The sequence below is a fragment of the Arthrobacter sp. KBS0703 genome (assembly GCF_002008315.2).
GTDB lineage: Bacteria > Actinomycetota > Actinomycetes > Actinomycetales > Micrococcaceae > Arthrobacter.
In genome coordinates this window covers 283,693-341,363 of record NZ_MVDG02000002.1, presented here as the reverse complement: position 1 = coordinate 341,363, position 57,671 = coordinate 283,693, and the positions used below count along the sequence as shown (strand labels likewise).

Sequence of the window (57,671 nt, the reverse complement as noted above, 5' to 3'; positions counted from 1 at the left end):
AGTTCGTTGCCGTCCATTGTGGCCAGCGGCGCCAACGTGTCCGAATCGAAGAGGATGTAAACCCCTTGGATCTTTTCGAGCCCCCGTACCGGGTTGGCAGGGGCTACGGTGAGCGCCTTGAGACCGCTGTAGCGCTGGCCTGATGCGGGCATGAGCAGGAACTCGCCGTTCGGTGCGGGGCTGAACAACCGTGGACTGTCGTCCTCGGGGTCAACGCCGTTCAGGAGCGCGTGCTCAAGGGCCGCGATCGCCGTCGTCCAAGGGGCGGCGGCTCGCACCGCCGTCGAATCGAAGTAGGGAAGGTTCACAGCAGGAACCCCGCGGGAAACGGGTCGGTGGGATCCAGGAAATATTGCGCGGTGCCGGTAAGCCAGGCCCGGCCGGTGACGGTGGGGACGACAGCTGGGCGGCCAGCCACCTCCGTTTCCTCAACCAAGCGGCCGGTAAAACGGGAACCGATGTAGGACTCGTTGACGAAGTCGGTGCCCAGGGCCAGTTCGCCGCGCCCGTGCAACTGCGCCATACGGGCGCTCGTGCCAGTACCGCACGGGGAGCGGTCGAACCAACCCGGGTGGATGGCCATCGCGTGCCGGGAGTGCTCGGCCGTCGAGCCGGGCGCCTTGAGATAGACGTGGTGGCAGCCACGGATATCGTCGCGCTCGGGGTGGACGGGCTCATCCGTGGCATTGATCGCCTCCATGATCGCCAATCCGGCCTTGAGCAGGTCGTCCTTGCGCTCGCGCTCGAACGGCAAATCAAGGCTGTCCAGGTCCACGATCGCGTAGAAGTTCCCGCCGAATGCCAGATCGTACGGAACGGCACCGAACCCAGGAACTTCCACCTTGGCATCGAAGCGGTCCACGAAGGAGGGGACGTTGCGGATGGTCACGGACTCGGCATGACCATCCTTGACGGCGACCTGCGCGACCACCAGGCCGGCGGGGGTGTCGAGCCGCACGGTGGTAACCGGTTCAACAACCTCCACCATGCCCGTCTCCACCAGGACGGTTGCGACGCCGATGGCGCCGTGGCCGCACATTGGCAGGAGACCGGACACCTCGATGAAGAGCACCCCGAAGTCCGCGTCCGGCCGCGTCGATGGCTGGAGGATCGCCCCGCTCATCGACGCGTGGCCGCGCGGTTCGGTCATGAGTAAGGTGCGGATCCAGTCGCTGTTCTCCATGAACCACAGGCGGCGCTCGGCCATGGTGGCGCCGGGGATCGTCCCGATGCCGCCGGTGATGACTCGCGTGGGCATGCCTTCGGTATGCGAGTCCACGGCGTGGAAGATGCGGCTGGTTCTCATGCTTTCCTTCTCCTCTTGTTGGGGCTGGTTTGGCGGGATTTCGGCGGCTCCGCTGGGCTTCGCCGGGCAACGGCCCTTCGGCGTCGCTTAGACACAGCCGACAGGCGTCACTTCGGTCGCTGGGCGACCTTCGTGACGCGGTCGGCCGCGATGCGCTCCTTTCCGAAGGTCCGCGGCCCGGCTTGTGCGTCTGTCACCGGCCGCTTAGGTCCGCGGCCCGTCTAGTGGGTCTGTCACCGGACGCTTAGGTCCAGATTCGGATCCGGCCTGCCCGTAACCAACCCTTTTGTTTACTTGTAGCCCTTGGCGAGGGCTGCTTCGGTGTCGCGGACGACGGCGTTCCGCACGTCTGGGGCGAGCGGTCCGCGCGGCGGGCGGCAGGCGCCGCCACGGAGGCCAACGACGTCCATGGACAGCTTGATGGACTGGACGAATTCCGTCTTGCTGTCCCAGCGAAGCAAGGAGTGCAGGTCGCGGTAGATTTCCCGGGCCCGCTCAAGGTCTGCGACGTCGCCGGAGGTGGAGAGCCGGTAGAGCTCGAGGGTGGATTCAGGAATTGCGTTCGGGTAGCCCGCCACCCAGCCGACGGCACCTGCCAGGCCCATTTCGACGACGGTATCGTCCGTTCCGATGAGGAGGTCCACCTCCGGAGCGAGTTCTTTGATCTCGTAGGCCCGGCGGACGTCACCAGTGAACTCCTTGACGCCGACAATGAGGCCTTCACCGTGGAGGCGGGCGATGAGCTGCGGAGTCAGGTCCACTTTGGTGTCGATGGGGTTGTTGTAGGCCACGATCGGCAGCCCGACGGCGGCCGCGCGGCGAAAGTGGTCCACCACCTCGTCGTCGTTGGCGCGGTAGGCGTTCGGGGGAAGCAGCATGAGCGCCTTGGCGCCGGCCTCGGCGGCCTGCTCTGCCCACTTCTGCGTCTGCAGCCCGCCGTAGGCGCCCACGCCGGCCATGACGGTGAAGCCCTCAGGCGCGGCCTCGACCGCAGTCGTGATCACGCGGGCGCGCTCTTCTTCGCTCAGCGTCTGGTACTCGCCCAGCGAGCCGTTGGGGGCTACGCCGTCGCAGCCTGCGTTGGCCAGGAAACGGACATGCTCAGCGTAGGCGTCGTAGTCGATGCTGAGATCGTCCTTGAACGGCAGCGCTGTGGCGACGAGTACGCCGTGCCAGGCCTTGCGGGTTTCAGTCATTGTGGGTCCTTTCGGTGGGGCACACGCGGCGCCGTCATTGTGCTGCCGTGAGCTACCTCACAGCCTAATCTACCATGTGACATTGCACAGGTGGTTGGAATGGGTGCCGGGCCGCAGCCCGGCACCCGGGGTTGCTGACTTGCGTCAGCTGGAAGGAGCAGGGCGGGCTAGCTTGCGGGAACTACGTACTGCTTTTCGGCGACCTTCCCGAGTCCTTCGGACAGCCCGGCGCCGGTCAGGAGCTTGGTGATGGTGCCATCCGCGCGCTGTGCGGTGATGCCGGCGTCGAGTGCCTCCTGCAGGCTCTTGTTGCCCTTGGTCATCGGGAACGCGGCTTCGGGTGCGTGGGCGATTGCCCCGACGCGCGCGTCCGGCTTCTCGTTCGCGAGCGAAACCTTGACGCCGGCGGCGCCCTTGAACTGAAGCACCTGCACGCCGTAAGCGTCGACGTCGGCGTCCAGGCGGCCGGCGTCGAAATCCGCCTTGAGCTCGACGCTGCTGGGGTAGGTGACGAGCCTGTCGCCCAGGATCTTCTTGAGGTCCTCAACCCACAGGTAGCCGTCGATCGTGCCGACCTTGTTCATCTTTTCAAGATCCGAAACGGTGGTGGCGCCCGACTTGGAAACGATGCCCATGCCGTCGAGGTAGGTGGAGGCGGAGAAGTCGACAGCCTTGAGGCGCTTCTCGGTTGCGTCGATGGTGCCCACCGCGAGGTCGATGTTGCCGCCCGAGATCGACTGCACGGCATCTGCGTAGGTGGCTTGCTGGTAGGCGGGTTCGAGGCACTCGTCCTTCGCAATATTGCTGACGATCGCGATGTCTATGCCGTTGGGCTTGCCGCTGTTGTAGCTGCTGAACGGCGGGATGTCGATGACGCCCACCGTGAGCTTGCCCGGTGCGACGGTCTGGATGCCGGGGTGCTTCGGAGTGCATGAGGCGGTGCTTGCGTCCGAGGATCCGCCGCAGGCTGTCAGGGCGAGGCTGAGGGCGATCGCGCTGGCAGTCAGGATGCCGGCGCCTTTGAGTCGGTGGGTATTCATGGTTCCTCCTGTGTTGTTGGGGGTGCTGCAGGATGTGGCGGAGCGGTCAGGTGTGGCGGGCCATGCGCTTCTCGAAGAAGACGGTGATCCACGTGGCCGGCATCGAAATGACGGCGTAGCAGAGGCCTGCGAGAGTGAAGATCTGCAGATAGTTGAAGTCCTGGCTGCCGATGTTGTACGCCGTCTTCATCAGCTCGGGGACGGCGATTCCGTATGCAAGGGACGTGCCTTGGAACATCTGGATCGCGACTCCCATGAGCCCGGGGATCGCCGACCTCATGCCTTGCGGCATGACGACCCGGAAGAAGGTGTCGCGCTGCGACAAGCCAAGGGCATTGGAAGCCTCAAGCTGTCCGCGGGCCACCGATTGGAGCCCTGCCCGCATGATCTCGCTCGAGTACGCCGCTGAGTTCCACGTGAGGGCGAGGCAGGCGGCAGTGATGCTCTCGAACGCGATCCCGAACTTCGGCAAGCCATAGTAGAAGAGGTAGAGGATCACCAGGGCCGGTGCGCCGCGGCCAATTTCGACGACGGCGAGTCCCAGCGTGCGGACGGCCAGGTTCTTCGCGGTGACCATGAGGCTGAGTACCAGGCCCAACGGATAGCCGAAGAAGATCGAGATGCCGGCGATCAGGAGGCTGACACCGAGGCCGGCCATCATCTGCGGGAGGTAGCCCGCCCATTCTGTTAGCCAGGTCATGCGTAGATGGCCTTCCTCATGCGGGAGTCGAGTCGACGGGACAAGTACGCGATCGGCAAGCTGAGCACGATGTAAAGGACGCCCACGATGATGTAGGGCAGGATCCCCTCCACCGTGGGGTGTTGCCGGGCGAAGGCCTGGGACTGGAAGACCATCTCGGTGACGATGATCGTCGACGCGATCGAGGAGTCCTTGAGCAGGCCGGTCAGATAGGTGGCGATCGAGGGGGAGATGATGCGGAAGGCCTGCGGGACCATCACGCCGTAGAACGTGGTCCCGCGGGTCAGTCCGAGGGCATGCGCTGCCTCGCCTTGGCCGCGCGGAACGGACTGTAGCCCGCCGCGGTAGATTTCGGCGAGATAGGCGATGGAGACAACGCCCAGGCCGACTATTGCGGCGCCGACGGGGTTGAACTTGAACGTGCCGATCTGGATGCCGAACTTGAGCAGGAAAAGCCAAACGATGATCGGGACTCCGCGGACCAGGTCCACGAAGAGCCGCGACACCAGCCGCGCAAGAAGGTTCGACGACGACAAGCCCACTGCCAGGGGAACGGCGCCCACGATGCCGATGGCGAACGCTGAGAGCGTCAGCATGATCGTCATAGGCAGTCCCTGAAGTACTGCTGAAAGGGCGTCCATATCAGCGCTCCAGCACGGCCCGGAGGAAGCGGCGGGTGCGGGCTTCCTTGGGGTCGCTCATGATGGCGCGCGGATCGCCCTGCTCGATGATCTTGCAATCGGCCATGACGACGAGCGTGTCCGAGACGTCCCGGGCGAACTGCATTTCATGGGTGACCACGATCATCGTCATACCGTCCGCGGCCAGTTCGCGCATCACGGCCAGGACTTCGAGCCCCACCTCGGGGTCCAGGGCCGATGTCGGCTCGTCGAAGAGCATGATGGCCGGATCGAGGGCAAGGGCTCGGGCGATGGCGATGCGCTGCTGCTGGCCGCCGGAGCACTTCCCCGGATGCTGGTCCGCCTTCTCCTTGAGGCCCACCCTCTCCAGCAGCTGCCTCGACCGTGCGTCGGCCTCTTCCTTGGTGCGTCCCAGGACCTTCTGCTGGGGGAAGCTGATGTTCTTCAAGGCGGACATGTGCGGAAACAGGTTGAAGGACTGGAACACCATGCCCACTGTGCGCCGCAGGGCCGCAAGGTCGCGGCTGGTGACATCCTTGCCGGGCTCGATGGTGTGCTGGTCTACCTGGATGGTGCCGGAATCGGGGCGCTCCAGCAGGTTGATGCATCTTAGGAATGTGCTTTTACCGGCACCTGAGGGTCCGATGAGAGCCGTGACCGTCCCCGGTTCAACGTGCAGGGATACGTCGTCGAGGACGGTGTGTTCGCCGTAGCGCTTCGAAATGTTGTCTAGCTTGATACCCAGACGAGGTGCGAGCTTACCGTCTGCGATTTCTGAAAGGGTCATAGCGATCTTCCATGTGGGGGCCAAGAGCCGTCGATCGATGTGGGCTATGTCACGTGATATGTGAAATGGTACATGGCACACTCAGCCAAGGGAAGACCTAAATTTCGGCAGCCGCAGCCCTGCTGACCCTGTTTGACCACAGAACGACGGCGACACCCCAGCAAGTCCGGAGTGTCGCCGTCGTTTTTTTGGCAAAAAGGGTCAGGACGGCGGAATTGGGCAAATCCTTGGACCGCCTTGACCGGAAGTTGAGGCACCTCCGCAACACTCGAACAAACGGTTCCGAAATTGGTGTGTTGGGGGATGTGCACGCATGAGAAGAATTCAAGCCGGGCGGACGCTGCTGGCAGTGGTGTCGGGCAGCCGCGAGCTCCTGGTCCAAGGCCCGGAACTCAAACGGCGGGCAGTTCACTGCGTGCGGCACTCGTGGAAGGTTCATGCCCTCTCCAAGGCATTGACCGCGGCCCTGGTCGACTCCCGTGAGGCATCCGCCTGGCCCGGCCAGCGTCTCCCGGTCAGCCTCCAGATCTCCGAACAGGTCGAGGTGCTCACGCAGCGGATTCAGGCCGAGACAGAGGCGGCCGCGGCCAGCTATGCCGCCCTCCGAAACCTCTGCCGCCCGCTCCCAGTGTGACTGAGCCTGCTGACCCCTGTTGGACCCCACGACGACGGCGACACCCCGGTAAGTCCGGAGTGTCGCCGTCGATGTGTGGCAGAGAGGAGCGCGTCAGCCGCGCAGTCGCTCCATGCCGGGATCAAAGAGGGGCTCGGCCGTGACGGTCGCCGCGATGCGCTCGCCGAAGTACTCGATCTCCACGGAGTCGCCGATCCCGACGCCGGCCGGCAGCCAGGCGTAGGCGATCGGTTTGCGCACCGAATAGCCGTAGGCGGCGCTCGTGACGTAACCAGCCGCCTGGCCGTTGACGTACACGGGTTCCTTGCCGAGGACCATGGAGGTGCCGTTATCGACAGTCAGGCACCGCAGGGCCCGGCTGGCGGGCTGCTCCTTGCGGACGGCCAGTGCCTCGCAGCCCACGAAGCCTTCCTTGTCCTTGGCGATGGAGAACCCCAGCCCTGACTCGTAGGGGTGGTGCTGGGAGGTCATGTCCGTCCCCCACAGCCGGTAGCCCTTCTCGAGCCGCATGCTGTTGAACGCGCCGCGGCCGGCAGCGATGATGCCGTGTTCCTGCCCGGCCTCAAACAACAGGTCCCAGAGCTTCAGCCCGTACTCCGCTGTGGTGTAGAGCTCCCAGCCGAGCTCGCCCACGTAGGAGAGCCGCATGGCCGTGACGGGGATGCCGCCCACTGAAATCTCCTTGGTGCGGAAGTATTTCAGGCCGTCGTTGCTGAGGTCGTCCCCGCTGACCTTGCCGATCACTTCACGGGCCAGCGGCCCCCACAGCCCGATGCAGCACGTGCTGCCGGTGATGTCCGTGACGTGCACCCACTGGGCGGGGTCCGCGGCCGACTGCTTCCCGGCCTCGACGCGCAGGTAGTCGAAGTCCACGTTGCTGTTCACGCCCAGCTGGAACTGTTCCTCCGCGAGGCGGGCGACGGTCACGTCGCTGCGGATGCCGCCGTCGTGCTCCAGCAGGAGGCAGTACGTCACCGCGCCCGGCTTCTTGGCGATGTTGCCGGTGCTGAGCCGGTGCAGCAGGCCCTGGGCGCCGGGGCCGTTGACGGCAAGCCGCTTCAGCGGCGTCATGTCGTAAAGCCCGACGGCGGTGCGCGTCCTCCACGCCTCGGCCGCCGAGATGGGGGAGGAGAACATCGCGGACCACGCGTCCCGCTCCGGCGCCTGCCATTCCGCGGGCAGCTCTTCGAGCAGGCCGGCGTTGGCCTCGAACCAGTGCGGGCGCTCCCAGCCAGCTGACTCCAGGAAGAACGCGCCGAGTTCCTTCTGCCGGACGTTGAAGGGGCTGACGCGCAGGTCCCGCGGGGATTCCTTCGGCTGGAGCGGGTGCAGGACGTCGTAGATCTCCACGAAGTTCTGCTGGGAAGTTTCGCTGACGTACTGGTCGGTGGTCTGGACCTTCTCGAAGCGCGTCAGCTCGCAGCCGTGCAGGTCGGTGCGGGACCGGCCCTCGATGATCAGTTCGGCCATGGCCCGGGCGACGCCTGCGGAGTGGGTGACCCAGACGGCCTCGGCGACAAAGAAGCCCTCGACGTCGGGGGACTCGCCCATGAGCGGGCCGCCGTCCGGGGTGAACGAGAAGATGCCGTTGAAGCCGTCCTCGATCTGCGCCCCGCGAAGTGCCGGGAGCAGGTCCTTGCTGTCCTCCCAGGAGGGCAGGAAATCGTCCAGGGTGAAGTCCAGCCGGGAGGGCATGTGGTGATCGGTCATCTCGTCGGCGCCGACGCGGGGGAGCTCCGCCATGTCCACCGGCATGGGGCGGTGCGCGTAGCTGCCGATGCCGATGCGGTCGCCGTGCTCGCGGTAGTACAGGTCCTTGTCCTGGTAGCGCAGGATTGGAAGGCGGGCGCCGTTGGGAAGCTCGTTGCGGCCCTTCAGCTCCGCCAGCGCCGTGGTCTTCACATACTGGTGGGCCAGCGGCAACAGAGGCACCTTCATGCCCACCATCTTGCCGAGCTCGCGGCCCCAGAACCCGGCGCAGGACACCACGATGTCGGCCGGGATCACGCCGTCGGCCGTTTCGACTCCGGTGACCTTTCCGCCGGTCTGCTCGATGCCTGTCACGGTGGTGGAGCCGAGGTAGGTCACACCTGCTTCGCGGGTGCGGCTGATCAGCAGCTGGACGGCGCGGGCGGCGGAGGCCAGGCCGTCGGTGGGGACGTAGAGGCCGCCGAGGACTTCGCGGCCGTCTCCGAGGGCGCCGGAGTTGAGCAGCGGGTAGTGCTTTTCACACTCGTCGGGGTCGATGATGCGGCCTTCGATGCCCCAGGACGTGGCGTAGCCCAGCTTGCGCTTGAGGTCCTGCAGCCGCGTCTCGGTGGTGGCCAGCTCGAGCCCGCCCAGCTGGTTGAAGCAGGACACTCCGTCGGCGCTGAGGGAGAGCAGCTTGTCCACCGTGTAGCTGGCGAACTCGGTCATGGTCTTGGACGGGTTGGTTTGGAAGACCAGGCCGGGCGCGTGCGACGTGGACCCGCCGGCGAGCTCGAGCGGGCCCTGCTCGACGACGGTGATGTTGTCCCAGCCGCGGCTGGAAAGTTCGTCCGCGAGGTTGGTGCCGACGATGCCGGCGCCGATGATGACGACGCGTGGTGATGCGCTCATAAATGGTTCTCCTGGTTCGCGTTAGCGGAATACGACGGTGCGGGTGTTGTTGAGCAGGACGCGGTGCTGGCAATGCCACTTCACGGCCCGGGACAGGGCCTGCGATTCGGCATCGCGGCCGACCGTCACCAGGGCGTCCGCATCAAGGCTGTGGTCCACCCGGAAGACTTCCTGCTCGATGATGGGGCCCTCGTCCAGCTCCGGGGTGACGTAGTGCGCCGTGGCCCCGACGAGTTTCACGCCGCGGTCGTATGCCTGGTGGTACGGCTTGGCGCCCTTGAAGCCGGGCAGGAAGGAATGGTGGATGTTGATGGCCCGGCCGCGCAGGCTGGTGCACAGATCGTTGGAGAGCACCTGCATGTAGCGGGCCAGGACCACGAGGTCGGCATCGTATTCGGCGATGAGCTCCAGCAGACGGGCCTCCGCCTCGGGCTTGGTGGCGGCCGTGACGGGCACGTGGATGAAGGGCAGCCCGGCACCTTCGGCCATCGCGCGCAGCTCCTCGTGGTTGGAAACCACGACGGCGATCTCCGCACCCAGGCTGCCGGCGCGCCAGCGGAAAATCAGGTCGTTCAGGCAATGGCCGAACTTCGAGACCATGACCAGCAGCCGCTGGGGCCGACCGTCATGGAAGGTGAAATTCATGCCGAACTCCCCGGCCGTCGCCGCGAATTCGGCGGTGAGGCTTTCTGCCGTGACGGCTGCCCGGTGGTTGAGCTCGTCGAAACCGGGGTCGGCGCCTCCTCCCGTGAAGGCCGTCCTCAGGTAGAGGTTGCCGCTGACGTGGTCGTCGAACTGCTGGTGCTCCACGATGTCGAAGCCGCGGTCGGCCAGGAAGGCGGTGACAGCCCGGACGATGCCCGGCCGCTCGGGGCAGGCCAGGGTCAGGACGAATTCCGCCGTCCGGGCCTCGGACACCGAACGCGCAGCCGCGCTAGAGGCCTCGGCCCTTGCGGCTGCAGCGGCCGTAGTTGCAGCGCCGGCGGGGCGGCTTTCAAGAACTGTGGTCACGGTTGTCTCCTTGGTGGTGGCGACTAGTTGGTGGCGACGGCGTCGGTGGCGTCGCTGGTCTTGGCGTCGCTGGACGTGGTGTCACCCGGGCAGCGCGTGCCCTCGGCACAGCGTCCGTCGCATTCATGCCTGGTCACGAGATCGAACTGGACGCCGCCGTGCTGTTCCACTCCGGTGCGGATGGCGCGTTCGACCACCGTGGTGGCGAGCCGCTGCCGCAGCGCCAGCGGATCACGGCGCAGGTCGCGGGCCAGAGCGAGGCAGAGCAGGAGCATCACCACCACGAAGGGCAGGGCGGCCACGATCGTGATCCGCTGCAGGCCGGACAACGCTTCGGACGGTTCGTCTCCGCCGGCAAGGAGCATCACGGCTGCCACTCCGCCGGTCAGCAGGCCCCAGAAGATCACCAGCCCGCGGCGGGGTTCGCTGGCTCCGTTGGAACTCAGGGAGGCCATGATGATGGAGGCGGAGTCTGCTCCGGTGATGAAGAAGATTGCCACCAGGACCATGGCCAGGACGATGACCGCGGCGGTGGCCCAGGCAGGCATGTTCAGGTTCTTGATCAGGTCGAAAAGGGCGCCGTCGAACGAGATGGAGGGTGCGCCGTCGACCATTTTGACGAGGCCGTCGGCGGGGTTCTCCGTCTTGTCGGCCTGCTGCTGGATGCCGAAGGCAGTGCCGCCGAAGATGCCGAACCAGATCACGCTGACAAGGCTGGGAACCAGCAGGACTCCGGTGACGAACTGCCGGATGGTACGGCCCCGGCTGATACGGGCGATGAACATCCCAACGAACGGTGTCCAAGACAGCCACCAGGCCCAGTAGAAGATGGTCCAGCTGGACATCCAGCTCCGCAGCGCCTCGTCTCCCACGGCCTCGGTCCGGGAAGACATTTCCGCCAGGTCCCTGGCATAGTCCCCCACGGCGGCCGGGATCAGGTTCAGGATGAAGAGCGTGGGCCCGGCCACGAACACGATGAGGGCCAGGACAACGGCCAGGACCATGTTGATGTTGGACAGCCACTGGATGCCGCGGCTGATGCCGGAGACCGCGGAGGCCACGAAACAGGACGTCAGGATTGCGACGATGACCACGAGCACGGGTGTGCCGATTTCCCCCACCCAGCCGTTGGACGTCAGGCCGCTGCCGATCTGGAGGGCGCCCAGGCCCAGCGAGGCAGCGGTGCCGAACAGCGTGGCGAAAATAGCCAGGATATTAATGAACTTGCCCACCGGGCCTTCAACCATCCTGATGCCAAAGAGCGAGGTGAAGGCCGCGGAGATGAGCTGCTTGCGGCCCAGTCGGTAGGTGCCGTAGGCCATGGCGATGCCAACCACTGCATACATGGCCCAGGGGTGCAGGGTCCAGTGGAAGATAGAGGTGGCCATGGCGGTCTGGATGGCCGCGGGGGTCCGTCCGTCCACGGTTCCGGGCGGCGGCGAGACGTAGTGGTAGAGGGGTTCGGCCACGCCGTAGAACATGAGCCCGATGCCCATGCCGGCGGCAAACATCATGGCTACCCAGGAGATGGTGCGGAATTCGGGTTTCTCGCCGTCCTTGCCCAGCGGGATGTTGCCGAACTTGCCGAGGGCCAGCCACAGAACAAAGACCACGAAGAGCGACGCCAGGACCATGAAGAGCCAGCCGGTGTACTCCATGACCCAGTCGAGGACGCTTTGCGATGTGGCAGCGAGGCTGTCCCGTCCGAAGAAGCCCCACAAGACGAAGGCGACGGCGCATGCGCCCGTGATCCCGAAGGTGGCCTTGTCGAGTGTGAGTTTGCGGTTCCGGCGTTCCGTTACGGCCCGCTCGGTCTTGGTCTGGCGCAGCTCCTGCAGGAGCTGCTCACAGTCCTCCGTGTCCAGGACTGCTGCGGGCGGGAGGGGTGCGGGCGGGGTGGGATCGAGGGCAGCAATGTCACTGTCCAATGCCATGAGGGAGTCCTTTGTTCGGATTCATGGGCTGGTGCTAGACGTGGCCGTCCATTGTCAGGCCAGGGGGGGAGGTTGGGAACCTCGTCGGATTCGGTGATCATGATGTCGCCGTCGATCACTGAGACTTCGTGGGAGCGGACCGGCAGCTTGGCCGGCGGGGCGTCAACGCTTCCCGTGCGCAGGTTGAACCGGGAGGCGTGCAGCGGGCATTCGACCCAGCAGTCCTCCACCCAGCCGTCGGCCAGGGAGGCGTCTTGGTGCGTGCATGTGTCGTCGATGGCAAAGAGTTCGCCCTCTTCGGTGTGGAAGACGGCGATGGGCGGCGACGTATTCAGCCGCAGCGCTTCCCCGGGTGCCAGTTCGCTGAGCGGGCATGCCTTGTGCATGGAGGGACCTCTTCTTCGTTCGGGGATCCTGCGCAACTGCCGGGCGTTGTTCCGCAGGGATCAACAGCAATCGCAATAAGCAACAGAGTGGGGTTGCTCACAGGGGATGTCAAGACTTTTCTGCTCTATTGCGCGGCCCGGTCCTGCCGGCAGACCGGTCTCGGCGGAGGACTGGCCGTGGCAGGATAGGCCTGATCTGGGTCCTCTCGGGCGTGCTGATGACCGGCTACCCGGCACCAAGACCGAAGCCGGGACCGAAGGATGCCCGCTAGGCCGGTACTAGCTGTACTGCCCAGAGACGTTGGTTGGGTGAATGTGATGACTCGCTGGAGTCGTTGACTCATGGGTGAGGACCTCCGGTTGCACAGTGGAGTTGCTTAGACAACCGCTGAGGCGACCAGGAGGTCCTCAATGTCCCACGCTAATGCCGCTTTGACTCCACGCCAACGGTTACGCCTCGCGCGTCTCGTCGTTGATCACGGCTGGCCGGTGTCCCGGGCTGCCGAACAGTTCAATTGTTCCTGGCCCACAGCCAAACGGTGGGCTGAACGGTATGCCGCGATGGGCGAAGCGGGCATGCCTGACAGATCCTCACGTCCGCACCGGGTGGTGAACCGGACCCCGCAGCAACTGGTCCGCAAGGTCGTGCACCTGCGGTGGAAGCAGCGGCTGGGGCCGGTCGCGATCGGCGCGAAGCTGTCCACGCCCGCCTCGACCGTCCACGCGGTTCTGGTGCGGTGCCGGCTGAACCGGTTGCATCACGTGGACAAACGCACCGGGGAAGTCATCCGACGCTACGAGCACGACACGCCGGGGGCGATGATCCATGTCGACGTGAAAAAACTCGGCAACATCCCCGACGGCGGCGGCTGGCGCTACGTCGGACGGCAGGACGGCAAGCGGAACCGGATAGGGACCTCTGACAAGCCGCGCAACAGGCATCACAATCCTTTGATCGGCACCGCCTACGTGCACACGGTCATCGACGACCATTCCCGCGTCGCCTACGCCGAGATTCACGGCGACGAAACAGCGGTCACCGCTGTGGGAGTGCTGCGACGGGCCGTGTCCTGGTTCGCCGCCCGCGGCGTCACCGTCGAGCGGGTCCTGTCTGATAACGGCTCAGCCTACAAATCCCACCTCTAGGGGGACACCTGCCGGGAGCTGAACGTCAAGGCCAAGAAGACCCGCCCCTACCGTCCGCAGACCACGGCAAGATCGAACGGTTCCACCGCACTCTGGCCGACGGCTGGGCATTCCAACGCTTCTACGCCACAGAATCAGCCCGCAGAAACGCCCTCCCGGCATGGCTGCACCATTACAATCACCACAGGCCCCACACCGCAATCGGAGGCCACCCGCCCATCAGCCGCTTAACCAACCTGCCTGGGCAGTACAACTAGCGCCGGGTGTAGCCCATGTTCGCGCTGATCCGGAGGCCTGCCTGTTTGAGCGCCTCGAGGAGTCCCGGCGCCGCCTCGGGATCAAAGCGGAAGGCCGGGCCGGAAATGCTGACCGCGCCGATCACCGCCCCAACATGGTTGTACACCGGCACTGACATCGAGTTGAGCCCGATTTCGAACTCTTCCCGGACCACGCCGTAGCCGTTGCGGGCGACGTCGAGAAGCTGGTTTTCGAGCTTGGCCCGGTTGGTGATGGTCCGGGGAGTCCGGGCCGGGAGCCCCGTCTCCTTCAGGATGCGGTCGCGGTCGTCCGCGGACAAGGCTGCGAGCAGGACTTTTCCGCTGGACGTGGCGTGAAGCGGCGTCAGGCTGCCCACCCAGTCGTAGGTGGCCAGCGTTGACGGTCCCATGGCCTGGTCCACATTAACGGCGTAATTGGAGCGCAGAACGGCGAGGTTGACGGTCTCCTTGAATTCCTCGGCCAGGCTTTCCAGCACGGGCCGGGCCTCGCGGACCAGGCTGAGTCGGCCGGGGATGGAGCTTGCCAGCCGCAGGATGCCGAACCCCAGTTGGTATTTTCCCCGTTCGCTGTTCTGGTGGACCATTTCCCGGCTGACCAGGGAGCCCAGCAGGCGGGAAACCGTGGACTTGTGGATGCCCATCTCCTCGGCAATTTCGCTCACGCCCGCATGGCCGTCCCGGGCAAGTATTTCCAGGACTGCGAGCGCCCGGTCTACGGACTGGACACCTCCGTGCTGCCCACCCTCAGCATCGATATCAGATTCAGGGTCACTGTTCGAAGCCATGATCCATACTCTCAAGTAGTTTCTGCGGCTTTTGCTTACCCGCCACAAGGCCGCCTGTAGCGTCCTCTCGGTTAGTTCGACCATTCCGATCCTAGTCCCGGAGGTGTGACGGAGCTGACATTGCGTTAAGCGGGTTAACGCAGCGCCTGCGAATCAGCGCAGGTCACGGCGCATGAGCACGCGGGGGAAGCCATTGATCACTGAGTCAGTGTCGGCAGCCCAGGCGAACCCGGCCTGTTCGAAGAGTTTGCGGGTGCCAACGTAGGCCATGGTGAGGTCAACGCGTTGGCCCCGGTTGTCCACGGGGTAGCCTTCGATGGCGGGCGCACCGTGCTGCCGGGCGAAATCGACGGCACCCTGCAGCAGCTGATGGGAGATTCCCTCGCGGCGATGTCCAGGCCGCACCCGAATGCACCACACGGACCACACGTCGAGGTCGTCCACGTGCGGAATCCTGCGGTTGCGGGCAAAGCTGGTGTCGGCGCGCGGATGGACGGCCGCCCAGCCCACCACTTCATCCTCGTCGTATGCGAGCACCCCCGGCGGCGGCGCCTGCCCCACGAGTTGCTCCACCAGTTCCCCTCGCTCCGGGCCGTGTAGCTGCACGTTCTGATTGGAGGGGATGCGGTAGCTCAGGCACCAGCACACGGTCGCATCGGGCCGCTTGGGTCCGAGCATCGTTTTCACGTCCTCGAACTGCGTCGCCGGACGAATCTCGATCGCCATGCCGCCACCCTGTCACCGGCCTGCCGGTCCTGCAAGGGGCAGTTCGCGGGCAGCGGTTGAAACCGCACTACGCCCGCTGTGTCGCGACGGCCCTAGAATGTCAGACCCCCTTGGAAGACTGTGTCTATGAACAACATTCGGGAGTCGGAGTTGAGACTGGTAGCCCCGCCACCAGGCGGCGCTCTTCCCGGTGCCGCTTTTCCGGACGGCGGGTTTTCATTCGACGCGTTCCCGGATGACAGCTATCCATATGACTCTGACCCGAACATCGTGTTTTCAGACCCCACCTTTCCAGAGGACCCTTTCCCCGACGCCGCATTTTCGGGCCCTGCGTTTCCCGAGGCCGCGTTTGCCGATGACGCCGCCTCGAACACCTATGCGTCCAGCTCCGCTGGGTCCTGTGCCAGTGTTCAAGACCTGATTGCTGCGGCGGGTTCGCTGCAGATCAGCCCGGACAGCGCCGGGCTGATCGAGCAGCTGGCTGGCTTGGAGGTCCTGAAGTGCGTGGGCGCCGGCCTGCAGGCAAGGATTGCCGCTGTCTCTTATACACATCTAGATGTGTATAAGAGACAGGCCACGGCCGGGGTCCCCGTCGCGGAACGGGGCCAGGGCGTGGCCGCGCAGATCGCCCTCGCCCGCCGGGAATCGCCCAGCCGCGGCAGCCGCCAGCTTGGCCTCGCCAAGGCCCTCGTGACCGAGATGCCGCACACCCTGGCCGCCCTGGACAGCGGGCAGCTCAACGAATGGCGTGCCACCGTGATCGTCAAGGAGACAGCATGCCTGTCCGCGGCCGACCGGTGCGCCGTCGACGACGAACTCGCTCCCGACACAGGGACCTTCGCCGGGGTCGGGGACCGCGCCATCACCGCGGCGGTTAGGGCCGCGTCCTACCGCCGGGACCCCCGCTCCGTCACCCAACGGGCCGGTCGCGCCGCTGAGGAGCGGTGTGTCAGCCTTCGCCCGGCACCGGACACCATGACCTACCTGACAGCCCTGCTGCCCGTCGCGCAGGGCGTCGCCGTGCATGCCGCGCTCAGCCGGCACGCCGACAGCCTTCGCTCCGAAGGGGATGACCGGACACGTGGACAGGTCATGGCCGACGCCCTGGTTGAACGTACTACGGGCACCCCCGGGGGAATCTCGGGCGTGGAGATCCAGCTCGTCATGACCGACCGCACCCTCTTCCAAGGCGATGGCGAGCCGGCCCGGCTACCCGGGTACGGCACCGTCCCGGCCGGCTGGGCCCGCCACCTGCTTACCCGGGCGCAGGGCCGGAAGGAGGACGATCACGAGCTCAGGACCTGGCTTCGCCGGCTGTACACCGCACCCGGGACCGGCGACCTCGTCGCCATGGATTCACGGGCACGACTGTTCCCAGCCGGGCTGCGGCGCTTCATCGAGGCCCGTGATGACACCTGCCGCACCCCGTACTGTGACGCACCCATCCGCCATCACGACCACGTCGTACCGTGGCACAAGGGCGGAACCACCAGTCTCGGAAACGCGGCCGGGCTGTGCGAGGCCTGCAATCACACCAAAGAACTCCCCGGATGGAAAGCCCAACCCGCGCCCGGCCCCCGGCACGCCATCGAACTCCGCACCCCGACCGGCCAAAACTACCGTTCCACGGCACCTCCCTTGCCCGGGTCCAGCCAACCTGAACAGCCAGCCCCACCCGCGCAACCGACCAAGCCACAGCGGGGGTATCGTCGCCGCAGGAGCGGGTCGCCGGCGCGACGGAGCGTTGCGCCCCCAGAGCCAAAGCCGGAAAGCAAGCGTGAGCACAGTTCTTATCTGCCCACGCCAGCCAGGGGCACGCTTAGCGCAGGCCGTTGCTGTGGGCGAGCGCAATGGCCTCTGTCCGGGACGAGGCCCCGATCTTGCGGAAGATGTTCCGGAGATGGAACTTCACCGTGTTCTCGCTGATGTGCAGCTTCCCCGCTATGGCGCGGTTGCGCTGCCCGGCGGAGAGCAGCTGGAGCACCTCCAGTTCCCTCTCGCCGAGCTTCCACTCCGAGACATCGGCCAGCTGGCGCGCGGGCGGATCGAGGGGGAGGTCGACGGCGACATCGGCGCCCCAGCCCGGCATCACCTCGATCGAAATGCGGCCGTCCAGGGCTTCCACGCGCTGGACCAGGCGCGCGATATTGGGTGCTTCCGCGGACAGCTCGCCGAGGCCGTCGTCGCGGACGTTGATGAGGAGGTTCTCGCCGTCGCAGTCCCACTGGGTCCGGATGCGGCGGACCTTCGGCTGGTCCACCATGGCGAGCACCACGCCCCGGACGATGGCCCGCGCGGCGTGGGCCACCTCTCCGGGCAGGGCTCGGCCGTTGACGGGCGGTTCGATGAACTGGACGTCGATCCCGCTGAAATTCATGAGCGGCCGGAGGTCGTCCCGCAGGCGCTGGAAGGCCGTGCTGACCGGTTCTTCCACCAGGTCGGTGGTGCGGTCGTTGAGCGTGCGCAGGCCCACGAGTGCTTTGGCGGCAACGTCGGTGGCGGACTTCCGCGCCGCGTCGTCCTTCAAGGCCGGCGACCGCAGCGCGGCGAGGAGGGTCTCGAGCGTGGTGGAGTGGCGGTCGACGAGCTCGGCCGTCACCCGTACCCGCTCGGCCGACGCCGCGCGGGATTCAATGAGGTACGACGGCGGCGCATCGGCCACCTTTTCCCTGATGCGCTCCGCCGTGAGCTGCCACAGGTAGCGGAGCACCCACTGCGCTTCCGCCTGGTCCGCGGGATCCGGCAGGGGCTGCGGATGGGCGAGGACCAGCAGCGCATTGCTGGGCGAGGACAACGCGAGGACCGGCCGTTCCTCGCCGCCCAGCACGGCCTCCCCCTCCCACAGTTCGACGCCGGAACCCTCGAAGCCGGAGCTGTTGCCGCCGGGCAGCGACGGGCCAGCCGGAGACGGGCCAACTAGCGATGCCCGGATGTGGTCCAGTTCGGCGATGGACACCCGGCTGATGATGGCTTCGGCGCCGGCTTTCTTCTGCGGCCGGCCGGTGCAGTCCTCGGTGAAGATCACCAGGGCGCTGCTGTCCAGGTAGGGGACGAGCGCCGCCCTCAGGCGCCGGGCGATGTCGGCCAGCGGTGCCGCGGACAGGGCGGCGACATCCTCCAGCAGAGGCCGGGCCGCCTGCATCAACTCGGGATGGGGCGGCCGCGGAGCGGAGGTTGCAGGCGCGGTTTCGACAGGTCGGGTCACCCGCCCAGTTTACGGAGTTCGAGCGGGTTGCCCACCCTTTCGGGTAGTACGAACCGTCCGATGATGGCGTATTGCCTGCCCTTCGGGCAGGTCAGGATGAAGAGGTAACCACTTCTGAAGGAGGTACGCGCCGATGAGCGTCATCGCAGAAACTGATCCGGCCGCCCTGGCCGGCACGTCCCGGGCCTTTAGCCGGAACCTACTTCTCATCCAGGACGAGATCGCAGAGGCCGCCGGCCGCGTGGATCCGGAACAGGTTGCTGGACTGGCGTCCGAACTCCGGCTGGCCGGCAGGATTTTCGTGACGGGCGCAGGCCGCAGCGGCCTGGTGCTGAAGATGGCGGCCATGCGGCTAATGCACCTTGGCCTGACGGTGCACGTGGTCGGGGAGACCACGGCCCCGGCCATCCGTTCCGGCGACCTGTTGCTCGCCGCCTCCGGATCCGGCACTACGGCAAGCGTGGTCAAGGCCGCGGAAACCGCGGCCGCCCAAGGCGCCCGGGTTGCCGCCTACACCACCAACGCCGGTTCCCCGCTCGCGGAGCTGGCCTCCGCCGTCGTACTGATTCCGGCGGCGCAGAAGACGGACCACCGTTCCGGAGTGTCCCGCCAATATTCGGGCAGCCTCTTCGAGCAGGCGCTGTTCGCCGTCACCGAGGCCGTCTTCCACGGCCTCTGGGACGAGGACGCCGCCGCCCCCGAGGAACTCTGGCTTCGCCACGCGAACCTCGAATAGCCCCCTCATTTCATCCCCGTCACCACCAAGAACCACGAACCAACCAACAAACCAAAAAACCCAGGAAAGAGACCCCCACATGAAACTGCAAGTCGCCATGGATGTCCTCACCGTCGAAGCCGCCCTCGATCTCGCCGGGAAGGTGGCCGAATACGTTGACATCATCGAACTCGGGACGCCGCTGGTGAAGAACGCAGGGTTGGCCGCCGTGACCGCCGTCAAGACCGCGCACCCGGACAAGATCGTGTTCGCCGACATGAAGACCATGGACGCCGGCGAGCTCGAGGCCGAGATCGCCTTCAACGCCGGGGCGGACCTCGTGTCCGTCCTGGGCAGCGCCGACGACTCCACCATTGCCGGCGCAGTAAAGGCCGCCAGGGCCCACAACAAGGGCGTCGTGGTGGACCTGATCGGAGTCCGGGACAAGGTGGCCCGCGCCAAGGAAGCACGCGCCCTCGGCGCCAAGTTCATCGAATTCCACGCGGGCTTGGACGAGCAGGCCAAGCCCGGCTACAACCTCAACGTGCTCCTCAGCGCCGGCGAGGAAGCCCGGGTTCCCTTCTCGGTGGCCGGCGGAGTGAACATCTCCACCATTGAAGCGGTGCAGCGCGCCGGCGCGGACGTCGCCGTCGTCGGCGGCTCCATCTACAGCGCAGACGACCCCGCCGTTGCTGCGAAGGAGCTGCGCGCGGCAATCATCTAACAGGCGCTCCGGCGCCTGCGGGAACTCCCGGGAAACGCCGACGGCGGCCCGCACCTTCCGGTGCGGGCCGCCGTTCCGGTGCAGCCGCCCCTCCGGTTCCGGCCGCCGTTCCGGTGCAGCCACCGTCGTGCGCGCAGAGCCGTTCCCTGGGGGGCGGCGTCGTGCCACACTTGGGTGAACTATCGAATGGCTGGGGGGATCCAAGTCAGGAGATTGTCATGAGCAGTCTGTTCCACACCCGCACTTCAGGCTTTCGGCTGGCGGTGAGCAACTCATGATGATCGGCTGGGCCTACCTCGCAGCGGCCATCATGACCGTGGACTCCCTGCTGCTGGGATTACTGCTGATGAACGTGAAATGGCCGAAACGCCGGAAGTGACGCTGTGAGGGCTACGTCCGCGGAATCCTGATCAGCTGCATGAACTCCTCCAGGTGGGCGGCCATGTCCACGTAGTCGTCGTAGAGCCACGCTAACTGGATGCCTTCGATGAGCGCGGCGATTTGCCGGGCGCCAACGGCCGGATTGAGGGCGGCCGCCACACGCCCCGCAGCGATTTCAAGGTCAAGCTCCGCCCGCACGGAACTGATGATTTCCTCATCCCGGCGTCGGATGAATTCGTGGGCAGGATGGTCCGGTCGCACGGGAGACCAACGGCGATTCCGCACTCATGGCCTCGGAAATATAGGCTGCGCTGACCATGCCGCCGGTGTCCACGGCGGCGGGACCCTCTCTTAGGTGCCGCGGTGACACTCACAGCTTCCTGACAGTCTCCGAACAGCGGTGCCATATCCCGCTGCCGCATCTTTGTATGAAGGGGGCTGAACCCGACGCCCTTAGCCACAAGCCGTTTCGCACGGCGGATCGAGGAGACACAGCATGTCACGAACCAAGAGAATCACGCTCGGCGTTGCGGCCGGAGCCTTGGCGCTGGGCGCCGGACTGGGAGTCACGGGCATGGCCTCCGCAGCCACCACCCCAACGCCCACTGCCAGCGCCAGCGCGTCCACCGGCAGCACCGCACCCGCGGACGGCATGCGGGGCGGCCACAAGGGGGACCGCGGCCAGATCGCTGCGGACCTCGCCTCAAAGCTTGGCGTCGAGGAGGCCAAGGTGACCGCAGCGCTCCAGGCGTTCCGGGATGCCAACAAGCCCGCCACGCCGCCTGCCGACGGCACCAAGCCGGACCGCACCGCCAGGGACGCGGCGATGGCCAAGTCCCTCGCGACGGCACTCGGCGTCGACGAAGCCAAGGTCACGACGGCGCTCTCGGAGATCCGTGCCGCCGCTCAGGCGGAGCGCGCGGCCGCCCTGAAGACCAAGCTGGACACGGCCGTCACCGACGGCACGCTGACCCGGGCCGAAGCCGATGCCGTCACGAAGGCGGTTGAAAAGGGGGTGATCGGCGGAGGCGGCCACTAGGCTCCCGCGCAGCCGGCCCGCGCCAGCCGAATCCCGCGCCGGCCGAATACAGGAATCCCCCGGGAAAGTCCCGGGGGATTCCTCCGTTCCCGACGCTCCCTAGAGGACCTTGCGGATGGTCTCTTCGAAGCTCGTGACGTGGTGCAACGCGAGTTCGCCGGCTTTGTCGGCGTCGCCCTCGGCCACCGCCTTGAGCAGCTCCACGTGCTCGGTGATGTGGCCGCTCACTGACGGGACCTTGTCCAGGACGAGGCACCAGATGCGCGTTGCCAGGTTGTCGTAGCGGATCAGGGTGTCTTCGAGGTGCGGGTTCCCGGCGGCCTTGTAGATCAGGCGGTGCACCGTGAGGTCGTATTTCATGAGCTCGCGGGATTCCGCGGGGCTGGGATCCAGTTCCGAAATTGTTTTGGCGACGCTCAGTAATTCGCGGCGCATGGGGGCGCTGGCCCGCGTGGCCGCACGGCGCGCAGCCAACGGTTCCAGCAGTTCCCGGATTTCCGAGACGTCGGCCAGTTCGGTGAAGTCCACATTCGTGGCAAAGGTGCCCCGCCGCGGATAGGACACCACCAGGTGGTCCACTTCCAGCCGTTTGATCGCCTCGCGCACGGGTGTCCGGCCGAAGCCGAGCTCGGCGGCCAGCTGCCCGTCGTTGATGGGTTCGCCGGGCCGGATTTCCAGCATGATCAGCTTGTCACGCAACTGCCTGTACACCGCCTCCGCCTGGGACAGTGTTTCGTCCTCGGCGGGCGGCAATGCGGGAAGTGCATTCACGGCGCGGCTCCGTTCTTCGGTGGGGTCCTCTTGGCTACTGGGTCCGAGATTCAAACGGAAGCCCGGTTCCACTTTGCTTCCGGCTATTGACTCTCATGTGATCTCAATCATACCATTGTCATCACACTGATATATCAATTAGAGACAAAGTGGTATTTCAAAGGAGCATCCGTGGTTGAGCAGTTGAATGAGCGACTTTCCGCAGTCGATCCTGAGGTCGAGCAGGCCGTTGCCCGCGAGCTGGTCCGCCAGCAGTCCACGCTCGAGATGATCGCGTCGGAGAACTTTGCTCCCGCGGCCGTCATGGAGGCACAGGGCTCGGTCCTGACCAACAAGTACGCCGAGGGCTACCCCGGGAAGCGCTACTACGGCGGCTGCGAGCACGTGGACGTCATCGAGCAGCTCGCCATCGACCGGGTCAAGGCCCTGTTCGGCGCCGAGTTCGCCAACGTCCAGCCGCACTCCGGCGCCCAGGCCAACGCCGCCGCCATGTTCTCACTCCTCAACCCGGGCGACACCATCATGGGACTGGATCTGGCACACGGTGGCCACCTGACCCACGGCATGCGCATCAACTTCTCCGGCAAGCTCTACAACGTGGTCCCGTACCACGTGCGCGAATCCGACTTCCGCGTGGACATGGCCGAGGTCGAAGCCTTGGCCCTGCAGCACCGCCCGCGCCTGATCGTGGCCGGCTGGTCCGCGTACTCCCGTCAGCTTGACTTCGCCGAGTTCCGCCGCATTGCCGACCTCGTGGGCGCCTACCTGATGGTGGACATGGCGCACTTCGCCGGGCTGGTGGCGGCAGGGCTGCACCCCAACCCGGTGCCGTACGCCGACGTCGTCACCACCACCACGCACAAGACCCTCGGCGGTCCGCGCGGCGGAGTCATCCTCGCCAAGGAGGAATACGCCCGCAAGATCAACAGCGCCGTGTTCCCCGGCCAGCAGGGCGGCCCGCTGGAGCACGTCATCGCCGCCAAGGCCGTCGCCTTCAAGCTGGCCGGCACGCCGGAATTCAAGGAACGCCAGGAGCGCGTCCTCGAGGGAGCCAAGCTCCTGGCCGAGCGGCTCCTGCAGGAGGACGTGGCAGCGGCCGGCATCTCCGTGGTGAACGGCGGCACCGACGTCCACCTGGTCCTCGTGGACCTGCGGAACTCGGAACTGGACGGCCAGCAGGCCGAGGACGCCCTGCACCGGATCGGCATCACCGTCAACCGCAACGCCGTCCCGTTCGACCCGCGCCCGCCCATGGTCTCCTCGGGACTCCGCATCGGGACACCGGCCCTGGCCACCCGCGGCTTCGGGCCCGTGGAGTTCACCGAAGTCGCGGACATCATCGCGACGGCGCTCATCGCCGCCGCCGGTACCGGAACCATCGGCGACGCGACCGCCGTCGAACTCGGCGCCCGGGTCACGGCGCTCGCCGAACAATTCCCCCTCTACCCGCACCTGAACGACGGCACCGAGATTGCCGCCTTCGAGGCAGACATGATTGGAGCAGCCCAGTGAGCACCCAGCAGCTTCCGGAGCACCCGGAATTCCTCTGGCACAACCCGGACCCGAAGCCTTCCTATGACGCAGTCATCGTTGGTGGCGGCGGCCACGGCCTGGCCACCGCCTACTTCCTGGCCAAGAACCACGGCATGACCAACATCGCCGTCCTGGAAAAGGGCTGGCTGGCCGGCGGCAACATGGCCCGGAACACCACCATCATCCGTTCCAACTACCTCTGGGACGAGAGCGCGGCCATCTACGAGCACGCCCTGAAGCTCTGGGAAATCCTGCCGGAGGAGCTCGAATACGACTTCCTGTTCAGCCAGCGCGGCGTCATGAACCTGGCCCACACGCTGGGCGATGTGCGCGAGAGCATCCGGCGCGTGGGAGCGAACAAGCTCAACGGTGTGGACGCGGAGTGGCTGGACCCGGACCAGGTCAAGGAACTCTGCCCCATCCTGAACATCAGCGACAACATCCGCTACCCCGTCATGGGCGCCACGTACCAGCCGCGCGCCGGCATCGCCAAGCACGACCACGTGGCCTGGGCATTCGCCCGCAAGTGCGACGAACTCGGCGTGGACATCATCCAGAACTGCGAAGTCACCGGCTTCGTCAAGGACGGCAACCGCGTGGTGGGCGTCAAGACCAACCGCGGCACCATCAACACCGAAAAGGTGGGCCTGTGCGCCGCCGGGCACAGCTCGGTCCTGGCCGAAATGGCCGGCTTCCGGCTCCCCATCCAGTCGCACCCGCTCCAGGCGCTGGTCTCCGAACTGCACGAGCCGGTCCACCCCACGGTGGTCATGTCCAACCACGTGCACGTCTACGTTTCCCAGGCCCACAAGGGCGAACTGGTCATGGGCGCCGGCGTCGACTCCTACAACGGCTACGGCCAGCGCGGGTCCTTCCACGTGATCGAGCACCAGATGGCAGCGGCCGTCGAGCTGTTCCCCATCTTCGCCCGGGCGCATGTGCTGCGGACCTGGGGCGGGATCGTGGACACCACGCTGGACGCCTCACCCATCGTGGGCCTGACCCCGGTGGACAACATGTTCGTGAACTGCGGCTGGGGCACCGGCGGGTTCAAGGGCACCCCGGCTGCCGGGCTCACGTTCGCACACACCATCGCCACGGGCACCCCGCACAAGCTGAACAAGCCGTTTGCGCTGGAACGCTTCGAAACCGGAGCCCTGATCGACGAACACGGCGCCGCCGCCGTTGCCCACTAGAAGAGAGTCCGGACATGCTCCTCATTTCATGCCCCAACTGCGGCTCGCGCGACGAGACCGAGTTCCACTACGGCGGCCAGGCCCACGTGCCCTACCCGGAAAACCCGAACGAGCTGAATGATCGCGAATGGGCCGAGTTCCTGTTCTACCGCGAGAACACCAAGGGCATCTTCGCCGAACGCTGGCTGCACAGCACCGGCTGCCGCCAGTGGTTCAACATGCTCCGTGACACGGTCACGTACGACATCCAGGCCGTTTACCCGATGGGCACGCCGCGGCCGGCAGCGGCGGTCCCGGCAGCCCCGAAGCCGGCACCGCCAGCGTCGCCGCCGACAGCACCACCACCGGCACCGCCGCCCCAGCACGTCCCCCGATGCCCTATCAGTTGGTGTCCCTATCGGGGCCCGGAAGCAACCACAACTGATAGAGCAACCGGCCTCCGACAGCACCACCGCCCCCAGCACCGCCCCGGAAGGAGCAACCAAGTGACTTCCCAGAACGCCCGCCTCGCCGCCGGCGGACGCATCGACCGCACCATCTCCTGGCGTTTCACCGTGGACGGCCAGGAATACACCGGCCACCCGGGTGACACGCTCGCCTCGGCCCTGCTCGCCAACGGCCGGATCGCCGTCGGCAATTCCCTCTACGAGGACCGGCCCCGGGGCATCCTGGCCGCCGGCGTGGAGGAACCCAACGCGCTGGTCCGGATCGCGCCGCGCTTCCCCGGCCACGTCGCCGAATCCATGCTCCCCGCCACCACTGTCACCCTGGTGGACGGCCTGAAGGCAGGCCTGCTGAACGGCCTGGGCCGGCTGGACCCGGAGGAGGACCGCGCCGAGTACGACAAGAAATACGTCCACACGGACGTCCTGGTGGTCGGCGGCGGCCCCGCAGGCCTGGCCGCGGCCCGCGAGGCCGTGCGCACCGGAGCCCGTGTGATCCTCATGGACGACCAGCCCGAACTGGGCGGCTCGCTCCTCTCCGGATCCACGGCACCCGGCCTGGCCGAGACCATCGAGGGCAAGCCCGCCCTGGAGTGGGTGGCGGACGTCGAGGCCGAGCTCGTCTCCGCGGCCGAATGCACGGTCCTGAACCGCACCACGGCCTTCGGCGCCTACGACGCCAACTACGTCATCGCCGTCCAGAACCGCACCGACCACCTGTCCAGCCCGGCAGCCCCCGGCGTCTCCCGGCAGCGGATTTGGCACATCCGTGCCAACCAGGTTGTCCTGGCTCCGGGCGCCCACGAACGCCCGCTGGTCTTCGAGAACAACGACCGCCCCGGCATCATGCTCGCCTCGGCCGTCCGCAGCTACCTCAACCGCTACGCCGTCGCCGCCGGCCAGCGCGTGGTCATCGGCACCACCAACGACACCGCCTACGCCCTGGCCGCGGACCTGCGCGCCGCCGGCGTGAAGGTCGCGGCCGTCGTCGACGCCCGTCCCCGCCTCACCCCGGTGGCTGCCGCCGCCGTCGAAGCGGGCACCCGCGTGCTGATCGGCAGCGCGGTTGCCGACACCGCGGCCTCCGCGTCCGGCGCGGCCGGAACAAACACCGGCCGGCTGAGCTCCGTCACCGTCCGCAGCATCAGCGACGACGGCGAACTCACCTCAGGCATCGAAGAGATCGCCTGCGACCTGCTGGCAGTCTCCGGCGGCTGGAGCCCGCTGGTGCACCTGCACTCGCAGCGGCAGGGCAAGCTGCGCTGGGACGAGGACCTGGCGGCCTTCGTGCCGAGCACCGTGGTCCCGAACCAGCAGGTGGTCGGCTCGGGCCGCGGCAGCTTCGAACTCGACGATTGCCTCGCCGAAGGCATCTCCGCCGGAGCGTCGGCTGCGATCGCCGCGGGCTTCGAATCCGCCGTCGAGCCGGCCGTGATCGGCGAGCCGAAAGCATCCGGTCCCACCCGCCAGCTGTGGCTGGTCCCCGGGCAGGCCGGCACGCCGGATGACTGGCACCACCACTTCGTCGACTTCCAGCGCGACCAGTCCGTGGCCGACGTCCTCCGGTCCACCGGGGCCGGGATGCGGTCCGTGGAGCACATCAAGCGCTACACCTCCATCAGCACCGCGAACGATCAGGGCAAGACCTCCGGCGTCAACGCGATAGGCGTCATCGCCGCCGCGCTCCGGCAGGCCGGCGAAGCGTCCCGCGGCATCGGCGACATCGGCACCACTACCTACCGGGCGCCGTTCACCCCCGTGGCGTTCGCGGCACTCGCCGGACGCCAGCGCGGCGAACTGTTCGATCCCGCCCGCGTCACGTCCATCCACCCGTGGCACGTCGCACAGGGCGCACTGTTCGAAGATGTGGGGCAGTGGAAGCGGCCCTGGTACTACCCGCAGTCCGGCGAGGACATGGACACCGCCGTGCTGCGCGAGTGCGCCGCCGTCCGCGAATCCGTGGGCTTCATGGACGCCACCACACTCGGCAAGATCGAAATCCGGGGCAAGGACGCCGGCGAATTCCTCAACCGGATCTACACCAACGCGTTCAAGAAGCTCGCACCGGGCTCTGCCCGCTACGGCGTCATGTGCATGGCTGACGGCATGATTTTCGACGACGGCGTGACCCTCCGTCTCGATGAGGACCGGTTCTTCATGACCACCACCACCGGCGGCGCCGCGAAGGTTCTGGACTGGCTGGAGGAATGGCTGCAGACCGAATGGCCCGAGCTGGACGTGCACTGCACCTCGGTGACCGAACAGTGGTCCACGATTGCCGTCGTCGGGCCCAAATCCCGCGCGGTGATCGCCAAGGTGGCACCCGAACTCGCCGCCAACGGCGGACTCGACGCCGAGGCGTTCCCGTTCATGACCTTCCGCGAAACCACCCTCGCCTCCGGCGTGAAAGCCCGGATCTGCCGGATCTCGTTCTCCGGCGAACTGGCCTACGAGATCAACGTGCCTGCTTGGTACGGGCTGAACACCTGGGAAGCCGTGGCCGCCGCCGGGGCCGAGTTCGACATCACCCCGTACGGCACCGAAACCATGCACGTGCTCCGGGCCGAGAAGGGCTACCCGATCGTCGGGCAGGACACCGACGGCACGGTCACCCCGCAGGACGCAGGGATGGAATGGGTGGTCTCGAAGGCCAAGGACTTCGTCGGCAAGCGCTCCTACGCACGCGCCGACGCCCGGCGCGAGGACCGTAAGCACCTGGTCAGCGTCCTGCCCGTGGACGGGTCGCTCCGGCTGCCGGAAGGGACCCAGCTGGTGGAGAAGGGCATTCCTGTGAACTCCGCCTACGGACCCGTTCCCATGGAGGGCTTTGTGACCTCCAGCTACCACTCCGCCGCCCTGGGCAGGTCCTTCGCCCTGGCTCTGATCAAGAACGGCCGCAACCGCATCGGCGAGACCCTCGTGGCCGCCGCCGGCGACCAGCTGGTTGATGTCGTCGTCGCCGAAACCGTACTTTTTGACCCCGAAGGGACCCGCAAAGATGGCTAATACCGCAGCATTCGCAGACATCAATGGACTCCGGGAAATCCGCCGCAGCCCGGCCTCCCACCTGGCCCGGGCACTCGAAGCCGGCTCCATGCCAGGGACGGTCGTCCTGAAAGAGGGCGCATTCCAGACCATGGCCGGGGTCCGGGTGGACCCGCGATCCGAGGAAGGCGCCCGGATCGCCTCCGTGGCCGGCGGCCTGCCGGCCCGCTGCGGCGACGTCAGCGGCAGGGACGGCGTGAGCGTCCTGTGGCTGGGCCCGTCCGAGTTCCTGGTGGTGGCCCCGGAAGAGGCCCACGACTCCCTGGGCGGGGACCTCATCGGCTCCCTCACGGCCGCCCTGGGCGACGCCCCGGGCCAGGTGGTGGACCTCTCCGCCTACCGCACCACGTTCGACCTCTCCGGCCCGCGGGCCCGCGCCGTGCTGGAAAAGGGCTGCGCCCTGGACCTGCACCCGCGCAGCTTCACGCCGGGGACGGCCCTGACCACGGAGGTCGGCAACATCCCCGTGGTCCTCTGGAAGACCGGTGACGAAAGCTACCGGCTCTTCCCCCGCGCCTCGTTCGCGGACTTCCTGGGGCGCTGGCTCCTGGACGCCATGAGGGAGTTCGCTTCCCCCGAGGTGCCCTGATGGCGCTCAGCGCGCTGGACCTGTTCTCCGTTGGCATCGGGCCGTCGTCGTCGCACACGGTCGGCCCGATGCGGGCAGCGAAGCTGTTCGCCGACGGGCTCAAAGGTGACGGCCACCTGAGCTCAACCGCGCGGGTCCAGGCCGAACTGTTCGGATCTCTCGGAGCCACCGGCCGCGGCCACGGCTCCGACAAGGCCGTGGTCCTGGGCCTGCAGGGCCTGGACCCCGAAACGGTGGACACCTCCACCGCCGACGACCAGGTGGCCGCGGCCGCGCTCGACGCCGAACTCCGGATCGGCGGGCACCACCGGGTGGACTTCAACTGGGACGAGGACGTGGTGCTGCACCGCCGCAAGTCCCTGCCCGCCCACCCCAACGGCATGACCTTCCGGGCCCTGGACCACGCCGGCGCCGTGCTCAGCGAACGGAGCTTCTACTCGATCGGGGGCGGCTTCGTTGTCGACGGCGATGCCGACGGCGGCGACCGGGTGGTGGCAGACGCCACCGTCCTGCCCTACCCGTTCACCACCGCCGACGAAATGCTGGCCATCTGCCGCCGCGAAGGGATGTCCATCTCGGACGTCATGCTCGCCAACGAACTCGTGTGGCGCAGCGAAGCCGAACTCCGGGAAGAGCTGCTGAAACTCTGGGCCGTCATGCGCGAATGCGTGGACAACGGCTGCGCCGCGGAAGGGATCCTGCCCGGTGGCCTCAACGTGAGGCGCCGGGCGCCGTCGTTGTTCCGCACCCTGACCGCGAACACCGGCGTCACCGACCCGCTCCGGGCCATGGAATGGGTCAACCTCTTCGCGCTCGCCGTCAACGAGGAAAACGCCGCCGGCGGACGCATCGTCACCGCCCCCACCAACGGTGCGGCCGGCATCGTCCCGGCCGTGCTGCACTACTACGTCAAGTTCGTGCCCGGCGCCAACGACGACGGTGTGGTCCGCTTCCTGCTGGCGGCAGCCGCCGTCGGAATCCTCTTCAAGATCAACGCCTCCATCTCCGGCGCGGAAGTGGGCTGCCAGGGCGAGGTCGGTTCCGCCTGCTCCATGGCGGCCGCCGGGCTGTGCGAGGTCATGGGCGGCACCCCCGAACAGGTGGAGAACGCCGCCGAGGTGGGGATCGAACACAACCTTGGGCTGACCTGCGATCCCGTGGGCGGCCTGGTGCAGATCCCCTGCATCGAACGGAACGCGATCGCCAGCGTCAAGGCCATCAACGCCGCGCGGCTGGCGCTGCACGGCGACGGGAGCCACAAGGTGTCGCTGGACAAAGCCATCAAAACCATGCGTGAGACAGGAGCGGACATGAAGACCAAGTACAAGGAGACCTCCCGCGGGGGCCTCGCCGTGAACGTGATTGAGTGCTGAGCCATGACTGCCATCGAGACTGAAACCTCGTCCCTTCCGCAGCCGGCGACCACCGTGGAGCATGTCCTCACTTTGGACTGCCGGGAGTCACCGGGCATCGTCCACGCCGTCTCCGGCTTCCTGCTGGAACACGGCTGCGACATCATCGACAACCAGCAGTTCGGCGAACGCTCCGAAGGGCACTTCTTCATGCGCGTGCACTTTGCGTCCGACGGCGATGCCTCCACCGCGGACACCCTGCGGGCCGCTTTCGGCCCGGTGGCGGACCGCTTCGGGATGAGCTGGCGGCTGGAGCCGCACGGCTCCAAGCGCCGCGTGCTGATCATGGTGTCGAAGTTCGGCCACTGCCTGAACGACCTGCTGTTCCGCGCCAGGATCGGCGAACTGCCGGTGGACGTGGTGGCCGTGGTCTCCAACCACACGGACCACCAGGCGCTCGTGGAATGGCACGGCATCCCGTTCTTCCACGTGCCCGTCACCGCCGCCACCAAGCCCGAGGCCGAGGCCCGGCTGCTGGAACTGGTGGACGAGTTCGACGTCGAACTCGTGGTGCTGGCCCGCTACATGCAGGTCCTCAGCGACGGGCTGACCCGCAAGCTGGACGGCCGCGCCATCAACATCCACCACTCGTTCCTGCCCAGCTTCAAGGGCGCCAAGCCGTACCACCAGGCCTACGCCCGCGGTGTGAAGACGGTGGGCGCCACCGCACACTACGTCAACGGTGAGCTGGACGAGGGGCCCATCATCGCCCAGCAGGTGGTGGAGGTGGACCACACCTACGGCCCGGAAGACCTCGTGGCCGCCGGCCGCGACACCGAGTGCAAGGCCCTCAGCAACGCCGTGCGCTGGCACTGCGAGGGCCGGGTGATCCTGCGCGGCAACCGGACAGTGGTGCTCCGCTAACCCCTTGTGCCGGGACGCTCTCTCACCTCCTTGGGGGAAGCGGGAGAGCGTCCCTTCCCTCAGGGCTACGGGGCTCTGGGCTACAGGGCGGCCAGCCGGGTGGCCAGGTGCAGCGCCGCGAGCCGGCCCGTGCCGCGCGGATCTCCGCCGCACAACTCAAAAATCCGCTGCAGCCGGTGATGCATCGACTGCCGCTCCACATGCAGCTCCCTGGCGGCCTGCGCCGTGTTGCAGCCGGAGTCGAGCCAGGTTGCCAGCGTCGTCAGCAGCTGGGAGTTCCGCCGCTCGTCGTGCTCCAGCACTGCGCCCAGCTGCTGGCGGACGTAATCCCGCCGTGCCCCCTGGTCCAGGTGCTGCGCGGCCAACCGCTCCACGGCGAGCTCTTCGACATCGACCACCACGCCGGCCGCGTCCGACGCCGGCCGTTGCGCCGCCCGGGCCGATCCGTGCCCGGCGAGGTCCAGGGCACACCTGGCCTCGGTGAGCGACCACGGTGCGTTCTCGATCCCGGCGGCAAGGGGTCCCACCGCGGTCATGGTTCCGGGCTCGACCGGCAGATCGCGGAGGGCCGCGACCAGCTCGGCGCGTGCCGAGGCTTCCCGGTCCGCAGGAAGAACGGCGAGGGCGAGCAGTTCCGAATTGTCCACGTAGCTGGCGCTCTGCTGGGCCGACCTCTTCAGGACCTTGTCCATCGCGGCCCGCAACGGCTGCGACGTGGAGGTCCGGATGACCACCGTTACCAGCGTTGCCGAGGCTGGAATCCCGGCGGCGGGAGCGAGCTGCTGGAGCCGCCAGGGCTGGGTGCCGGAGCTGACCGCGCGCAGCAGGGCGGTGCCGGCCACCTCCTTCAGCCCGGGCGGCATCCGCTGCAGCAGCGCCAGCGACAGGATGTCAACGCATCGTCCGCCCGCAACGCGCGCCAGGTTCACGTCGCCCCGCGGGGGCACGCTGATGGCCAGCCTCGCCGAGGGCACGCCGCGTACCGGGACATCGATGTTAATCACCGCGCCGGCAGGTACCGTGCCGGCGGGTTCCGGCCCGGCAGCCGGCCCGTCTTCGGATCCGGGCCCCGCCGGCTGAAGGGAATTGTCCCCGGCCGGCGACGCGCTGCCCAGCGTCACACCGGACACCGTGGAGAGCTCGAGCCCGGCGTCAAGGATCCCGGCCAGCACGGCAAGAATCTGGTCCAGGCTGCTGCCATGGGCCAGTTCCACCGCCATGGCGTGGCTGGCCTCGTCGGCGCGGCGCAGGTGCGCCACCGATTCGCTGACCAGCACTGAATTGATGGCCTGCATGATGCCCACGAAGGGCGCCACTTTTCGGAGCTCAATGAGGGGCAGCCCCGCTTCCTCCGCGGCCTGGATCATCGACGACGGAAGTGAGGCCAGGGTCTGCCCGGTTTCCACGGCCAGGGCGCCGACGCCCCGCTCGGCTAGCTGGCGGACGTAGTCCACGCGGCGCGCGTCCGAAGCCGAAACCAGGGCATCGCCGCCGGTGAGGAGGAGTTCCCCGCCGCTGAGCAACGGCGCAATGTCCAGGACCTCACTCGAATGGACCCACCGCAGCTGCGTATCCTCGGCTGCGGCCGCCCCTGCACGGATCACGGGATCGGCGGCGGTGAGGGTGGGATGTTTCAGCACCTCAGTGAGCAGTATTGGCATGACGCTCCGTAATGCAAATGGCTGTTTTGATGTACACATCGTATCTTGTTGGATGTGGCCTGGGACACATAATCTGGCGGTATCCCCCTTCCCCCTACGGAGGCCCCCATGCACACCCACTCCACTGCAGCCCCCGCCGGCACAGTGCCGTCAGCCGACAATGACGTCGAAGCCTGGCTACAGCCCATCCCGGAATCCCAGCGGACCAGGAAAGTCTCCGGACAGTTCTGGATCTGGGCCGGCGCCAACCTGGCGCCCATCAACTGGGTCCTCGGCGCCCTCGGCATCCACCTCGGGCTCGGCTTCGCCGACACCGTCACTGTCCTCGTCCTGGGCAACCTGATCGGGATGCTGCTGTTCGGCTGCTTTGTCCTGCTCGGCCAGAAGACCGGCGCCACCGGCATGGTCCTGGCCCGCGCAGCCTTCGGGCGTCGCGGAAACTACCTGCCGGCCGCCATCCAGGCGCTGCTGGTGATCGGCTGGTGCGCCGTCAACACCTGGATCATCCTGGACCTGGTCATGGCCCTGTTCGGAACCCTCGGATGGGTTGACCCCACGGCCCACAACTACGGCTGGAAGATCGGCGTCGCCACCACCATCATGGCGGCCCAGGTGGCCATCGCGTGGTTCGGCTACAAGGCCATTGCCGCCTTCGAAAAGTGGACCGTGCCGCCGACCATCATCATCCTCGCGGTCATGTCCGCAGTCGCCTGGTTCGGAATCAAGATCGACTGGGGCTACGCCGGGCCCGCCGGCAACATCCTCGAGGGCTCCGAACGGATCGCCGCCATGAGCGCCGTCATGACCGCGATCGGCATCGGCTGGGGCATCACGTGGTTCACCTACGCCGCCGACTACTCACGCTTCGTCAGCACCGAAGTGCCCAAGCGCAAGGTCTACCTGGCCTCGGTCCTGGGCCAGTTCATCCCAGTCGTCTGGCTCGGCATTCTCGGCGCCAGCCTGGCCACGAACAGCGGCGAGATCGATCCCGGAAAGCTCATCGTGCAGAACTTCGGCGTCATGGCCCTGCCGGTGCTCCTCCTGGTCCTGCACGGCCCCATCGCCACCAACATCCTGAACATCTACACCTTCTCCGTCGCCACCCAGGCCCTCGACATCACCATCAGCCGGCGCAAGCTGAACCTGTTCGTCGGAGTCTTCTCGCTCGCCGCCGTCGTCTTCTTCATCTTTCAGGAGGACTTCGCCGCCGTCCTGGACGCGTGGCTGATCGGCCTCGTGGCCTGGGTGGCAGCGTGGGGCGGCGTCATGCTGGTGCACTACTTCTGGATCGAGAAGCGCTGGCCGGGCGAGCCCGCACGGCTGTTCGACCCCGTGGGCACCAAGCGCCTCCCCGGCGTCAACTGGGCCGGCGTCGTCTCCCTGCTGGTCGGCATTTTCGCCACCTGGCTGTTCATGTACGGGCTGGTCCCGGTGATGCAGGGCCCCATCGCCGTGGCCCTGGGCGGCTGGGACCTGTCCTGGCTCGCTGGCGGCCTCAGCAGCGCCGCCTGCTACGCGGTCCTTGGGCCCCGGGTGCACCGCAGGTTTCTGGCCGGCACCGGATCGCAGCCCGTCCCTGCAGCCGTTTCCGAGGCAGTAGCACTGCCGTCCACAACCACTGCCGCCCTCTAGAGAGGAACGGACCATGGAATTCCCCGCCTTCGCAGACTCCGCCCATCCCATCACCTGGCCCGAAGGGTACGGGGCAGCCGCCTCCTTCACGTTCGACGTTGACGCCGAGTCATGCACCATCGCCCATGACCCCGCCAGCACCCGCCGGATGTCCCTCATGACGCACCAGTCCTATGGCCCCAAGGTCGCGGTCCCCAGGCTGCTGCAGATCCTCGAGCGGCAGGACATCCGGGCCACGTTCTTCATCCCGGGCTTCACCGCGGAAAGCTACCCCGACGTCGTCCGCCGGATCGTGGACGGCGGCCATGAGATCGCCCACCACGGCTACCTGCACGAACCCATGCAGGGCATCGACGCCGCCACCGAGGCACGGTACATCGACCGGGGGCTGGAGGCGCTGGCCAAGGTGGCGGGCGTCCGGCCTGTGGGCTACCGCGCCCCCTGGTGGGAACTGAACTGGCACTCGCCGGCCCTGCTCGCGGACCGGGGCTTCCTCTACGATTCAAGCCTGCTCGACGGCGACGCCCCCTACCGCTTCAGCGTCGCTGACGGCGACCCTCGGGACCTGGTCGAAATCCCGGTCGACTGGGCACTGGACGACTGGGAGCAGTACGCCTTCTATCCCGGCGTGACCGGCAGCGGCGTCATTGAAAGCCCCGCCAAGGTGCTGGAGATGTGGACGCTCGAGGCAGAGGCACACCATGCGGCCGGGAGCTGCTTCGTGCTGACGAACCACCCGTTCATCTCCGGCAGGCCCTCCAAGGCGGTGGCGCTGGAACAGCTGATCAGCCGGGTCAAGGCCATGGACGGGATGTGGGTGACCACGCTGGCCAAAGTCGCCGAGCACACCCGGGACACCGTGGCCGAAGTCCACAGCCACGCCCGCATCGAGGTTCCGGCCTTCCCCGACGCCGGCGCCCGCTTCACTCCGTCCCGCATCTCCCAGACGCAGGTCCGGCAGTCAGAGCTGGCCGCCGGGCAGCTCTGATCCCGCCCCAAGGCATCGCTCTCACTAGTTACACAAAAAACCGGAATGCTCCCTCACCATGTGAGGGAGCATTCCGGTTTTTGTCGCGAAAGATGCGCGAGCGTTAGACGCCGAGCTCTTCCTTCAGAGCCTGGACGTGGCCTTGGGCCTTGACCTGGTACCGGGCCAGGCGGACCTTGCCGTCGGGATCCAGCACCACGGTGGAGCGGACGATGCCCTCGCGGACCTCGCCGTCCACGAGCTTCTCGCCCCAGGCGCCGTAGGCCAGCGCCACGGCGTGGTCCTCGTCGGCGAGCAGCGGGAAGGTCAGCGCGAAGTCGCCGGTGAAGTGCGCCAGCTTCTCCGGGGCGTCGGGGGAGACGCCCAGGACCTCGTAGCCGGAGCCCTGGAACGTGGCCAGGTTGTCGCGGAAATCGCAGGCCTCGGTGGTGCAGCCGGGGGTGGCGGCCTCGGGGTAGAAGTACACGATGACGTTCTTGCCGCGGTAGTCGGCCAGCGAGGTCTGCTTGCCTTCGGCGTCCCGCAGGGTGAAGTCCGGCGCCTGGGTTCCAGGCTGGAGCTTGTTGGTCAGGTTGGGGCTCATGGCATTCCTTCGGATGGATCTGGGTCAAACAAAAACATGTCAGACAAAAACTTGTCAGGCAAAAAATGCACGTCGAATAAGGACTCAGTCGAACAAATTAGGGCTGAACTTGATAACAGCCGGCCTAGATGCTGTATTCCGCCGGGCCGCGCACTGTTGCCGCCGGGCCGGGGATGAACTGGTAGCCGCCGCCGCGCACGGTGGCGATCGCGTGCCTGTCTCTTATACACATCTAGATGTGTATAAGAGACAGGCTTCCGCCGCACCCGGCCCACGTAGACGTCGATGGAACGGGTGGCCGCGCCCGGGCTGTCGAACGATTCCAGGAACAGCCGCAGCTCTTCCCGGCCGATGGCGCGCGAGCAGTTTTCCACGAGGTAGCGCAGCAGCTTGAACTCGACGCCGGTCAGCGGCACGCGCCCGCCGTCCAGCAGCACCTCGCCCGCGGCGAGGTCGACGGCCACCCGGCTTACCGGCCCGGGCGACGGCTGTCTCTTATACACATCTAGATGTGTATAAGAGACAGGTCGTCGTCCGTGTGCGGGGGGTCCTCCGTGGAGGACGACGACGGCGCGGGAGTGCCGCCGCCGGGACCGGCCGGTGCCCCCTCCCCAGGGGGCGTGCCGGCCGGTGACATCCCGACGTCGGACGTTGCAGCTCCGGCGGCAGGCCAGTGGACTTCCGCCTCCGGAGCAATCTTCAGGGCGCGCGCCAGCACGAGTTCGGCGGCGCGGGCCAGTACGGCTTCATCGAGTTCCTGCCCTGCCCCGAGGTTTACCCAAACGGCCAGGCCCCGGGCTTTCAACGACGGCGCTTTCAACGACGGCGCTTTCAACGACGGCGCCTGACGCGACGGCGCACTCCGAGCCACCCCCGGAGCCGGCGCGCACCGCATCCTCGGGGCGGGCGTATGGGCGTGGACAGCCATGGCGGTGCGCCTCAGACGCCGCCGCGGCGGATCAGTTTGCCGCCGGGGGTCTGGCCGTCCACCACGTTGCCGCGCAGGTAGGTGCGGCGGACGACGCCGGAGAGGGCCTTGCCGTCGTACGGGGTGATGGGGTTCTTGTGCTTGAGCTTGGAGACGTCCACCACGAAGGCCTCGTCCGGCGCGAAGACGGAGAAGTCGGCGTCGTACCCGAGCGCGAGCTGCCCCTTGTTGGAGAGGCGGGCCAGGGCTGCGGGCTTCTCGGCCATCCACGACACGACCTGCTCCAGCGGAATGCCGCGGTGCCGGGCCTCGGTCCAGATCAGCGACAGGCCCAGCTGGAGCGAGGAGACGCCGCCCCACGCCACGGCGAAGTCGCCGTTTTCCAGGTCCTTAAGGTCAAGCGTCGACGGCGAGTGGTCCGAGACGATGCAGTCGATGGTGCCGTCCTGCAGGCCCTGCCACAGGAGCTCGCGGTTGGAGGCCTCGCGGATGGGCGGGCAGCACTTGTAGGCGGTGGCGCCGTTGGGGATTTCCTCGGCCATGAGCGTGAGGTAGTGCGGGCACGTCTCCACGGTGAGGTGGACGCCGTCGCGCTTGGCCGAGGCGATCATGGGCAGCGCGTCCGAGGAGGACAGGTGCAGGATGTGGGCGCGGGCGCCGGTCCAGCGGGCCCGCTCAATGACCTCGGCGATGGCCTTGTTTTCGGCGCCGCGGGGGCGGGAGGCCAGGAACGTCGCGTACTTGTCCCCGCCCGGATGGGGCGCGTGGTCGATCGCGTGCGAGTCCTCGGCGTGGACGATCATGAGCGAGTCGAAGGACTTGAGCTCGGCCATGTCCTCCTCCATCTCGTCCGCTTCCAGGTGCGGGAACTCGTCCACGCCGGAGTGCAGCAGGAAGCACTTGAAGCCGAACACGCCTTCGTCGTGCAGCGGGCGGAGGTCCGCCTTGTTGCCGGGCACGGCGCCGCCCCAGAACCCGACGTCCACGTACGCCTGGTCCTCAGCCACCTCGCGCTTGAGCTTGAGCCCTTCCACCGTGGTGGTGGGCGGGATGGAGTTCAGCGGCATGTCGATGATGGTGGTGACGCCGCCGGCTGCGGCGGCGCGGGTGGCGGATGCGAAGCCCTCCCACTCGGTGCGGCCGGGCTCGTTGACGTGGACGTGGGTGTCCACGAGGCCGGGGAGGAGCATCTCGTCGTCGGCGAGCTCGATCACTTCGGCGCCGGAGAGGCCGTTGCCGAGCGGTTCGATCGCGACGATCTTGCCGCCGCGCACGCCCACTTCACGCGCCGCGATGCCGGCGGTGGTGAGGATGCGCCGGCCCCGGATGACCAGGTCAAAGGTTTCTTCAGACATTCAGGGGCTCCTTTGTGCGGGCACTGTTGGCTGGGGCGGCGTTGGCCGTCTCCGCCAGCTCCAGGCCGATGTTCTTTCCCAGTTGTTCAAGCAGGGACGCCGCTTCGGCTATACATATATCTACCTTGGCCTCCAGCGCGGTCAGCGGGTAGACCCTGTCTCTTATACACATCTTTTGCTGTTCGGGCGTGAGCGTGGTGCGGCCGCAGACGGCCATCACGGCGACCCCGGCCAGCGCCGCCGCGCGGGCCACGCCCATGGGCGTCTTGCCCAGCAGGCTCTGCTCGTCGAGGCTGCCTTCGCCGGTGATCACCAGGTCGGCGCCGGCCAGCCGGTCCGCCAGCTCGGTGAATTCCAGCACGACGTCGATGCCCGGACGGCGGGTCGCGGCCAGTACGGCGATGGCTGCGAAACCGACGCCGCCGGCGGCTCCCGCGCCGGGAGCGTCCGCGGCTCTCAGTGCCCGCGGCCCGATTTCGTCCGCGAGGACGTGCACGAAGTTGGCCAAAGCGCCGTCCAGGGCTGCCACGTCCGCCGGGGTGGCGCCCTTCTGCGGGCCGAAGATGGCGGCGGCGCCTTCGGGGCCGAGCAGCGGGTTGTCGACGTCGCTAGCGAGGATGAAACGGGTCTCGTCCAGGCGGGAGTCGAAGCCGGAGAAGTCGATGCTGGCCAGGTCGGCCAGGGCGGCGCCGCCGGGCGGCAGTTCGTTGCCGGCGGCGTCGAACAGGATGGCGCCGAGGCCCTGCAGGACTCCCGCGCCGCCGTCGGTGTTGGCACTGCCGCCGACGCCCAGGATGATCTGCCGGCAGCCGGCGTCGAGCGCGGCCCGGATCAGTTCGCCGGTGCCCAGGCTCGTGGCCGCCTTCGCGGTAGCGGAGTCCGGTCCGCCGGTCCCGCCGGCGCCGGGCAGGACCGCGAGCCCGGAGGCCGCGGCCATCTCAATGACCGCCTCCCGCCCGCGGACCGCAAACTCCGCCGTCAGCGGCCGCCCGGTGGGGCCGCTGACCACGGCGCTGCGGCGGGTGAAGCCGGAGCCGACGGCGGCATCCAGGGTGCCTTCACCGCCGTCGGCCACGGGAATCCGCAGGACCTCAAGGGGGCCCGGCCCCGCGGTGCGGAAGCCGGCGTGCAGCCCCTCCTCAAGGTGCCGGGCGACGTCCGGGGCGGAGAGCGAGCCCTTGAACTTGTCCGGCGCGATCACAATGCGCATTGCAGTGCCTGTCTTTAGTGCTGAGCGCTGCAGATTACGGCTGCAGGGCCAGGATGGCGGTGGGGGCGTCGGCTGCGGTGGCAGCCAGCTCCTCGAACTCGTTCACGGCGTTGATTTCCACGCCCATGGAGATGTTGGTGATCTTCTCCAGGATCACTTCAACAACCACGGGAACCTGGAACTCGCCCATGAGCGCCTTGGCCTTGTCGAACGCGGCAGCCATGTCATTGGGGTCCTCCACGCGGATGGCCTTGCAGCCCAGGCCCTCGGCCACCTTGATGTGGTCCACGCCGTAGCCGTTGGTCTCGGGGGAGTTGATGTTTTCGAACGCCAGGGACACGTTCTGCTCCATCTTGAACCCGCGCTGCGACTGGCGGATCAGGCCCAGGTAGGAGTTGTTCACCACCACGTGGATGTATGGCAGGTTGAACTGCGCGCCCACGGCCAGCTCTTCGATCATGAACTGGAAGTCGTAGTCGCCGGACAGGGCAACAACGGTCTCGTCCGGCTTGCCGCGCACCACGCCCAGCGCTGCCGGTGCGGTCCAGCCCAGGGGTCCGGCCTGGCCGGCGTTGATCCACTTGCGCGGGCCGAAGACGTGCAGCATCTGGGCGCCGGCGATCTGGGACAGGCCGATGGTGGACACGTAGGTGGTGTCCTTGCCGAACGCCTTGTTCATCTCCTCGTACACGCGCTGCGGCTTGATGGGGATGTTGTCGAAGTGCGTCTTGCGGTGCAGGGTGGCCTTGCGCTCGGCGCACTCGGCAACCCAGGCGGAGTAGTCCGGCAGGGTCTTGGCGTCGCGGCGCTCGCGGGCCAGTGCCAGAAGCCCGTCCAGGGCGGCGCCGGCGTCGGAGGCGATGCCGAAGTCCGGGGAGAACACGCGGCCGATCTGCGTGGGCTCGATGTCGACGTGGACGAACTTGCGGCCGGCGGTGTAGATGTCCAGGCCGCCGGTGTGGCGGTTGGCCCAGCGGTTGCCGATGCCGATCACGAAGTCGCTGCGCAGGTAGTTCTCGTTGCCGTAGCGGTGCGAGGTCTGCAGGCCCACCATGCCGGCCATCAGCGGGTGGTCGTCCGCGATGGCGCCCCAGCCCATCAGGGTGGGGATGACCGGAACGTTCAGCAGTTCGGCCAGCTCCACCAGCTGCGCGGAGGCGCCGGCGTTGATGATGCCGCCGCCGGCCACGATCAGCGGGCGTTCGCCTGCGGTCAGCATGTCCAGGGCCTTCTCCAGCTGCTTGCGGCTGGCCTTGGGCTTCTCGACGGGCAGGGGCTCGTAGGTGTCGATGTCGAACTCGATCTCGGCCATCTGCACGTCGATCGGCAGGTCCAGCAGCACGGGGCCGGGGCGGCCGGAGCGCATCAGCTGGAACGCCTTCTGGAAGGCGCCCGGAACCTGGCCCGGCTCCAGGATGGTCATGGCCATCTTGGTGACCGGCTTGGCGATGGACTCGATGTCCACGGCCTGGAAGTCTTCCTTGTGCAGCTTGGCTACGGGGGCCTGGCCGGTGATGCAGAGCATGGGGATGGAATCGGCCCACGCGGCGTACAGGCCGGTGATCATGTCGGTGCCGGCGGGGCCGGACGTGCCGATGCAGATCCCGATGTTGCCGTCCGCGGCGCGGCTGTAGCCGTCAGCCATGTGGCTGGCACCTTCCACGTGGCGGGCCAGGGTGTGGCGGATGCCGCCGTGGGCCCGCATTGCCGAGTAGAACGGGTTGATTGCCGCGCCTGGCAGGCCGAACGCCTCGGTGGCGCCCTCCTTCTCCAGGATGGCGACGGCTGCGTCTACGGTGCGCATCTTCGTCATGGTGTGCTCCTTGAAAGCTTTGGGGTGCCCTTTACGGGCTGAATTTTGGGTATGTTTTTGGGTGTACCGGGGGAGCCGCCGTCGTTCATGTACGACGGCGGATCTCCGGTTTTGCTTGTTGTCCGGCTACTGCCGGAGGTGCTTTACTTCCGCCCGGGTTACTTCCGGCCAGAGAGCTGGAGGACCTGCTTGAAGAGGCCCGAGTGGTCCAGGCCGCCGTCGCCCTGGTTGACGGTGGCGGCCACAAGCTGTGCGGCGACGGCGCCGAGCGGGAGGGCGACGTTGGCTTCGCGGGCGGCGGAGGTGACGATGCCCAGGTCCTTGTGGTGGAGGGCCAGGCGGAAGCCAGGGTCGAAGTTGCGGTCGAGCATCTTCTGGCCCTTCTGGTCCAGGACCTTGGAGCCGGCCAGGCCGCCGCCCAGGACCTTGAGGGCGGCGTCGGTGTCCACGCCGTAGGCCTCGAGGAACGCGATGGCCTCGCCGAGGACCTCGATGTTGACCGCGACGATCAGCTGGTTGGCGGCCTTGACGGTCTGGCCGGAGCCCGACGGGCCGACGTGGACGATGGTCTTGCCGACGGCGTTGAGGACGTCCTGTGCGGCCTCAAAGTCGGCCGCGTCGCCGCCCACCATGATGGAGAGGGCTGCGTCGATGGCGCCCTGTTCGCCGCCGGAGACCGGTGCGTCGAGGGGGCGGATGCCTGCTGCGCGGGCGTCGTCGGAGAGGCGCTTGGCGACGTCCGGGCGGATGCTGCTGGCGTCGATCCAGAGGGTGCCCTGCTTCGCGTTGGCGAAGATGCCGTCGGCGCCGCTGACGACGCCCTCAACATCGGGGGAGTCCGGCACCATGGTGATGACGACGTCGGCGTCCTTGACGGCGTCAGCGATGCTCGTGGCGCCCTTGCCGCCTTCGGAGACGAGTTTGTCGATCTTGTCCTGGCTGCGGTTGAAGCCGGTGACGGTGTGCCCGGCCTTGACGAGGTTGATGGCCATGGGCAGTCCCATGATGCCGAGTCCGATGACTGAAACGTTGCTCATGATTGATCCTTACTGAAGTCTGTGGGTAATTCGCTGGTTGAGCTTGTCGAAACCGCTAGTTAGAAGCGTGTGCGCGGATGGCCCAGCTGAAGGCCGTGTCCGCCGGTTCCTTGTACTCGAGGCCGATGTAGCCGTCGTAGCCGAGTTCGCGGCTGCGGGCGATCCACTCGCCGAGGGGAAGCTGCCCGGTTCCGGGTGCCCCGCGGCCGGGGTTGTCGGCGATCTGGATGTGGCCGAAGTCCTTGGCGTGGTTCTCGATGACGGCGGCGACGTCGTCCCCGTTGACCGCCAGGTGGTAGAAGTCGGCGAGGAGCTTGACGTTGCCGGCGCCGGATTCTTCCCTGACCCGGGCGATGACCTTCAGGGCGTCGGCAGCCGTGAGGAGCGGGTACCTGGGTGCGCCGCTGACGGGTTCGAGGAGGACGGTGCCGCCGATGCGGGCCACTCCGGCAGCCGCCGCCGCGAGGTTTTCGGCGCCGACGGCGTCCTGCTTCTCCGCGGATTCGCCGTCGACGCGGTTGCCGTAGAGGGCGTTGAATGCCTTGCATCCCAGGCGCTCGCCGATGCCTGCGACGACATCGATGTTGTCGCGGAATTCGGTGGAGCGTGCGGGCCACGACGTGAGGCCGCGGTCGCCACCGGGCATGTTGCCGGCATTGAAGTTCAGGCCGGAGAGCTGGACGCCGGCGTCGGTGATTGCGCGTTCGAAGGCGGTGGTCTCGGCGTCGGTGGGGACGGACGATTCGAAGGGCCACCAGAACTCGACGGCGTCAAAACCGGCCGCCTTCGCGGCAGCGGGGCGCTCGAGCAAGGGCAGCTCCGCCAGGAGGATGGAGCAGTTCACTGTGTACGTCATCGTAGGTCCTTCCGAGGAGGGGCTTTGATCTATCTTCCCGCTAACTTGGCTCTTTCGAGATTCCGCTTTGTGGAATTTAGATTCTGCTTTATGAAAAGTTTAGGGAAGGCGCGAGTGGGAGTCAAGGGGGTGGTGCTTAAGGAGGTCCAAGACACTCCGCCTGGGCCGGGCCAGGCCGATGGTGCCTGCAGACACATGAGTGGCCGTCACTATCGTGTGACGGCCACTCATGAACAACGATGCAACAGCTCAGTCTTCGGTGGGTTCCTTGGGAGGGGTTGGGTCTTGGCCTTGGACGGGTCGACTAGGGGCCAACACTTGCCGCTAACAGATGGCCGTTATCACCCGTGCGCTCTCCGCATGCGAATGCGCCAACGGAGAGTTCTTTGCCCTAACGAGCTCCTCGAGAAGCAGGGCAACTGAGAACACCGTTTGTTCACATTTCGGCCTGCCAATGAGCTGAACGGAAGTCGGCATCCCGTCAGAGCCCTTTCCCATGGGCAGTGCGAGGGCCGGAACGCCAAGGACACTCCAAGGACTAGTGAAATTTAGCAGGGCCTCTTTGGCGTTTGTCCATCCGGCATCGAAACCGGACCGCTGCCCGATCAGGGGTGCAGTGATCGGAGCTGTAGGGCAAATCAGCACATCGCAATCCCCGAAATATTCGTCGACGCGAGCCTGCCACTGGCTCCTTCGAGTGAGCGCCGAGCGATACTCCCTCTCCTGCACCCTCTGGGCTCCTTGAAGCCTCGTCCGCACTTCGTCCTGAAAAAGCTCCGGGTGTTCCAGAAGTCGCTGGCGGTGGGTTGCCACGGCTTCGGCGCTTTGAATATGGTCGTACACCGAGATCGATTCCTCTAACCACCCGAGAGTAACGTCGCTGACGATAACTCCGGCGTTACGCAGGGCACGTACAGCGTTCGTCATGGAATCCGCGACTTCAGTACTTACCTTCGAGTAAAACCCATCGGTTATCAGCCCAACCTTTACCGCCCCGGGAACCGCCATGACCGCGTCCGAGGCAGTCTCCGAAATCACGCCCCAGACGCGGGACACGCCATCGACATCCGAAGCAAGAATGCCGACGGTGTCCAGGGTCGGCGCGAGCGGTATGACACCGGTAGCGTCCACCGTTCCGGAAGTGGGGCGCAGGCCAACAGTTCCGCACAGTGCCGCAGGGATTCTGACGGAACCACCCGTATCCGTACCTAATGCGAAAGGAACGTGGCCAGCAGCTACGGCTGCACCGGAACCGCTGCTGGAGCCGCCGGACATCTTTGTCAGGTCATGCGGGTTGAAGGTTGGACCAGTGGCGGCAATGTCTCCGGTGGGTCCGAACGCGAACTCGTGGGTGGCGGTTTTGCCGAGGATGACCGCGCCGGCGGCTCGGAGCAATTTGACGACGCCAGCGTCCTCCGTGGCGATTTGGTGTGGGAAGTTTGACCCCGCGGTGGTGGGCATACCGGCCGCATCAATGAGGTCTTTGATGCCACAAGGCACCCCCGACAGCACGCCTCCTTTGTTGACCAGTGAGCGTTCGTGATCGATTCTTTGTGCATCACTCTCGGCTTCGCCGTTCATCGTAAGCCAGGCATTTAGATGCTTGTTGGAAGCGGCGACTCCGTTCGCCGCTTGGAGTGTGACAGCGGAAGCCGTCGTCGAAGCGGAACGTATCTCATCAGCTATTTGTCTTACAGACGTAGTCACGCGCTCACCTTGCTACGTCGGAACCGACCAGGCTGAACGAAGGCCATGGCTACAACGCCGATGCAGGTTGCTACAGCGGTTGCAATAAACATGGAGTCGAATCCGTGCGCCGCGACCAGGAAACCGGTGAGCGTCGGGGCTACGACTGTCGCAATGTTGGCAAAGAAGTGGGTCATTCCTGCGAAACTGGCCGATTTGGCCGGCACGGTGTCAATCAGAACTGTCCAATAGACAGCGTTAGGCAGGGAGTTGAGGGCATTCCCGAGCGCCATGACGAGAAGCACGGCTGTCGGGTTGTCCAGGGTGGGAATGAAGCAGAAGCAGATTGTGGTCAGGGCCAACGACAACATCGCAAATCCGCTTCTGGCGATCCACAGGCTCCCCGTCTTCTGACGTAGCCAGTCGGAGATTTTTCCGCCGAGTACAACAGTGAAGCAGGCGCCGATCCAGGGCACCATGCCCAAGTACCACAACGACCCGAGCTTGAAGCCGAACTCGGATTCCAAGTACCTGGGAGTCCAGCTGAGAATCATGAAGTTGACGTACATGAAAGAAAAGTAGCCAAGAGCGTTGAAGATCAGAGTCCTGCTGAGGAAGAACTCGTACCATTTGGCATTCGCACCGCCGGCGAAGCCGTCCGCATTCCACCCGGTCACATCAGCTGTCTGAATCCGCGCCAGCTCCTGGGAATTGACGCGCGGGTTTTCTTCTGGCTTGTTGGTGAAAAGAAGCTGCCACCACAAAAGCCAGACCAGCCCAAGGACGCCCAGGACGACGAACATCCAGCGCCAGCCCCCGGTCAGCGTGATCAGGCCAACGGCGACGGGCGCTGACAGCAATGCTCCGAGGGGTGTCCCCAGCAGGCCAAATGCGGACATGAAACCGCGTTCTTTGACCGTGGACCAGTTCGCGACAGTCCGATTGATGGTGGCGTACGTCGGCCCCTCTGCGAACCCGAATCCAATTCGGAATATCGCGAAGCCCACAAGGGCGGAGCCGAACAACTGCAGACCAATGTCGCCCGCGATGACGACTGCAACGACAAGGACCGACCATGCCGCGCAGGCGGCCGTCATTGTCCATTTGGGGCCCTTCCTGTCAGCCAGGAACCCCCCGGCCAGAGCCCCGAACATGTATCCGTAGCCAAAGAAGCCGAGAATCTGCCCCCAGGCGACGGGGTCCAGCCTGTACTCACCAATAATCCCGCTGGCCGCATAAGCGATCGCGCCGCGGTCAACATAATTCACGACGGTAATTACCACGATGCCAAGGAGCACGAGATAACGGAATCTCGTCGCTCGGGTGACTGTTTTGACCTGTTCCGTCAGGCCGACTCTGTTCGACATGCCACAACAGTAAGGGTGACTCCCATCACAGGTCAACAGTTTTTGTAATCGATTACACATGACATGCGTAATCGATTACACGCTCACGCCTATGGCGTCCGTTCCATCTAGGGGTGGATGCGTCTTCTGGCCGCTGTCTTTGGTGCTTCAGTTGAGCCCGCGGGGAGGGCTGCGATCATCGTGGTGCTAAACCGCTCGAACTATTTGTGTCCGGCCTTGGACCCGAGCCCGCTGTCGGTGGAGCTGCGAACAATGAGAGACGGGCTCAGTTGCGCAGAGCTCACACGCTTCCCCGCGATCTTATTCAGCAGAGTCAGAGCCGCCAGTCTGCCAATGTCATTCATGGGGCTGCGTATTGTGGTCAAGCTGGGAACGGTGATCCCAGAAACGGAGACATCGTTGAACCCCACAACTTTGATGTCCTTTCCCACGGAGAACCCCCGTCTGGAGCATTCGCCCATGAACCCGATCGCTGCCATGTCGTTGACGAGGAAGACGCCCTCGGGAAAAGGAGGCGACAACAGCAGCCGTGCTGCTGCTTCCTCGCCGGCCTCCGCATAAATCGAACCATTGATCACAGAATTGTTGCTGAGTGTGCGGCCAGCCACACCAACCCTTTCCATGAATCCCCGGGCCCGGTCCTGCAGGTTCGTGGCGTAGTCCATGCCCGCGTACACCGCCAAGGGACCCGTGGTGATTCCCAGCAGGTGCTCGGCCGCCAACTGCCCGCCAATGTAGTCATTGCAAGTGACGGATGTGTAGCCACTGGCGCGTCGGTTATAGAGAACATTGGGGGTCCCTGACCTGCGAACGTCGGCCAGCGCCGCTCCGCCAACCAGTGCGTCACCTATGAGAAGACCATCCACCTGGCGGCGGATGAGAAGTTCAATTTTCTCCTTTTGCTGAACAGGATCGTCATTGGTAGTCACTGCAAGGGTCTGATAGCCGCTTTCAGCCAACACGCTTTCGATGCCTTCGTACATCAGGGCAAGTACTTCATCGCGCATTCGGGGAATCGTCACACCGATTACGTTGCTGCGTTTGGTTCGCAAGCTGGCGGCAAGGGTGTTGGGCCGGTAGTTTAGCTCCTTGGCTGTCACCCAGACCCGCTTTGCGAGGGCTGTCTTCGCCTGGGCTTCCGGCCGGGCCAGAACCCGGGAGACAGTCGCCGCAGTCGTCCCGACCTGCTCCGCAATAAGACTGAGCGTTACCGGCTGGTTGTCCTTCCGGCCCCTGCGGCCAACGCGTTCCGTCACCTGCCCATCCTATTCTGCCTGCACTCTCAGGGGTCACACCGTCACTCACGTCGGAGGGTGTCGGCGTCCTCACCCGCTGCGCAGCAGGGCGGCGTTGGCCCGGGCACCGCACGCCTGTTCGATCTCATGTCCTCCGGCTGGCTCGAACGAAGAACGTGGACGCGAAGGCAACGAAAGCTCATTTGATGTAAAGGATGCTGGCTCCCCAAAGCACTGTCTCGGCGGCGGATTCTTTCCTAGAATTGATGTGGGGCCGACGGCAAGAGCCTGGCGAGTGATCTGTATTCGCCCCAGGTGCCTTCCCAAGCGCCGCCGGCCCTTATGATCGCGGCACGATTGCCGCAAGATTCCGATCCGGTCACGCTACGCCCGGAGATCTTCCCGCGTGAACATGTGCGTGTGACCATGGGGCATGAGCGAAGAACTGATGGCGGCGGCACCCTCCGGCGGTGGCGCTCCCCGCAATCGATCAGCCGGAATGTTCCATCCCGAAGGCTCCGAGGCAACACGGCAACTGCGCGAGCAGGCTCGGCGTCGGCGGGAAGCAGAAGCGAAACTGCAGCTGCACCTGACGCAAACCCGCACCAAGCCCGCCGGAGCACCTGACCCGGCGCTCTGACAGGCATTTCCTGACAACGGGCCCTCTGCCCCCAGATCACGACACACCATCCACATCACGGCTAACCCAGAAACCCCTAAACACCCAGTGACGCGTCCCTTGGCGCCGGTTCAAGCCGCCGGGATGCCTGCGTCCGCGCCGGCAGGCGGGTGGGAGCTCCGAGGGCGCGGTAGTCCCAGCCGGCGGCCCGGTAGGCGTCGGCGTCCAGCGCGTGCCGGCCGTCCACGATGTTCCGCAGCTGCACCAGTTCGCCCAGCGCGGCCGGATCGGCACGCCGGAACACGTCCCATTCCGTCAGGAGCGCCACGATCTCGGCGCCCGTCACAGCGGCCTCCAGCGAGCCGGCATAGGCCAGGTCCGGGTAGCTCCGGCGGGCGTTGTCCATGGCCTTGGGGTCGTACACGGTCACCCTGGCCCCGGCCTGATGGAGCATGCGGGCAACATCCAGGGCGGGAGCGTCGCGGATGTCGTCCGAGTCGGGCTTGAAGGCGGCGCCCAGGACGGTGACCCGCACGCCGGCCAGGTCCCCGCAGGCCATCTCGGTGATGAGATCCACCGTGCGCTGGCGCCGCCGCTGGTTGATGGCATCCACCTCCCGCAGGAACCCCACAGCCTGCCCGACGCCGAGTTCCCTGGCCCGGTGGGTGAAGGCGCGGATGTCCTTCGGGAGGCAGCCGCCGCCGAAGCCCAGGCCCGGCTTGAGGAACCGGCCGCCGATGCGGGTGTCGTAGGAGAGCGCCCTGGCCAGGTCGTTGACGTCGGCGCCCGTCGCCTCGCACACCTCCGCCATCGCGTTGATGTAGGAGATCTTGGTGGCCAGGAAGGAATTTGCGGCGGCCTTGACCAGCTCGGCCGTGGCGAGGTCCGTGACCACCACCGGAGTCTCCTGCGCGATGATCGGCGCGTAGCAGACCGCGAGCCGGTCCCGTGCCCACTCGGATGCAACACCGAACACCAGCCGGTCCGGGTGCAGGGTGTCCTCCACCGCATGCCCTTCGCGCAGGAACTCCGGGTTCCAGGCCAGCTCCGCGAGCCTGCCCGCGGGGGAGCTGGCGCGGACGAACTCCGTGAGCCGTTCCGCCGTGCCGATCGGGACGGTGGACTTTCCCGCGACCAGGCAGTGCCGGTCCAGGTGCGGGGCCAGCCGGGCGAGCGCCGCGTCCACGAAGCGGAGGTCGGCCGCCGGGGAGTCTGCCTCCTGCGGGGTGCCGACGCACACGAAGTGAATGTCGGCGCCGCGGGCCGCGGAGAAATCGCTGGTAAACGTCAGCCTGCCGCTTTCCAGCATGATCCGCAGGAGCTTCTTGAGGCCCGGTTCGAAAAACGGCGGCTTGCCGCGCGAAAGCGCCGCGACCTTGGCCTCGTCGACGTCGATTCCCACCACACGGTGGCCCAGGAGCGCCATGCACACGGCATGCGTGGTGCCCAGATACCCGGTCCCGATGACGGACAGGGAAAGGCCGGCGGGGGCCGTGCCGTTTCCCGCGGGCCCGGTACCATTCCCTGACGGCCCGCTGCCGTTGGAGGACGGATGGGCCCCGTTTGCGGACGGGCCGGTACCGTTCCCTGACGGCCCGCTGCCGTTTCCGGACGGGCCGGCGGCGGTGGCGGTCACGTCAGCAGGGGCGGGGGGAACGGACGACGGCGGGACGGACGGGGCGACGTAATCTCCCCATGCGGAATTGCTCATGTCAGGCTTCGTTCTGTGCTCAAGAGCGGGACAGGTTCGCGCCCGGCTGCTCGGCGTCCGGGGGATCGGCGCAGCTCCGGCGAAACCAGGTCCATGGATGTCAGGTATCTCACCGCCCAGGATCCCCACGGCGGGCGGAAGGAGTAAATGCAGGCCAGCCGGAGCCGCGCGGAGGCGGCATACGCCTCGAACCGTTCCGGGCTGACGTGCAGGCGGCTTGCCGCGGACACGATACTCGCGTGGGCCGCCGCAAACCGCCGTGCTGTAAGCAGGTTCTGCCTCCGCCGCAGTTCCAGGTGCACGTCCAGGTTCGCCAGGTCCAGGGCGGCCTCGGCCCTGCACGCTTCATCGAAGTCCAGCAGGCCCGGCGCTCCGGTGTTGTCGATGCCCATTCCGGCGCTATCCGTGCCCAGTATTTGCTTGTCGTGCAGGTCTCCGTGCGACCACCCGAGGGGATCGGGGGGCCCGGCCAAAAGACCGGCCTTTACGGCATCGACCTGTGCCATGAGTGCAGCGCGTCCCGGTGCGGCCTCGGGGATCCCTTCGCTGTGGAGCAGCCAGCGATCCATCCACCGCCGCACTTTGGCCAGTTCTTCTTCGGCATCGCGCAGCGGAAGCTGCTCCAGATTGCCGCGGAAAGCGGAGCTGTTGGCGCGGGCAACAGTTTCCGTCCACGCCCGCGACCAGCCACCCCACATGCCGGCAAAGAAGCCGTCACTGACGGTGGCCTGGTCCTGGCCGAGCTCGTAGTAGGACCGGCCGGCCACGCGGCTGAACGCCAGGACGTCCGGCCGGGTTGCGGTCATGACCGGTGTCCTGAAGCGGCCGCCGGCCAGGGGTGCCGTGGCCAACACGTGATTTGTGGCCGCCGCAGGCGCCTGTTCAGGCCGGAACACCTTGATGTACGTGTCGCCGGCACGGAGGACTGCACGCTTGTGGGCGCGGTGGACCACTGTTTCGCCCTTGGGCGACTCCCGTGCGAGGGCGGGCAGCTTGGAGTCGTCCGCGGACACCGGGACAAACCGGCCTTCGCGGAAGAACCCGCCCAGCACCCCGGGATAGCCGGGTGAGTGAACCTCGAGGACATACCGGCCTGCCGAGACGCCGGGCCACGCGCGGCCCACCAGCCACTCATTTCCTGCGGGGTCGGTGACGCGGCGCGGTACGGGAGGATGCCAGTTCATGAGATCAGCTCCTCGGCCCGGCGCAGGTGCCAGGACATGTCGGCGGCCCATTCCGGGGACCGGTCCCGGAAGGGGTCAACGCTGCTGTTGAAGAGCCGGAAGGCTGCCCAGGCGTCCAAGCCCGCCTCGGTGAACCGGCCGCCCGCCGCGGCGTAGCCCTCGCTGAGCCGGGCGGTCTTCGGACCCCCGGCGCCCCTAGCGCGCCGGGCGGCCCGGCGGGTTCCCTGGAGGCGGCGGCGCGCACCGCTTCCTCCGCCGCAGCGAACGATCCCAGGTCGGCCTCGGCCGCGCCGATGCGCGCCCGGTCAAAATCGATGAGTCGCACCTCCGAACCTCCCACCAGCACCTGGTCCGCGGAGAAGTCGCCGTGCACCAGGACGTACTCGGACGCGGCGCCGTCCTTCAGCAGCCGGGCGCGCAGCTCGGCTTCGACCCGCCGGGCCGGTTCCTCCAGTGCGGGGAGCAGGGACGCAACCATGGACCGCGTTGCCTGCAGCTGCGCGGCGATGTCGTCCCGCCAGACGTCCGGCCCCGCCGGGAAACCGCCGAGGGGGGATGCCGTGTAGCCTGGCCAGGGCTTCCCCCGCGCTGACGGCTCCGGAGTCGTCGTCGAGCCCGGCAAGGTCGCCGCCGCCCCAGGCCGCGCAGGCGCTGATGCCGTGCTCGAGGCATTCGGCGTCCCCAGTTGGGGGAGGTGCGGAACCCCGTGCAGGTTCAGCCGCTCCAGGAAATGGGCCTGCTGCTCGGCGCCCGGCCGGCGTTGCGGCGGCCTTGATGACCACCGGGGCACCGGAGTTCTGGACGAAGAGGACTAGGCGGCGTTCAGGCTTGTACCGCAGCACGCTGCCTGTGCCGGCCAGCACGCTGCCGGGCTGTTGCGGGAGGCCGAGCCGTTCCATGCCGTGTTCGCGCAGCCAGAGCAGGTTCCCGTAGAGAACCCAGTCGTCCTCGACGCCGCCCACCGCCACCAGGTTGTCGTCCTGCCGCGGATCGGGCCGCAGGACCCGGATGTCTCCACCGCGGGACCGGGAGGTGAGCTCGCGCCGAAGGAGCTTGGCGTTGCCGGCGCGCGTCCGGGTCATAGCCCAGCCGTAGTCGAAGGCACCGTTGCGGATACGGCGGAATGCCACCAGCAACGAGGTGCGCGGCTTGTAGCGGACCCGCGTGACGCGGACGGTTTCGCCGAGCAGCGAAGACAGCCGGGAACTGTCCAGCAGGTAGGGCAGGCCGGGCAGCGCATCATCGCGGCTGGCCAGGGAGCAGTCCGGATTTTTGAACGAGGCCTGCGCACCGGTCATGGCACTTCCAGCTTCTCTTCGGGCCGGCTGGGGTCCTCGTCATCCATCCAGCGGGCGAACCGGGTTCCGGGATCCCGCAGCAGCACTTCCGGGCGTCCCTCCTCCACGATCCTGCCGTTTTCGAGCCAGACGATGCGGTCGCACGAACGGGCGGAGTGGACATCGTGGGTGATGGTGATGGAGGTCCGTTCGCGCGTCAGGGCGGCGAGGGCCTGCAGTACGGAATCCCGGGAAGCTGCGTCCAGGCCGGCCGTCGCCTCGTCGAGGATGACGATCGGCGCCCGCCTGAGGATGGCGCGGGCAATCGCGATCCGCTGCCGCTGGCCGCCGGAGAGGTCCTTCGCCGCTTCGCCCAGCACCGTGTCGTAGCCGTCCGGAAGGGTTCGGATGAAGGTGTCGGCCTGGGCCAGGGCAGCAGCCTCCTCGATTTCCTGGTCCGTGGCGTCGAGCCGGCCGAACCGGATGTTGTCCCGGACGGAAGTGCCGAACAGCACGGAGTCCTGCAGCAGGATGGACACATGCGACCGCACGGACGCGATCTTGAGGTCCCGCAGGTCCTCACCGCCCACCCTGACCGATCCGGTGGCGGGATCGATCATGCGCAGGATGAGGCTGGCCAGCGTGGACTTTCCGGCGCCGGACGGGCCCAGGATGGCCAGATGCTCGCCGGCCGGAATGGTCAGGTTGATCCCGTGCAGCACCATTCCTTCGCCGTGGCCCGCGTATACGTCATCCATCACGATGTCCGGGTTCTTGCTGTCCAGTCGGCGGGCATGGGCGGATTCGGGCAGGTCCGTCTGGGCTTCCAGCAGGTCCGCCACGCGCTCGCCGGAGGCCGTGGCCCGGGCGAGCCGGCCAATCTGTTTCGCCACGTCCTTCAGGGGTTTCATGCCCGTCTTGAGGTACATCAGGAAGATCACCAGGTCACCCGGCGTGATCACGTGCTCCATGGCCCGCCAGCCGCCGCCAGCCAGCACAACCGCCGTCGCAGAGACAGCAGCACGTCGGTGCGCCGCTCAAGGCCGGCGGCCAGCCGCAGCGCCGCAACGCCCGTTCCCAGGGTGGCCTGGTTGCTGCTGCGGAAGCCGGAACTGATGGTGTCCTCCAGGCCGTAGGCCTGGACCTCCCGGATGGCTCCCAAAGTCTGCGCCGCCGTCGTGGCCAGGTGACCCTCGCCCTTGCGGGAGTTGCCGGCCGCCGCCGTGATCGGGCCTGAACTGGCGCGGGATAGGAGGACGAAGACCCCGCCGGCCACAATCACCACCAAAGAAAGCAGGGGATCCAGCCAGAGCAGGATGCCGATCATCGCCACCAGGGTGGCCATGTTGCCCATGAGCGGGAGCCCTGCGGTGATTGCCACGTCCTGCAGCCGGGACACATCGCCTACCAGGCGCTGCACGGTGTCCCCGGTGGACGCCTTCGTGTGGTGGCGCATGGACAGGCTCTGCACGTGGCGGAAGGCCCGCGCCCTCAGGTCCGCAGCGACCCTTGACCCGATGAGGGCGAAGCAGATGGAGGACCAGTAATTGGAGATGGCGCGCCCGATGCTGATGGCCACCACCGCTGCCCCGCACAGGATGAGGGTCTGCACACTAGCGTCCAGGGTGGGACCGGGTCTGTGCAGCGTGGCGCCCAGCGAGCGGGACACGGCGTCCACCACCAGCTTGAGGGGCCACGGTTCCACCAGGCGGAAAGCGACGTCGAATGCCAAGCCGGCGAATCCGCCCACCATGAGGAGGCGGTGGCCCTGGAGATGCGGGCGCACGCAGCGCAGTGTGCGCCGAAGCCCGGACTCCGGCTTGGGCGGCCGGGAGGGGTTCCGCCCGAGTCGGGGCGGCCGCCACGGCTTCCGCGCGACGGCCTCTTGCTGCCCTGACGGCTGCGCTCGGTGGGCGTGCGCGGTCATGATCGGGCCACCTCCTGCCGGGATGCCAGCGCCGCGGTGATCAGCGAAAGCACGCCGTCCCAGCTGCTGTCTCTTATACACATCTAGATGTGTATAAGAGACAGGCGGCGGCCCGGGCCTGGGTGCCCAGCCGTTCCCGGAGCGCGGCGTCTGACGCCAGACGTTTCAGGGCGGCGGCGAACGCCGCCGGATCGCCGGCGGCGACCATTAGCCCGGTGCGGCCGTGCTCGATGACGGCGGGAATCTGGCCCACGGCCGTGGCGATCACCGGCATGCCCGCTGCCAGGTATTCGTATACCTTCAGCGGCGAAAAGTAGTGGTCCTGGCCCGGCTCCGGCTGCGGATACGGTGCCGCGGCGGCGTCGCACTCGTGCAGCAGGCGCGGCACGGACTCTGGCAGCACCGCTCCTGTGAACTCGGCCTCCACGCCCAGCCGGGCGGCGAGCCGTTCGAGGTCCGGCCGGCCCGGCCCGTCGCCGATGATCCGTACCGTCCACAGGCCCGCTCTGTCCGGGTCAGCGTTGGCCCGGGCCACCGCCTCGAGCAGGTCCGGGACGCCGTGCCACGGCTTGAGGGTGCCGGTGAACGCCACCACGAAACGCCCGGAACCAGGCCGCCCGGGGCGCCCGCCCGGCCGCTCCCACGGCCGGGCGGTGATCCGGTCGGTGTTGACGCCGTTCGGCGCCAGCACGGTCCTGGCCTCGGGAACACGTTGCTTCACCCACCGGAGCACGGGCTCCGAGACGCAGGCCACGGCGTCGGCAGCCAGGGCGTTCCGGCGGAGCATCGACTCGGCGAGGCCAACATCAAAAAGCTGGCGGTACCGCTGCTGCTCCTCGATCAGCGGAGCGTTGACCTCCAGGACGGCCGGGACCCCCAGCGTGCCGGCCACCAAGGACAGAGCAGGGCTGAACAGCGAATAACGTTCGTAGGCCACGTCGCAGCCGTCGCGCAGGGCAGTGTCACCGAGCGAGTACGCCGCCTCTTCGACCGCGCGCTCCCGCCCGGCAGGCTCTGCCTTGCGGGGCGGCCGCTCGACGACGTCGAGCCCGCCGAGGTCGGCCGGCTTGTCGTTTCCGGCGCGGACGCAGTACACCGTGACGTCGGCCCCGGCCCTGCGCCAGGCGCGCACCATCTCCTGGACATGGACGGAGGATCCTTTGGTGCCGAAGACGGGGACGCCGGGATCGGCGCATATGTAGGCGACGCGCATCACGCCACCTTCCTTGCCTCGAGCGACAGGGCGCGGAGCATCTCCGCCTGGTGCCGCACGTCGTAGTCCCGTTCGATCAGGGCGCGGGCATTGCGCGCCAGGGACGCCCTGTCCGTTGACGGCGCACTGATGCGGCGGATGGCCTGGGCGAGGACGTGCGGATCGCCGGGCCTGGTCAGGATTCCCGTGCGCCCGTTGTGCACCACCTCGGGAATCCCGGTGACCGCGGTGGAGATGCACGGAGCGCCGGTGGCCATGGCCTCCAGTAGCACCGTGGGCATGCCGTCTGCGTTGCCGTCCGCCGCCACCACGCAGGGAGCAATGAAGACGTCGCTGGAATCCAGCAGCTCATGGACCTGGTCCTGGGTCTGCGGCCCCAGCAGCCTGACGTGGTCCGCCAGTCCCAGCTGTTCGACGGCGGACTGCAGTTGTGCGGCCAGCACTCCTGTTCCGGCGATTCTCAGGTCCAGGGGGACGCCTTGGGCCACGAGCTCGGCGGCGGCCGGCACAAGGTGCTGGAACCCCTTCTTTTCCACGAGCCGTCCGACGGCGGCCACGCGCACCGTGGCACCGATGGGCCGGGGGTCGCGGTACGGAAAGCGGTCGAGCTCCAGGCCGTTGCGCACCAGGTGCAGGCGGGAGGTGACGTCCGGGAAGCGGCGGCGCAGGAACCGCAGGTTGTAGGCGCTGATGGTCACCGCATGGTGGGCCTGGGCAAACTTGGTCCGGAGATCGTCGTCGGCGGTCTCAACAAAGATGTCCACGGCGTGGGCCGTGAAGGAATAGGGAATGCCGGTGATGGCCGAGGCGAGCCTCGCAACGGTCGTGGGGATCGACGCGAAGTGAACGTGCAGGTGCCTGATGTTGCGGTTCTGCAGGGCGACGGCGAGGTTGATGGCCTGGAGCGCATCATTCGTGTCCATGGTGGCCAGTTCCGTGAAAACCCGTGACACCGCCGGGGCGAGGCCGGCGGCTTCAGCGGCACGGAACGTCTCCCACACGCGCTCGGCGCTCTTCGGCCGGGCGATGTACGTCACCGGCGCCTTGACGCGTGCCAGTTCAGGATGGAACCGGGGGTCGTTGGGCGGACGGAGTGAGAAGATCTCAATCCTGTCCCCGGCGGCCTCGCGCGCCAGGATCTCGGAGACGATGAACGTCTCGGAGAACCGCGGGTACATTTTCAGGATGTAGGCGGTGCCCGGTTCAGATGGCAACATGCGCGGCGCCCTCCCGGATATGGTCCAGCGGACGGGTGCCAATGGATTCCAGCACGGGCAGCAGGAGGCCGGCGGCCAGCTGGGGCACCCGGACCAGTCCGTTGAGCTGTGCTCGCCGGCGGTCCACCTTGGTGCCGAGCTGCTTGACGAGCCAGTCGGCGAGGACGGCGGGCGTCAGCATGCCGATGTCGCGGTGTTCCAGGTAGCCCGCGGCGGCGAGGGATTCGGCGCGGATCCGCTGCTCGGAGCGTGACTCGGTCCGCGGCACAACGAGCGCCGGGACCCTGGTTGCCAGGATCTCGCAGACCGTGTTGTAGCCGCCCATGGAAACGATTGCCTCGGCGCGCCGCATGTGGAGCACCATGTCGTCCAGGGTGTCCACGATTTTGAAGCCCGCCTTGGCGCGCAGCCGGAGGTCGTTGAGCTGTTGCGCCGGCATTTGTGGCCCGGCCACGATCAGGTGGCCCACTCCCGGCGGCAGGGCGGCGTCGGACGCCATTTTCGCCAGGGCGTGGCCGTCGGCGCCGCCGCCCACCGTCGTCATGAAGTAGGGGCGCCGCATGCTCAGCTGCCCGGAACCCTGCGGCCGCCCGGCCGCCAGATATCCGGTGTAGTGGATCAGTTTGCGGAAGGAGTGCGGAATTTCGCCCGCGGCAACCGGATCGTGGACGGCAGGATCGCCGTAAACCCAGATGGCGTCAAACAGGGATGTCACGAGCCCTTCGCCGCCCTCGCGGTCCCACTCTGCAATGGCCGCTTCCGGCGAATCCAGGACTTCGCGCAGGCCCAGCACCATCCGCACCGGCCCGGCGGCGCGGGCCCGGCGCAGGGCCACTTCCAGTTCGCGGTGAATCCCGGTCGCATGCCGGTCCACCACCACCAGATCGGGGCGGAAACTGCCCAGGACCGATTCCAGCAGGGAAGCCCGCAGTGACACCAGGTCCGGCATGGGAACGTCGAGGCTCCTGGGACGGTAGCCGCCGCGGCCCTTTTCCACGCCCGGCAGGATCACCCAGTCCCAGGCGGGGGGAAGCTCGAATCCCGGGGCGAGCGTCGTGCCGGAAACCAGGACCCCGGTCACCTC

48 protein-coding genes and 4 pseudogenes (2 of these 52 only partly in view) are annotated in these 57,671 nt (G+C 67.0%); 15 read left to right on the top strand and 37 right to left on the bottom strand.

The window, feature by feature from the left end:
* The 7 genes from B1A87_RS22085 to B1A87_RS22055 all read right to left on the bottom strand — a co-directional run.
* Positions 1–308, bottom strand: partial view of an ornithine cyclodeaminase family protein gene (locus B1A87_RS22085; RefSeq protein ID WP_078027070.1) — the beginning only. It extends 655 nt beyond the left edge of the window; 308 of the gene's 963 nt are visible here — the first part of the coding sequence; its start codon is at positions 306–308; its stop codon lies off the left edge, out of view.
* Positions 305–1,306, bottom strand: a complete 1,002-nt coding sequence (locus tag B1A87_RS22080) for a proline racemase family protein (protein WP_078027071.1) — start codon at positions 1,304–1,306, stop codon at positions 305–307. Before B1A87_RS22080 ends, B1A87_RS22085 begins: the two co-directional genes overlap by 4 nt.
* Before the next feature lie 290 nt (positions 1,307–1,596).
* Entirely contained in the window at positions 1,597–2,502 is a 906-nt protein-coding gene (locus B1A87_RS22075) for a dihydrodipicolinate synthase family protein (RefSeq protein WP_078027072.1), read from the bottom strand.
* Between the two features lie 167 nt (positions 2,503–2,669).
* Entirely contained in the window at positions 2,670–3,542 is an 873-nt protein-coding gene (locus B1A87_RS22070; RefSeq protein ID WP_078027073.1) for an ABC transporter substrate-binding protein, read from the bottom strand.
* A 46-nt stretch (positions 3,543–3,588) separates the two neighbouring features.
* Entirely contained in the window at positions 3,589–4,242 is a 654-nt protein-coding gene (locus B1A87_RS22065; protein WP_078027074.1) for an amino acid ABC transporter permease, read from the bottom strand.
* Complete coding sequence (locus B1A87_RS22060; RefSeq protein ID WP_078027075.1) at positions 4,239–4,883, bottom strand: amino acid ABC transporter permease; 645 nt, start codon at positions 4,881–4,883, stop codon at positions 4,239–4,241. The genes B1A87_RS22065 and B1A87_RS22060 overlap by 4 nt, the downstream gene beginning before the upstream one ends.
* Before the next feature lies 1 nt (position 4,884).
* Positions 4,885–5,670, bottom strand: coding sequence for an amino acid ABC transporter ATP-binding protein (locus B1A87_RS22055; protein WP_078027076.1), 786 nt, complete (start codon positions 5,668–5,670; stop codon positions 4,885–4,887).
* Positions 5,671–5,983: 313 nt separating this feature from the next.
* Between B1A87_RS22055 and B1A87_RS22050 the strand changes: the two genes are divergently transcribed.
* Positions 5,984–6,304, top strand: coding sequence for a hypothetical protein (locus tag B1A87_RS22050; protein ID WP_139362703.1), 321 nt, complete (start codon positions 5,984–5,986; stop codon positions 6,302–6,304).
* A gap of 93 nt (positions 6,305–6,397) precedes the next feature.
* Here the strand turns inward: B1A87_RS22050 and B1A87_RS22045 are convergent, their stop codons facing one another.
* The 4 genes and pseudogenes from B1A87_RS22045 to B1A87_RS24435 all read right to left on the bottom strand — a co-directional run bounded on the left by B1A87_RS22045 (position 6,398) and on the right by B1A87_RS24435 (position 12,236).
* Complete coding sequence (locus tag B1A87_RS22045; RefSeq protein ID WP_078027078.1) at positions 6,398–8,905, bottom strand: FAD-dependent oxidoreductase; 2,508 nt, start codon at positions 8,903–8,905, stop codon at positions 6,398–6,400.
* A 21-nt stretch (positions 8,906–8,926) separates the two neighbouring features.
* On the bottom strand, positions 8,927–9,916 hold the full coding sequence (purU, locus tag B1A87_RS22040; RefSeq protein WP_078027079.1) for a formyltetrahydrofolate deformylase: 990 nt from the start codon (positions 9,914–9,916) through the stop codon (positions 8,927–8,929).
* A gap of 23 nt (positions 9,917–9,939) precedes the next feature.
* Positions 9,940–11,850, bottom strand: a complete 1,911-nt coding sequence (locus B1A87_RS22035) for a BCCT family transporter (protein ID WP_078027080.1) — start codon at positions 11,848–11,850, stop codon at positions 9,940–9,942.
* A 34-nt stretch (positions 11,851–11,884) separates the two neighbouring features.
* Positions 11,885–12,236: pseudogene (locus B1A87_RS24435) on the bottom strand (bifunctional 3-phenylpropionate/cinnamic acid dioxygenase ferredoxin subunit).
* 411 nt (positions 12,237–12,647) lie between these two features.
* On the opposite strand from B1A87_RS24435, the pseudogene B1A87_RS22025 reads away from it, so the two are divergent.
* Positions 12,648–13,639: pseudogene (locus tag B1A87_RS22025) on the top strand (IS481 family transposase).
* On the opposite strand, the gene B1A87_RS22020 reads toward B1A87_RS22025, so the two are convergent.
* Positions 13,636–14,445, bottom strand: a complete 810-nt coding sequence (locus tag B1A87_RS22020) for an IclR family transcriptional regulator (RefSeq protein WP_078027081.1) — start codon at positions 14,443–14,445, stop codon at positions 13,636–13,638. The pseudogene B1A87_RS22025 and the gene B1A87_RS22020 sit on opposite strands and share 4 nt — an antisense overlap.
* A 153-nt stretch (positions 14,446–14,598) precedes the next feature.
* Entirely contained in the window at positions 14,599–15,171 is a 573-nt protein-coding gene (locus B1A87_RS22015; protein ID WP_078027082.1) for a GNAT family N-acetyltransferase, read from the bottom strand.
* Between the two features lie 270 nt (positions 15,172–15,441).
* On the opposite strand from B1A87_RS22015, the gene B1A87_RS22010 reads away from it, so the two are divergent.
* On the top strand, positions 15,442–17,097 hold the full coding sequence (locus B1A87_RS22010) for a DUF222 domain-containing protein (RefSeq protein ID WP_395940289.1): 1,656 nt from the start codon (positions 15,442–15,444) through the stop codon (positions 17,095–17,097).
* On the opposite strand, the gene B1A87_RS22005 is transcribed toward B1A87_RS22010, so the two are convergent.
* Entirely contained in the window at positions 16,991–18,313 is a 1,323-nt protein-coding gene (locus B1A87_RS22005; protein ID WP_078027084.1) for a response regulator transcription factor family protein, read from the bottom strand. The two genes, B1A87_RS22010 and B1A87_RS22005, sit on opposite strands and share 107 nt — an antisense overlap.
* 196 nt (positions 18,314–18,509) lie before the next feature.
* Between B1A87_RS22005 and hxlB the strand changes: the two genes are divergently transcribed.
* Positions 18,510–19,112 carry a 6-phospho-3-hexuloisomerase gene (gene hxlB / locus B1A87_RS22000; RefSeq protein WP_078027085.1) on the top strand — a complete coding sequence of 201 codons (603 nt, stop codon included), beginning with the start codon at positions 18,510–18,512 and terminating at the stop codon, positions 19,110–19,112.
* A 79-nt stretch (positions 19,113–19,191) separates the two neighbouring features.
* Entirely contained in the window at positions 19,192–19,815 is a 624-nt protein-coding gene (hxlA, locus tag B1A87_RS21995) for a 3-hexulose-6-phosphate synthase (RefSeq protein WP_078027086.1), read from the top strand.
* A 390-nt stretch (positions 19,816–20,205) separates the two neighbouring features.
* On the opposite strand, the gene B1A87_RS21990 is transcribed toward hxlA, so the two are convergent.
* The gene (locus B1A87_RS21990; RefSeq protein ID WP_185982436.1) at positions 20,206–20,457 is read right to left on the bottom strand and encodes a hypothetical protein; all 252 of its coding nucleotides are present in this window, start codon (positions 20,455–20,457) and stop codon (positions 20,206–20,208) included.
* 235 nt (positions 20,458–20,692) lie between these two features.
* Between B1A87_RS21990 and B1A87_RS21985 the strand changes: the two genes are divergently transcribed.
* The gene (locus tag B1A87_RS21985; protein WP_078027087.1) at positions 20,693–21,235 is read left to right on the top strand and encodes a hypothetical protein; all 543 of its coding nucleotides are present in this window, start codon (positions 20,693–20,695) and stop codon (positions 21,233–21,235) included.
* A 99-nt stretch (positions 21,236–21,334) separates the two neighbouring features.
* Here the strand turns inward: B1A87_RS21985 and B1A87_RS21980 are convergent, their stop codons facing one another.
* Complete coding sequence (locus tag B1A87_RS21980; RefSeq protein ID WP_078027088.1) at positions 21,335–22,006, bottom strand: GntR family transcriptional regulator; 672 nt, start codon at positions 22,004–22,006, stop codon at positions 21,335–21,337.
* A gap of 171 nt (positions 22,007–22,177) precedes the next feature.
* On the opposite strand from B1A87_RS21980, the gene glyA reads away from it, so the two are divergent.
* Genes glyA through purU (B1A87_RS21950) form a run of 6 tightly spaced genes read left to right on the top strand, consistent with a single transcriptional unit; the run spans position 22,178 to position 31,088 of the window.
* Entirely contained in the window at positions 22,178–23,518 is a 1,341-nt protein-coding gene (glyA, locus tag B1A87_RS21975; RefSeq protein WP_078027089.1) for a serine hydroxymethyltransferase, read from the top strand.
* On the top strand, positions 23,515–24,735 hold the full coding sequence (locus B1A87_RS21970; protein ID WP_144275935.1) for a sarcosine oxidase subunit beta family protein: 1,221 nt from the start codon (positions 23,515–23,517) through the stop codon (positions 24,733–24,735). Before glyA ends, B1A87_RS21970 begins: the two co-directional genes overlap by 4 nt.
* Before the next feature lie 14 nt (positions 24,736–24,749).
* A complete protein-coding gene (locus B1A87_RS21965) occupies positions 24,750–28,184 on the top strand; it encodes a sarcosine oxidase subunit alpha family protein (RefSeq protein WP_144275934.1) in 3,435 nt (1,144 codons plus the stop codon).
* Positions 28,177–28,812 (top strand): sarcosine oxidase subunit gamma, encoded by a 636-nt coding sequence (locus B1A87_RS21960; RefSeq protein WP_144275933.1) that lies wholly within the window; start codon positions 28,177–28,179, stop codon positions 28,810–28,812. Before B1A87_RS21965 ends, B1A87_RS21960 begins: the two co-directional genes overlap by 8 nt.
* Entirely contained in the window at positions 28,812–30,185 is a 1,374-nt protein-coding gene (locus B1A87_RS21955) for an L-serine ammonia-lyase (protein ID WP_144275932.1), read from the top strand. Before B1A87_RS21960 ends, B1A87_RS21955 begins: the two co-directional genes overlap by 1 nt.
* Positions 30,186–30,188: 3 nt before the next feature.
* Positions 30,189–31,088, top strand: a complete 900-nt coding sequence (gene purU / locus B1A87_RS21950) for a formyltetrahydrofolate deformylase (protein ID WP_078029604.1) — start codon at positions 30,189–30,191, stop codon at positions 31,086–31,088.
* 80 nt (positions 31,089–31,168) lie between these two features.
* Here the strand turns inward: purU (B1A87_RS21950) and B1A87_RS21945 are convergent, their stop codons facing one another.
* Positions 31,169–32,749 (bottom strand): PucR family transcriptional regulator ligand-binding domain-containing protein, encoded by a 1,581-nt coding sequence (locus tag B1A87_RS21945; RefSeq protein WP_078029605.1) that lies wholly within the window; start codon positions 32,747–32,749, stop codon positions 31,169–31,171.
* A gap of 108 nt (positions 32,750–32,857) precedes the next feature.
* On the opposite strand from B1A87_RS21945, the gene B1A87_RS21940 reads away from it, so the two are divergent.
* Entirely contained in the window at positions 32,858–34,381 is a 1,524-nt protein-coding gene (locus tag B1A87_RS21940) for a cytosine permease (protein WP_078029606.1), read from the top strand.
* Between the two features lie 13 nt (positions 34,382–34,394).
* Positions 34,395–35,369: a polysaccharide deacetylase gene (locus B1A87_RS21935; protein ID WP_078029607.1), complete on the top strand. Its 975-nt coding sequence runs from the start codon at positions 34,395–34,397 to the stop codon at positions 35,367–35,369.
* 103 nt (positions 35,370–35,472) lie between these two features.
* On the opposite strand, the gene bcp is transcribed toward B1A87_RS21935, so the two are convergent.
* The 11 genes and pseudogenes from bcp to B1A87_RS21885 form a co-directional block, all read right to left on the bottom strand.
* Positions 35,473–35,952: a thioredoxin-dependent thiol peroxidase gene (gene bcp / locus B1A87_RS21930; protein ID WP_078029608.1), complete on the bottom strand. Its 480-nt coding sequence runs from the start codon at positions 35,950–35,952 to the stop codon at positions 35,473–35,475.
* Between the two features lie 314 nt (positions 35,953–36,266).
* Positions 36,267–36,326, bottom strand: a pseudogene (locus tag B1A87_RS25150) (hypothetical protein); the annotation flags it as partial.
* A 131-nt stretch (positions 36,327–36,457) separates the two neighbouring features.
* Positions 36,458–36,757, bottom strand: coding sequence for a hypothetical protein (locus tag B1A87_RS25145; RefSeq protein WP_395940288.1), 300 nt, complete (start codon positions 36,755–36,757; stop codon positions 36,458–36,460).
* A 134-nt stretch (positions 36,758–36,891) separates the two neighbouring features.
* A complete protein-coding gene (allB, locus tag B1A87_RS21920) occupies positions 36,892–38,235 on the bottom strand; it encodes an allantoinase AllB (RefSeq protein ID WP_078029610.1) in 1,344 nt (447 codons plus the stop codon).
* Entirely contained in the window at positions 38,228–39,445 is a 1,218-nt protein-coding gene (locus B1A87_RS21915) for a glycerate kinase (protein ID WP_144275931.1), read from the bottom strand. Before B1A87_RS21915 ends, allB begins: the two co-directional genes overlap by 8 nt.
* A 34-nt stretch (positions 39,446–39,479) precedes the next feature.
* Complete coding sequence (gene gcl, locus B1A87_RS21910) at positions 39,480–41,258, bottom strand: glyoxylate carboligase (RefSeq protein WP_078029612.1); 1,779 nt, start codon at positions 41,256–41,258, stop codon at positions 39,480–39,482.
* 158 nt (positions 41,259–41,416) lie between these two features.
* Positions 41,417–42,295, bottom strand: coding sequence for a 2-hydroxy-3-oxopropionate reductase (locus tag B1A87_RS21905; protein WP_078029613.1), 879 nt, complete (start codon positions 42,293–42,295; stop codon positions 41,417–41,419).
* A 55-nt stretch (positions 42,296–42,350) separates the two neighbouring features.
* Entirely contained in the window at positions 42,351–43,151 is an 801-nt protein-coding gene (locus B1A87_RS21900) for a hydroxypyruvate isomerase family protein (RefSeq protein WP_078029614.1), read from the bottom strand.
* A 324-nt stretch (positions 43,152–43,475) separates the two neighbouring features.
* Positions 43,476–44,858, bottom strand: a complete 1,383-nt coding sequence (locus tag B1A87_RS21895; RefSeq protein WP_078029615.1) for an amidase — start codon at positions 44,856–44,858, stop codon at positions 43,476–43,478.
* Entirely contained in the window at positions 44,855–46,204 is a 1,350-nt protein-coding gene (locus tag B1A87_RS21890) for an MFS transporter (RefSeq protein ID WP_078029616.1), read from the bottom strand. Before B1A87_RS21890 ends, B1A87_RS21895 begins: the two co-directional genes overlap by 4 nt.
* Before the next feature lie 200 nt (positions 46,205–46,404).
* Entirely contained in the window at positions 46,405–47,460 is a 1,056-nt protein-coding gene (locus tag B1A87_RS21885) for a LacI family DNA-binding transcriptional regulator (RefSeq protein ID WP_078029617.1), read from the bottom strand.
* A 412-nt stretch (positions 47,461–47,872) separates the two neighbouring features.
* On the opposite strand from B1A87_RS21885, the gene B1A87_RS21880 reads away from it, so the two are divergent.
* Positions 47,873–48,079, top strand: coding sequence for a hypothetical protein (locus B1A87_RS21880; protein ID WP_078029618.1), 207 nt, complete (start codon positions 47,873–47,875; stop codon positions 48,077–48,079).
* Between the two features lie 76 nt (positions 48,080–48,155).
* On the opposite strand, the gene B1A87_RS21875 is transcribed toward B1A87_RS21880, so the two are convergent.
* The 9 genes and pseudogenes from B1A87_RS21875 to B1A87_RS21845 form a co-directional block, all read right to left on the bottom strand.
* The gene (locus B1A87_RS21875; RefSeq protein ID WP_260681120.1) at positions 48,156–49,769 is read right to left on the bottom strand and encodes a UDP-glucose/GDP-mannose dehydrogenase family protein; all 1,614 of its coding nucleotides are present in this window, start codon (positions 49,767–49,769) and stop codon (positions 48,156–48,158) included.
* Positions 49,766–50,953, bottom strand: a complete 1,188-nt coding sequence (locus B1A87_RS21870; protein WP_185982435.1) for a phosphotransferase — start codon at positions 50,951–50,953, stop codon at positions 49,766–49,768. Before B1A87_RS21870 ends, B1A87_RS21875 begins: the two co-directional genes overlap by 4 nt.
* The gene (locus B1A87_RS24430) at positions 50,950–51,072 is read right to left on the bottom strand and encodes a hypothetical protein (RefSeq protein WP_260681119.1); all 123 of its coding nucleotides are present in this window, start codon (positions 51,070–51,072) and stop codon (positions 50,950–50,952) included. Before B1A87_RS24430 ends, B1A87_RS21870 begins: the two co-directional genes overlap by 4 nt.
* A gap of 194 nt (positions 51,073–51,266) precedes the next feature.
* Positions 51,267–51,431: pseudogene (locus B1A87_RS25140) on the bottom strand (aminoglycoside phosphotransferase family protein); the annotation flags it as partial.
* Between the two features lie 816 nt (positions 51,432–52,247).
* Complete coding sequence (locus B1A87_RS24420; protein WP_260681117.1) at positions 52,248–53,192, bottom strand: ABC transporter ATP-binding protein; 945 nt, start codon at positions 53,190–53,192, stop codon at positions 52,248–52,250.
* Entirely contained in the window at positions 53,189–54,016 is an 828-nt protein-coding gene (locus B1A87_RS24415) for an ABC transporter transmembrane domain-containing protein (RefSeq protein WP_260681116.1), read from the bottom strand. The genes B1A87_RS24420 and B1A87_RS24415 overlap by 4 nt, the downstream gene beginning before the upstream one ends.
* A 214-nt stretch (positions 54,017–54,230) precedes the next feature.
* Positions 54,231–55,370, bottom strand: a complete 1,140-nt coding sequence (locus B1A87_RS21855) for a glycosyltransferase family 4 protein (protein WP_260681126.1) — start codon at positions 55,368–55,370, stop codon at positions 54,231–54,233.
* Positions 55,370–56,587 (bottom strand): glycosyltransferase, encoded by a 1,218-nt coding sequence (locus B1A87_RS21850; RefSeq protein ID WP_078029622.1) that lies wholly within the window; start codon positions 56,585–56,587, stop codon positions 55,370–55,372. Before B1A87_RS21850 ends, B1A87_RS21855 begins: the two co-directional genes overlap by 1 nt.
* A protein-coding gene (locus B1A87_RS21845) for a glycosyltransferase family protein (RefSeq protein ID WP_260681115.1) crosses the window boundary here: on the bottom strand, positions 56,574–57,671 show its 3' portion. It continues 63 nt past the right edge of the window; 1,098 of the gene's 1,161 nt are visible here — the last part of the coding sequence; its start codon lies off the right edge, out of view — the gene reads right to left on this strand; its stop codon occupies positions 56,574–56,576. Before B1A87_RS21845 ends, B1A87_RS21850 begins: the two co-directional genes overlap by 14 nt.

Coding starts and splice junctions, on each gene's coding strand:
- B1A87_RS21955 (WP_144275932.1), top strand. CDS start 28,812: ATGGCGCTCAGCGCGCTGGACCTGTTCTCCGTTGGCATCGGGCCGTCG.
- B1A87_RS21850 (WP_078029622.1), bottom strand. CDS start 56,587: ATGTTGCCATCTGAACCGGGCACCGCCTACATCCTGAAAATGTACCCG.
- B1A87_RS21855 (WP_260681126.1), bottom strand. CDS start 55,370: ATGCGCGTCGCCTACATATGCGCCGATCCCGGCGTCCCCGTCTTCGGC.
- B1A87_RS21915 (WP_144275931.1), bottom strand. CDS start 39,445: ATGCGCATTGTGATCGCGCCGGACAAGTTCAAGGGCTCGCTCTCCGCC.
- B1A87_RS22065 (WP_078027074.1), bottom strand. CDS start 4,242: ATGACCTGGCTAACAGAATGGGCGGGCTACCTCCCGCAGATGATGGCC.
- B1A87_RS21945 (WP_078029605.1), bottom strand. CDS start 32,749: ATGCCAATACTGCTCACTGAGGTGCTGAAACATCCCACCCTCACCGCC.
- gcl (WP_078029612.1), bottom strand. CDS start 41,258: ATGACGAAGATGCGCACCGTAGACGCAGCCGTCGCCATCCTGGAGAAG.
- hxlA (WP_078027086.1), top strand. CDS start 19,192: ATGAAACTGCAAGTCGCCATGGATGTCCTCACCGTCGAAGCCGCCCTC.
- purU (WP_078029604.1), top strand. CDS start 30,189: ATGACTGCCATCGAGACTGAAACCTCGTCCCTTCCGCAGCCGGCGACC.
- B1A87_RS21935 (WP_078029607.1), top strand. CDS start 34,395: ATGGAATTCCCCGCCTTCGCAGACTCCGCCCATCCCATCACCTGGCCC.
- B1A87_RS21985 (WP_078027087.1), top strand. CDS start 20,693: ATGTCACGAACCAAGAGAATCACGCTCGGCGTTGCGGCCGGAGCCTTG.
- B1A87_RS22055 (WP_078027076.1), bottom strand. CDS start 5,670: ATGACCCTTTCAGAAATCGCAGACGGTAAGCTCGCACCTCGTCTGGGT.
- B1A87_RS21890 (WP_078029616.1), bottom strand. CDS start 46,204: ATGTCGAACAGAGTCGGCCTGACGGAACAGGTCAAAACAGTCACCCGA.
- B1A87_RS22015 (WP_078027082.1), bottom strand. CDS start 15,171: ATGGCGATCGAGATTCGTCCGGCGACGCAGTTCGAGGACGTGAAAACG.
- allB (WP_078029610.1), bottom strand. CDS start 38,235: ATGTCTGAAGAAACCTTTGACCTGGTCATCCGGGGCCGGCGCATCCTC.
- B1A87_RS22005 (WP_078027084.1), bottom strand. CDS start 18,313: ATGCAGGCGGCCCGGCCTCTGCTGGAGGATGTCGCCGCCCTGTCCGCG.
- hxlB (WP_078027085.1), top strand. CDS start 18,510: ATGAGCGTCATCGCAGAAACTGATCCGGCCGCCCTGGCCGGCACGTCC.
- B1A87_RS21905 (WP_078029613.1), bottom strand. CDS start 42,295: ATGAGCAACGTTTCAGTCATCGGACTCGGCATCATGGGACTGCCCATG.
- B1A87_RS21940 (WP_078029606.1), top strand. CDS start 32,858: ATGCACACCCACTCCACTGCAGCCCCCGCCGGCACAGTGCCGTCAGCC.
- B1A87_RS21875 (WP_260681120.1), bottom strand. CDS start 49,769: ATGAGCAATTCCGCATGGGGAGATTACGTCGCCCCGTCCGTCCCGCCG.
- B1A87_RS22070 (WP_078027073.1), bottom strand. CDS start 3,542: ATGAATACCCACCGACTCAAAGGCGCCGGCATCCTGACTGCCAGCGCG.
- bcp (WP_078029608.1), bottom strand. CDS start 35,952: ATGAGCCCCAACCTGACCAACAAGCTCCAGCCTGGAACCCAGGCGCCG.
- B1A87_RS22075 (WP_078027072.1), bottom strand. CDS start 2,502: ATGACTGAAACCCGCAAGGCCTGGCACGGCGTACTCGTCGCCACAGCG.
- B1A87_RS22080 (WP_078027071.1), bottom strand. CDS start 1,306: ATGAGAACCAGCCGCATCTTCCACGCCGTGGACTCGCATACCGAAGGC.
- B1A87_RS22045 (WP_078027078.1), bottom strand. CDS start 8,905: ATGAGCGCATCACCACGCGTCGTCATCATCGGCGCCGGCATCGTCGGC.
- B1A87_RS22035 (WP_078027080.1), bottom strand. CDS start 11,850: ATGGCATTGGACAGTGACATTGCTGCCCTCGATCCCACCCCGCCCGCA.
- B1A87_RS21870 (WP_185982435.1), bottom strand. CDS start 50,953: ATGAACTGGCATCCTCCCGTACCGCGCCGCGTCACCGACCCCGCAGGA.
- B1A87_RS22050 (WP_139362703.1), top strand. CDS start 5,984: ATGAGAAGAATTCAAGCCGGGCGGACGCTGCTGGCAGTGGTGTCGGGC.
- B1A87_RS21960 (WP_144275933.1), top strand. CDS start 28,177: ATGGCTAATACCGCAGCATTCGCAGACATCAATGGACTCCGGGAAATC.
- B1A87_RS22020 (WP_078027081.1), bottom strand. CDS start 14,445: ATGGCTTCGAACAGTGACCCTGAATCTGATATCGATGCTGAGGGTGGG.
- B1A87_RS21880 (WP_078029618.1), top strand. CDS start 47,873: ATGAGCGAAGAACTGATGGCGGCGGCACCCTCCGGCGGTGGCGCTCCC.
- B1A87_RS21900 (WP_078029614.1), bottom strand. CDS start 43,151: ATGACGTACACAGTGAACTGCTCCATCCTCCTGGCGGAGCTGCCCTTG.
- B1A87_RS22060 (WP_078027075.1), bottom strand. CDS start 4,883: ATGGACGCCCTTTCAGCAGTACTTCAGGGACTGCCTATGACGATCATG.
- B1A87_RS21965 (WP_144275934.1), top strand. CDS start 24,750: ATGCTCCTCATTTCATGCCCCAACTGCGGCTCGCGCGACGAGACCGAG.